Raw genomic sequence first — 57,671 nt, 5'->3', positions numbered from 1 at the left:
CGGCGGTCGAGGAGTTCGGTCTCGAAGGGCCCGTCGACCGCTGGCGCACCCTGCGCGACCAGGTGCGGGCCGAGATCGAGGACCACGGCTGGAACGCCGCCCGTGGCAGCTACCGGCAGCACTACGACACCGACGAGGTCGACGCGAGCCTGCTCGTGCTGCCGCAGATCGGGTACGTCTCCGCCCACGACGCCCGGATGGCAGGCACCGTCGCCGCCATCGAGCAGGACCTGTCGACCGGCTCCGACGGCCTCGTGCTGCGGTACCGGACGTCGTCCGGGTTCGACGGCCTCACCGGCGCGGAGCACCCGTTCCTGGCGTGCTCGTTCTGGCTGGTCGAGCAGTACGCGGCCTCGGGACGGATCGACGACGCCGAACGCCTCATGGACGTGCTCGTCGGGTACGCGAACGACGTCGGGATCCTGTCCGAGGAGGTCGACGTCACCACCGGCCACCACGTCGGCAACACGCCGCAGGTGCTGTCGCACCTGACGCTCGTGTCCGCGTCGGACGCCATCGCCCGGGCGCGGGGCGCCTCGACCGGGCACCGCACGCGGCTGCCCGTGCACGACGGTGGCACCCGCTCGTGGACCGGCGAAGGCGAGCGCGCCGGCGGGCCCGCCTGATGCGGTGGTCCTGACCACGAAACGGACGGGAGGCACGGTGCCAGCTGGCACCGTGCCTCCCGTCCGCCGTTCCGCCCGTTCAGGGCGCGACGGTCACGTCCGTCAGGACGACGACTCCCAGTCCGCCGGCCCGCGCGAACCGGCGCGGTACTCCTCGAGCGGGACCTCGTCGGCCTTCCAGGCCTTGACGACCGGCTCGACGATCTCCCAGCAGCGCTCGGCCACGTCGCCGCGGATCGAGAGCAGCGGGTCGTCGTGGAAGATGCCGTTCAGGACCTCGCCGTAGGGGGTCAGCTCGCCGTCGCTGAACGACGACGACAGAGTGACCTGGCCCATCTCGAACGGGTTGCCACCGCCGTTGGCCGACACGGTCAGCTCGATCTCGTCCGGGTTCAGGACGATGCGCAGCGTGTCCGCCTTCGGGCGACCGCTCAGGCCGGAGGGCAGTCGGGTCACCGGCTTGAAGGTGATCAGCACCTCTTTCCGGCTGTTGCCGAGTGCCTTGCCGGACCGCAACGTGAACGGGACGCCCTTCCAGCGGGCGGTGTCGACCTCGACCGAGATCTCGGCGAGCGTCTCGGTGCTCCGCGACTTGTCGACGCCGTCCTCGTCCTGGTAGGACGGCAGCTCCTTGCCGTCGATCGTGCCGGCCGTGTAGACGGCGCGACGCGACGCGATCTTCGGGTCGCCGCCCTTGAGCTCGGTCGAACGGAGCACCCGGGCCAGGGACGAGCGGAACTCGACCGAATCGATGTCCGCCGGGGCGTCCATCGTCACGATGCCGAGGATCTGCAGCAGGTGCGACTGGATCATGTCGACCATCGCGCCGGCCTCGTCGTAGTACTGGGCGCGGTTCTCGAGCCCGAGGGTCTCGTCGTAGAAGACGTCGACCTTCTCGATGTTGTCGGCGTTCCAGATCGGCTCGAACAGGCGGTTCGCGAAGCGCAGACCGATGATGTTGAGGACCGTGGTGCGTCCGAGGAAGTGGTCGGTGCGGTGCACACGCTCTTCGGGGACGAGCTTCAGCACGGTCTCGTTGAGGGCCCTGGCGCTCGCGACGTCGGTGCCGAACGGCTTCTCGAAGGCCAAAGTGGTGCCCGCGGGGAGCTCCACGTGCTCGAGCGCCTCGCAGATGTCGGAGGCGATCTGCGGCGGCAGGGCGAAGTACAGGATCGGCTCGGCCTCGGCCGCGTCCAGCAGGGCCTTGAGGTGCTCCGGGTCGGTGGGGTCGCCCTGGATGAACTGGGTCGACGCGAGCGTGGCGTCGACCTCGGGTCCCTTGACGTCCTGCGACGCGAAGGACTTCGTGACGATGTCCTTCCACTGCTCCTCGCTGCGGGCGCTGCGGCCCGTGCCGATGAGCTGGACGGGAACCGCTCGACCGCTCTGCAGGAACGTGCCGAGGCCCGGCAGCAGCAGGCGGGAGGCGAGGTCGCCCGTCGCGCCGAAGATGATGAGGGTGCGCTTGTCGGTCACCTGAGGTGACTCCTTTCGCTGTGGTGGGGAGGTCCGCTCCAGTCAAGCCGCGGGCGGGCCCGTTTGTTCCGGATCGGGGACCGGAGTTCGTGGGGCGCTGCGTGTGCAGCGCCGGGTCGTGTGTTGCGGTGTGCAGCGCCGGGTCGGGTGCTGCTGTGTGCACCGCCTGGACGCACTTCGGGCGGCACCGGATGTGGTGCCGCCCGAAGTGTCAGGTGCGTTGCAGCGTCAAATCAGTGCCCGAAGTTGCCGCGGTAGTACTCGTAGACCCAGCCGACCAGGGTGACCGCCACCAGGGCGAGGCCGATCGGAACGATCCACAGTCCGGCTGCGACGCCGAGGAAGCAGACGGCGACCGCTGCTGCCAGCAGGATCGGCCACCACGACCAGGGGCTGAAGTGCCCGAGCTCAGCGTCGCCGTCCTCGATGTTGGCGTCGGGGCGGTCCTCGGGCAGCACGCCGCCCTGGGACGCCATGACCTTGCCGAGGTAGAAGGCGATGAACGCCGACATGATGCCGGTCAGGCCGATCGCAACGGTACCGACCCACTCCGGGCGCCCGTAGTAGAGCAGCGCCCAGATCGTGTACGCGGCGTCCGCGAGGATGAAGAACCCGAAGAGGATCCAGAACAGGTTGGTGTTCGCGCGCATCGGCTTACTTCACCTCGCCCTTCGCGGCGTCGTAGGTCGGGGCATCCGGGGCGTCCTTCGCGGGGCCGACACCGATCGGCACACCTGCCTCGGGGTGGTTCAGGTCGAAGGCCGGGGACTCGGAACGGATCCGCGGGATCGACGTGAAGTTGTGGCGGGGCGGCGGGCAGCTGGTGGCCCACTCGAGCGAGCGGCCGTAGCCCCACGGGTCGTTCACGGCGACCTTCGGTGCGTTCCGGGCCGTCACGTAGACGTTGAAGATGAACGGCAGGAACGAGATCGCGAGGATCATCGAGCCGATCGTCGACAGCTGGTTCATCCAGGTGAAACCGTCGTTCGGCAGGTAGGTCGCGTAACGACGCGGCATGCCGATGACGCCCAGCCAGTGCTGGATGAGGAACGTGGTGTGGAACCCGATGAACAGGAGCCAGAAGTGGATCTTGCCGAGGCGCTCGTTGAGCATCTTGCCCGTCCACTTCGGCCACCAGAAGTAGAAGCCGGAGAACATCGCGAAGACGACGGTCCCGAAGACCACGTAGTGGAAGTGCGCGACGACGAAGTACGAGTCGGACACGTGGAAGTCGAGCGGCGGCGACGCCAGGATCACACCGGTGAGGCCACCGAACGTGAACGTGATGAGGAAGCCGACGGCCCACAGCAGCGGGGTCTCGAAGGTCACCGAACCGCGCCACATGGTGCCGACCCAGTTGAAGATCTTCACGCCGGTCGGGACCGCGATGAGCATCGTCATGAGCGAGAACCAGGGCAGCAGGACGCCACCCGTGACGTACATGTGGTGCGCCCAGACCGTGACCGACAGGGCCGCGATCGCGATGGTCGCGTAGACGAGGGTCTTGTACCCGAAGATCGGCTTGCGGCTGAAGACCGGGAAGACCTCGGACACGATGCCGAAGAACGGCAGCGCGATGATGTACACCTCGGGGTGCCCGAAGAACCAGAACAGGTGCTGCCAGAGCAGGGCACCGCCGTTGGCCGGGTTGAAGATCTGCGCGTCGAACACGCGGTCGAGGCCGAGCCCGAACAGCGCGGTGGCGAGCACCGGGAAGGCCATCAGGACGAGCAGGGCCGTCACGAGGGTGTTCCAGGTGAAGATCGACATGCGGAACATGGTCAGACCCGGCGCACGCATCGTGATGATGGTGGTGATGAAGTTCACCGCGCCGAGGATCGTCGAGAAGCCGGTCATGCCGAGTCCGAAGACCCAGAGTGTGCCGCCGAGCCCTGGTGTGAACGTCGTGTCACTCAGTGGCGCGTAGGCGAACCACCCGAATGAGGCCGCACCCTGCGGGGTGAGGAAGCCACCGACCGCGATGAGCGAGCCGAACAGGTAGAGCCAGAACGCGAAGCCGTTGAGTCGCGGGAAGGCGACGTCGGGAGCACCGATCTGGAGCGGCATGATCGCGTTCGCGAAGCCCGAGAACAGCGGCGTCGCGAACATCAGCAGCATGATCGTGCCGTGCATCGTGAAGAGCTGGTTGTACTGCTCCTTCGTCGCGACCACGTGCAGGCCGGGCTCGAACAGCTGGGCGCGGATGACCAGGGCCATCACACCTGCGAGCAGGAAGAAGACGAACGACGCGATCAGGTACATGTACCCGATGGTCTTGTGGTCGGTGGAGGTGATCCACCGGACGATGATGTTGCCCTTCCGGCCCACCTTCGACGCCTGGAAGTCCGGCGAAGCAGTCTGGGTCGGTTGGCCGACGAAAGACGTTGTCATCTGACGAGCCCCTACTTGTTCTCGCTGGACGCCTCGACCGGCGCCTTGTTGTTCGGTTCGTTCGTGTTGGTGTTGTACTCGTCGCCGAGGAGCCCGACCTTGCCCTGGTCCTTCAGGGTGTCGAGGTAGTCCTGGTACTGCGCCGGCGTGACGACCTTCACCTGGAAGAGCATGAGCGAGTGGTACTCACCGCAGAGCTCTGCGCACTTGCCCTGGTACGTCCCGAGCTTCTCCGGGATGAAGTACTCCCAGTTCGTCTTGCCGGGGAGCATGTCCTTCTTGTACAGGAAGTCGATGATCCAGAAGGAGTGGTCGACGTCGCGCGAGGAGAGCTCGATCGCGACCTTCTTGCCCTGCGGCAGGTAGAGGGTCGGCAGCTGCGACTCGTCGATGGCGCCCTTGGCGTTCTCTTCTTCCTGGGCCTGGATGCCCTGGTAGTAGACGCTGTCCTCGGGGTTGTCCTTGTTGATGTAGTTGAAGTCCCACGCCCAGCGCTTGCCGTACACGTGCACGGTGGCGTCGGGGTCGTCGAACGGCTTCTCGATCGCGGCCTGGTCCTTCGCGGTGAAGGCGAAAAAGCCGAGCACCAGGATGAGCGGCACGATCGTGTAGAAGATCTCGAGCGGCATGTTGTAGCGCATCTGCACGGGCAGGCCGGTCTGGCCCTTCCGGCGGCGGTACACGATGGCGGCCCAGATGATCAGGCCCCAGACGATGAGACCGACGGCGAGGAGCACCACCCAGCTGGTGGTCCACAGGCCGACGATGCGGCTCGTGTGGTTGGTGACGTTCTTCGTCTCCTCCGTGCCGGGGAGCCATCCGTTCATCTGCTGCTGCGTGCAGCCAGCCAGTGCGATGACCAGACCGACGGCCACCGGGACGGCCGCCCAACGTATACGGCGATTCGAACGCACTGTTACCTCTCGCAAAGACGTGAGCTCGGAGCCGAACCCGCCGAGCCGCACGAAGGCGACACTTGGCTGGCTCCCAGCTTGATTGGAACACTCCTAGCTTACTCGCAGCTCGCCACCGCTCGTGCACACCCGACACGCTCATCGCCGCGATCCGCACTCCTGACCGGCCGTTTTCCCCGGTCACGCTGCGACCAGTTGCACCGACGAATGCGAGCGGGGAGCAACCGTGTCGGTCGCTCCCCGCTCGCGTGTCGGATCGGCTGGTGATCAGTGGAAGCTGTCACCGCACGCGCAGCTGCCCTGCGCGTTGGGGTTGTCGATCGTGAAGCCCTGCTTCTGGATGGTGTCCTCGAAGTCGATCGTCGCGCCGTCCAGGTACGGGACGCTCATCTTGTCGACGACGACCTCGACCCCGTCGAACTCGGCGGTGACGTCACCGTCGAGCAGGCGCTCGTCGAAGTACAGCTGGTAGATCAGGCCCGAGCAGCCCCCGGGCTGGACGGCGAGGCGCAGGCGGAGGTCGTCGCGGCCCTCCTGCTCGAGGAGACTCGCCACCTTGCCGGCCGCGGCGTCGCTCAGGAGGACGCCGTGCGAGGCTGCCTCGGTCGCCGGTGCGTCGGTGGTGATGGTGTCGCTCATCGCGCGTCTCCCTCCGGGCGGTGCGGTTCACCGCGCCTGGCGTCGATTGTAAGCACCGTCAGCTGCGCGTCGCGAGCCTGGCGAGCAGGATCGCCTCGGACGCGATGGCCCGGTGCAGGACGCCGAGGTGCTGCGACTCGTTCGGGCTGTGGGCGCGGGTGTCCGGGTCCTCGACCCCGGTGACCAGGATCTGGGCCTCCGGGAACTCCGCGGCGAGGTCCGAGACGAACGGGATCGAGCCGCCGATGCCCTGCTCGACCGCCTCGGCCCCCCAGCCCTCCCGCATGGCCGTGCGTGCCTCCTGGACGGCCCAACCGGCCGTGTCGACGAGGAAACCGTCGCCGCTGTCCGGTTCGGTGATCTCCATGCGCGCACCGAAGGGCACGTGTGCCCGCAGGTGCCGCTCGACGGCGGCGTACGCCTCGCGCGCGTCCTGGCCGGGCGCGACCCGGACCGAGACGCGGGCCGAGACGGACGGCAGCAGCGTGTTCGAGGCGTTCGCGACGCTCGGCACGTCCATGCCGGTCACGGTGATCGACGGCTGGAACCACATGCGGGACAGGACCTCGCCGGTGCCGATCGGCCGGACGCCCGCAACGAGGGCCGCGTCGACGGCGAGCTCGTCGTCGGTGCGCGACGGGACGTCGGCCTCGTACGAGGTGAGTCCCTCCACCGCGACGGAACCGGCGTCGTCGTGCAGCGACGCGAGCAGCTTCACCATCGGGATCATCGCGTCCGGGGCCGCTCCCCCGAACATGCCGCTGTGGCTCGCGTGCTCGAGGGTCGTCAGGGTGAGCTTGAACGTGACGTTGCCACGGAGCGAGACCGTGATCGACGGCACGTCCACCGACCAGTTGTCGCTGTCGGCCACCACGATGACGTCGGCGGCCAGGTGCTCCTTCTGCTCGCGCAGGAAGGTGCGGAAGGACCGGGAGCCGAACTCCTCCTCGCCCTCGACGAACAGCACGACGCCGAGGTCGAGGTCGTCACCGAACTGCGCGTGGATCGCCCGCAGCGACGCGATGTGGGTCATCACGCCGGCCTTGTCGTCCGAGGCGCCGCGCCCGTACAGACGATCGCCACGGAGGGTCGGCTCGAACGGCGGGGTCTCCCAGAGTGCGTCGTCGCCCTGCGGCTGCACGTCGTGGTGGGCGTAGAGCATCACGGTCGGTTTGCCGTTCCGGGCTGGGCGGACGGCGAGCACCGCGGGCTGGCCGAGCTCAGCGCCGGAGGTCTCGGCGTCGGCCGTGTCACCGTCGACGGCCGACCGCACGATCCGCACGTCGTCGGCGCCGAACACACCGGTGGACCGAGCCAGGTCCGCCACGGCCTCGGCGCTCGCCCGCACGTTCGCCGGGTCGAACGCCGACCACGACACCGACGGCAGACGCACCAGGGCCGACAGATCGGCGATCGTCGTGGGCAGTGCACCCTGCACCTGTTCGCGCAGGGCGTCGAGGAGCGCGGGGTCGGTCGCGGAGCTGGGCTGTGCGGTGTCGGTCATGCCCGGTAATCTAGAGGACGATCCCGCACGCACAACGCCGTTAGGAACGCACCGTGGCGAAGGCAGCCCCCAAGACCAACACGACCGTGAACCCGACCGAGGAAGAACTCCTCGAGCAGGGCAAGGGCCGCCCGACGCCGTCCCGCCGTGAGCGCGAGGCCGCGAACCGCCGTCCCCTCGTCGGCAACACGCCGGTCGACAAGAAGGCCGCCCGCGCGCGTCTCAACTCCGAGCGCGAGCGTGCCCGGGTCGGCATGGCCAACGGCGAGGAGCGCTACCTGCCGGCGAAGGACCGCGGTGAGCAGCGTCGCTTCGTCCGCAACTGGATCGACGCGCGCTGGAACGTCGGCGAGATCATGATGCCGGTGCTCGTGCTGTTCCTGATCGTCGGGTTCGCCGCCTCGCAGACCGCGATCGCGTCGTACTCGCTCCTGCTCGTCTGGGCGTTCGTGGCCCTGTTCGTGCTCGACTGCGTGGTGCTCTGGCTCTCGATGCGCCGCAAGCTCACCACCAAGTTCGGCGAGATGCAGCGTGGCACGTTCCTCTACATCCTGACGCGGGCGTGGCAGCTGCGGTTCCTGCGCCTGCCGAAGCCCCAGGTCAAGCGCGGGCAGTACCCCGCCCTCTGACCCCAGCGCCGCTGTCCGAAGCGCCGTCCGGCCTCGCCGGGCGGCGCTTCGTCGTTCCGGAGCGCGCGGCTCCGTGGCCCACGCTCGGGTTGGGGTTCGGGGCTCGGGGCTCGGGGCTCCGCGACTCGCCGCGTGCGTGCCGCCGAGGTTCCACGACCCGCCGCGTGCGTGCCGCCGAGGTTCCACAGCGGCCCCGCAGGCGCGGCGAGGTTCCGAAGTCTCGGACACTCGCCGGCCGCATCCGGGCGTGGCGACGCACCGGCGGACGGGAGGCACGGGGCGGGGTCGCACCGTGCCTCCCGTCCCAGGGGTGGTCGGCGAGGTTCCACGACTCGCCGCGTGCGTGTCGCCGGGGTTCCACGAACGTCCGCTGCAGGCCGCGAGATGCCGAGATTTTGGAACCTGGAAGGACGCCGGGGTCGGGACGACGGAGTCGGGGTCGGGACGGCGGAGTCGGGCGGGCGGGCACGCCCGCGCCCCCGCGCTCAGCGCGCGGCGCGGCGCAGCCGCTTGCGGCGCAAGCGGTTGATGCGGGTGGCCCAGCTCGGCCCCTCGTAGAGGAACGCCGTGTAGCCCTGCACCAGGGTGGCCCCGGCGTCGATGCGGTCCTGCACGTCCTGCTCGGTCGTCACACCGCCGACGGCGATGACGCAGAACTCGGCCGGCACCGCGGCACGGACGCGACGCAGCACCTCGAGCGAACGCGCTGCGACGGGCGCGCCGGAGAGTCCCCCGGCACCCATGGCCTCGACGTCGGCCGGGTCCGCGGTGAGCCCCTCACGGGAGATCGTCGTGTTGTTGGCGATGATGCCGGACAGCCCGAGCGACACCGCGAGGCCGGCGATGGCGTCGACCTGCTCGTCGGTCAGGTCCGGCGCGATCTTCACCAGCACGGGCGTGTCACCGGCGGCGTCGCGGACGGCGGACAGCAGCGGGCGGAGCTGGTCGAGTTCCTGCAGGCCGCGCAGGCCGGGCGTGTTCGGGGAGCTGACGTTGACGGCCAGGTAGTCGGCGAACGGGGCGAGCCGACGCGTCGACTCCAGGTAGTCGTCGATGGCGTCCTCGACGGCGACGACGCGGCTCTTGCCGATGTTCACGCCGATGACGGGCCGCCCCGGGTTGCGGCGGGCGCGCTCGAGACGTCGGGCCGCAGCACCGGCGCCGTGGTTGTTGAAGCCCATCCGGTTGATGAGCGCGCGGTCCTCGATGAGCCGGAACAGGCGCGGACGCTCGTTGCCCGGCTGGGGCTTCGCGGTGATCGTGCCGACCTCGACGTGCCCGAAGCCGAGCAGGCCGAGGCCGCCGATGCCGCGGGCGTCCTTGTCGAACCCGGCGGCGAGGCCGAAGCGGGACGGGAAGTGGATGCCCATCGTCGTGATGCCGTCGGCCGCCGAGGGCCGGGAGTAGCGCTCGACCAAACCTCCCACGAACGGCACGTGCGGCAGGGCCTTGATGACGGCGAACGCCAGGTGGTGGGCCCGCTCGGGGTCCATCTTGGCGAAGACCGACCGGAAGACGACGGCGTACCCGGAGCGGACCAGGCCTTCCGCGATGCCGCTCACGCGCCGGCACCGGCCGACGAGCCGGCGGCACCCGCAGGCGAACCGGCGGCACCCGCGGACGACCCCGCGGCACCCGCCGACGCGCCCGCAGCGTGGTGGTCACGGCGGAGCTGGCCGATGGCGTCCTCGAAGTCCTCGAGCGAGTCGAACGCCTGGTAGACGCTGGCGAACCGCAGGTAGGCGACCTCGTCGAGCTCCCGGAGCGGCGCGAGGATCGCGAGCCCGATGTCGTTGGCGTCGATCTGGCTCGAGCCGGACGACCGCACGGTCTCCTCGACGCGCTGCGCGAGCACGGCCAGGTCGCCGTCGGTGACCGGGCGCCCCTGGCAGGCCTTGCGGACGCCGGAGACGATCTTGTCGCGGCTGAAGGGTTCGGTGACGCCGTTGCGCTTGACGACGTTGAGCGACGCGGTCTCGGTGGTCGAGAAGCGTCGTCCGCAGTTCGGGCACTGTCGACGGCGGCGGATGGAGGTTCCGTCGTCGCTCGTCCGTGAGTCGACGACGCGGGAGTCCGGGTGGCGGCAGAAGGGGCAGAACATGTCGTCGCCCAGGCTATCGGTTCGTGCGCTCCGTCACGGCGGCACCGTGCGCGGGGAGCTGCTCCTCGGTCGACAGGGCGACGATGTGCGCGGCGACCCCGTCGAGCGCCGACGCCGAGTAGCGGATGACCTGCTGCGGCCGCAGGAACGTGGACGCGGACAGGCCGGACCCGAAGCGCGCCTGACCACCGGTCGGCAGCACGTGGTTCGACCCGGCCAGGTAGTCCCCCAGGCTGACGGGCGTGCTCGGTCCGACGAACACCGCTCCGGCGGCGTCGATGTCGGCGAGCACCGCGTCGTCGTCGGCGGTCTGGATCTCCAGGTGCTCCGGTCCGTACGCGTTGCTCACGGTCGCGGCGTCGGTGAGCGAGTCCACCAGCACGATCGCGGACTGCGGTCCGTCCAGGGCGGTCTGGAGGCGCGCAGCCGTCCCGAGCACCGCCGTGCGCTCCGGGATGGCGGCTTCCACCGCATCGGCGAACGTCGCCGACGTCGTCACCAGCACACTGCCGGCCTGCTCGTCGTGCTCGGCCTGGCTGATGAGGTCGGCGGCGACGAACCCGGGGTCGGCGGTCTCGTCGGCGATCACGAGGATCTCGGTGGCGCCGGCCTCGGCGTCGATGCCGACGACCCCGCGCACCAGGCGCTTCGCCGCGGCCACGTAGTTGTTGCCCGGACCCGTGACCAGGTCGACGGGCTCGAGGTCGATCGCGGGGACGCCGTACGCCAGCGCGCCGACCGCGCCGGCACCGCCCATCGCGTAGACCTCGTCGATGCCGAGCAGCCCGGCCGCGGCCAGGATGGTCGGGTGGACCGCACCGCCGTGGTCGCGCTGCGGCGGGGACACGAGCGCGATCGACCGCACACCGGCGACCTGGGCGGGGACGACGTTCATGACGACGCTCGACGGGTAGACGGCCTTGCCGCCGGGCACGTAGAGCCCGACGCGGCGCATCGGCTGCCAGCGCTGGTGCACCTCGGCGCCGTCGGCGAGCGTGGTGACGGAGCCGGCGGGTACCTGCGCAGCGCTCGCGGCACGGACGCGACGGATGGCTTCGTCGAGCGCGTCCCGCAGTTCGGGGGTCAGCCCGGCGACGGCTGCCGCGATCTCGGCGACCGGCACCCGGACGTTCGCAGGGGCGCCGCCGTCGAAGCGTTCGGCCTGGTCGTGCAGCGCGTCCGCTCCGCGGTGTCGGACGTCCTCGACGAGCTCGCGGGCGGCGTCGACCGCGTGCGAGACGTCGCCCACGGCGCGCGGCATGAGTCGGAGGAGTTCGGCACGGGCGGGCAGGCCACCACGGAGGTCGATTCGCTGCATCATCAGGGGACAAGCCTACCGAGGTGCACCCCCACGCCCAGTAACGTGAGGGTCGATGAACTTCGAGAAGGCACGGCGCCTCGTCAGCGACCTCGTCCGGGTGAACGAGCGGTACGCGCGGGACGGCCACTACCGCAACGACGTCCGCGAGCGGCTGGGGCGGACGGTGTCCCGCGTGGACGTCGGCGTGGCCCGGCGCGAGCGCGAGCGAGCACCACTGGCCGCCCGTCCGTTCGAGGGGCTGGTCGAGACGAGCCTCGCCCTGGCGGGCATCCGGACCGTCGACCGCGAGCCCGAGGTGGTGCTCGTGGTGGACGAGCTCCGCGAGGGCGCGGCGTTCGCTGGGGTCCAGACGGCGTTGGCCGTCGCGCTCGCCCTCGGTGCGCGACTGGGCCGGTCGGTCCGGGTGGTCATGGTCCGCTGGACCACGCCGGGCAACAGTGCCGCCGCGGCCGAGGCCCTCGTGGCGGACCGGTTCCCGGAGTCGCGGGTCGACGGCCGCCCGGGCGTCCGCGTCGTCCGTCGCGAGGACGTCCTGGAGACCGAGTTCGGCCGCGACGACGTCTGGATCGCCACGCATTGGAAGACCGCGCACCCGCTCGACGTCGCGGTCACCGCCGGGGTCGTCCCCCACGACCGGGTGGCGTACCTGGTGCAGGACTACGAGCCCGGCTTCAGCCCGTGGTCGACCGAGTACGCCGTGGCCGCCTCGACCTACCGCGCCGGCTTCCGCATGCTCGTCAACTCGGAACCCCTGCGGAAGTACCTGGCCGACGTCGAGGACCTGGACGTGCCGCCGGAGCGCACCTTCGCACCGCACCTGGACGTCGAGCTGCTCGAGCGCGTCGCGGCGGCCCGGCAGCACGAGGACGTGGTCCGGGTGCTGTTCTACGGACGCCCGAGCAAGCACCGCAACCTGTTCCGGCTCGGCGTCGCCGCCCTGCGCGTCGCGGTGCAGGAGCTCGCGGCCGACGGCATCCGGGTGGAGTTCCACTCGGCCGGCGAGCAGCACGGCGACGTCGAGCTCGACGGCGGGCGCGGCGACGTCAAGCTCGTGAGCCACGGCACGATGCCGTGGGACGACTACTTCCGCTTCATCGCCTCGACCAACGTCGTGCTCTCGCTGCAGCACAGCCCACACCCGAGCCACCCGCCGTTCGACGGCGCGATCTCCGGTGCCCGCGTGGTCACGAACGAGTTCCGCGGCACCCGGGAGCACCTGCACCCCAACCTGGCAGCGGTCCCTGCCGACGCCCGGTCGCTCGGCCTGGCCGTGGCCGACGCCGTCCGCCGCGCCGCGGCCGAGGGCCCCACCGGCTTCGCCCCGCTCGCGGAGCACGCGCTCGGCGGTCCGCTCGACGCAGCAGTCGACGCACTCGCCACCGCGATCGAGCACGACGGCCAGCACCACCACGAGGAGTCCACCCGATGACCCGCACCACCCTCGTCGTCGTCCCCGTCTACGGGGACCTCGAGTCCCTGCTGCGCTGCGTGGACGGGCTCGTCGAGCACCTCGACACGTCCGTGCACCGGGTGCTCCTCGTCAACGACTGCGGCCCCGACGCCGACGCGATCGAGCGCGCCCTGCTCGAGCGGATCGACGGCCGCCCCGGGTTCCGGTACGAGCGCAACGACCGCAACCTCGGGTTCGTGGGCACCTGCAACCGCGCCGTCCTCGAACTCGACCGCGGCACCGACGGCACCGACGACGCCGGCGAGGCAGTCCTGCTGCTCAACAGCGACGCCGTCCCCACCGCGGGCTTCCTGGACGCCATGCTCGACGTGCTCGACGAGGACCGCACCGGCGTCGTCACCGCGCGCAGCGACAACGCCACGATCGCGAGCATCCCCTACCGCCTGACGAACCGCGGCGCCGCACGCACCGAGGAGCGCACGCGGGCCGTCTGGGGCGCGGTCGCCCCGCTCCTGCAGGTCTCGCAGGTGCTGCCGGTCGCGATGGGCTTCTGCTTCCTCACCCGCCGTGAGCTGATCGCGGAGCACGGGCTGTTCGACGACGCCTTCGCCCCCGGGTACGGCGAGGAGAACGACTACTGCCTGCGCCTCGCCGAGCACGGCTGGACGTCGCGGATCGCCAACCGCGCGCTGGTCCTGCACGCCGGCGGCAAGAGCTTCTCGGGCAACCGCAACGCCCTCCGTGCTGCGCACCAGCGCGAACTCGAGCGCCGCTACCCGTTCCTGCCGGACGCCGTCGCCGCCTACCAGCGGCACGGCTCGACGGCGACGGAGCGCTTCGCCGACGCCCTGGTGCCCGCGGGTCCCCCGCCCCGCCTCGCCGTCGACCTGCGGCACGTCGCGGACGCCGGTGGCCTGGTCGGCGAGATCGACGCGGCCTTCGCGGACGGCTTCGACCTGGAGGCCCGGCTCGCCCCCGGCACGTCGGCCCCCGGCGGGTGGACGGTCACCTCCGACGCCCCGAACCCGGACGACCTCGTCACCGTCACCGTCCTCGTGGACCCCACGCCCGCCGAGGTCGTCGCCGCCAACCGGCGGTCGCTCGAGCTCGTCGTCGTCCGGACCGAGCAGGCCGCGACACCGTGGTCGTCACGAGCGGAACGGGCCGGAGCCGACCAGGTCGCCGCCCTGCTGGACCCGCACGTCGTCGCCACGGACCGCGGCGGACTCGTCGCGGCGCGCGAGCAGCTCGACCGTCGCCTGACCGGGCCGCTCGCGTCGCGCTCCGAGGCCCTCGAGGGCCGCTGGGCAGCGCTGCTCCCCCTCGACCTCACCGCCGCCGAGGTCGCGGCGGGGAACGCCTCCGACGAGGTCACCCGGCTCCGCCGCGAGCTCGACGACCTGCGCGCGAGCCGCTCGTTCCGCACCGGCCAGGCGATCGCCAAGGTCGCCGCACGACTGCCGGGTCGCCGCTGATGGCCGAGGCGAAGGGCCTCGGGCGCGTCGCGCGACGCCTGGCGCGTCCGTTCCGTGGCCCCGAGAAGCCGTTGACCGTCACGGACCGGCTCGACCGTTGGGCCCGGCGGATCGCCGAGTTCGGTGTCCTCGACCGCGCGTACCTCGAAGCACAGACCGGACGGACGTTCGACAGCGACGCCGAGGCCATCGCCTTCTACGTGCACAACGACGGGCAGCGGGGGCTCTCGCTGCACCCGCTCATCGAGCACGAGTGGATGCGCGAGCACCAGCCCGTCCCCACGATGTCCTGGTACGACGCCCTCCACCAGGAGGGCCCGGAGCTCTTCCAGACCGGACCGCTCTTCGACGCCGGCGTGTACGCCGCCTCGGTGTCGGAAGCCGACCGCCCGGCGTCCACGCTCGATGCGCTCCGTGACTTCCTGCGGAACGCGACCGACGCGACCACGCTCCCCGTGCCTCCCGGCCGCCGTGGCCACGCACCCACCTGGGGCGCCGCACGCGACGCAGCCGTCTCCGCTGCCCGCGCCTTCGCCGACGCGCAGCACCGGACCCGGCGCCGCTACCGGGCCACGTGGGGCGGACCCGACGTCGCCGAGGCACTCGCCCGGTACCCGCGTGGTGTCGCACGGCGTGACGCGGAGCAACCGCTCGTGTCGGTCGTGATGCCGGTGTACCGGCGTGCCGACGTGGTCGGCGCGGCGATCGCCTCGGTGCGCGCGCAGCAGCACGCGAACTGGGAGCTCCTCGTCGTCGACGACGGATCCGGCGACGAGACCGCCGACGTCGTGCGGCGCATCGCCGCCGACGAGCTGCGCGTCCGTCTGGTCGAGCGGGAGAACGGCGGGGCCGGAGCCGCGCGGAACACCGGACTCGCGGCCGCCCGCGGCGACTTCGTCGCGTTCCTCGACGCCGACAACACCTGGCGGCCCGAGCACCTGTCCGCCGCACTCGCCGGGCTGCTCGAGACGGACGGACCCGGCGTGCACACCGGCGTCCGGATGACCGGCGCGAACAACGCCGACGACTCCACCGCGCCCGCCGAGACGTACCGCGGCGAGGACGGCACGCTCGACGACCTCCTCGCCGGCAACTTCATCGACCTGAACGCGCTCGTCGTCCGTCGTGACGTCGCCGCCGCCGCCGGGCCGTTCGACGAGACCCTGCGCCGCTGGATCGACTGGGAGTGGCTGCTGCGCATCGGGAAGCGCTCCGGCGTGCCCGCGTACGTGCCCGTCATCGGTGTCGACTACGACAACGTCCGCGACCCCCGACGGCTCTCCTCCGCGCAGCCCGCATCGTGGCAGGAGGTCGCCCTCGCCCGCCACCGCATCGACTGGGACGCCCTCGCCGACGCGGTACCGGCGCGCGACGCCGAGCTGGTCTCCGTCGTCGTGCCGGTGTTCCGCGACTGGACGATGACCCGGCGCGCCGTGGACGCCGTGCTGCACGCCGCCGACCACGAGGGCGACCGGGTCGAGGTCGTGCTGATCGACAACGGGTCCCCCCGCTCGGTGTCCGCCGTGCTCGGAGCCTGGTTCGGCGACGAGCCGCGGGTCCTGCTGCAGCGCGAGGACCGGAACCGGAACTTCGGGCTGGGCAGCGACCTCGGCCTGGCCCGGTCCACCGGCGGCACCGTCGTCATGCTCAACAACGACACCGAGGTCACGACCGGGTGGCTGCGGCCGCTCGTCGCCGCGCTGGACGACCCGACGGTGCTCGGCGCGCAACCGCTGCTCGTGTACCCGGACGGGGTCGTGCAGGCAGCGGGCACGGTGTTCGGCGGGGACAAGGTGCTGCCATGGCACTTCCTCGGCGACCACCCGCGGTACGACGCTTCGCGGGCGTTGGCGGGTGCCGGGACCGACACCGCCCGGCCGGGTGCTGCCGGTGGTCGCCGCTTCTCGGCGATCACCGCTGCTGCCGCTGCGTTCCGGGCCGTCGACCTGATCCGCTGGCAAGGGTTCGACCCGGTGTTCGCGAACGGGCTCGAGGACGTCGACCTGTGCCTCCGGGCCCTCGCCGCGTCACCGGACGGCTCGGCCTTCGCCGTCGTGCCGTCCTCGGTCGTCGTGCACCACGAGAGCCGCACCCCCGGTCGCGACGACGCCCGCGTGGACAATCGGCGCGTGTTCGACGAGCGCTGGCGCGGGCGGTACCCGGCGGCGGACGCAGCAGGACACTACGCGGCCGCCGGACTGCGGTGGCTCGGGGTCGAGCCGGGGCTGCCGAAGGGGCACGCCGTGATGGTGCGGTCGTCGCGGCCGATCGTCGTGCGGGAGCGGGCGGGTGCTGCCGGGGTTTCCGGTGCTGCCGGCGCTTCCGGTGCTGCCGGCGCTTCCGGTGCTTCCGGTGCTTCCGGTCTCCGGGTCGCGGTGAAGCACGACGGGACCCGGGTGGCGGACGTCAGCGCGCTCGTGTCTGCGCTCGAGGCCGCCGGTCACTTCGTGCAGGTCGACCTGTCGACGTCCTGGTACCGGGGGTCGAGCGGACTGGACGACGTCACGGTGCTGGTCGCTGGCGGTTCGGGAGCGGGAGTCCCGTCGTTCGTGCCGCAACCGGGCGCGCGGAACGTCGTGTGGCTCGCGGCGGGGCAGGTCGTGGCGGACGGGGACTTCGCCGAGGTGGTTTCGGCGGATGCCGGAGCCGAGCGGGTCGTCCGGGCGCTCTGACCCGAGCCTTCGTCGTCTCCCAGGCGGTTTCATCGGGCTCGTTCACCCGCTTCCGAGGCGATCGCTCCCCGTTGTTCACCTTCGGCGCGCAGCATGGTCCCATGTCGCTCATCTCAGACGTCGTGCGGTCGACCTTCACGACAAAGTGCTCGGTGTGCGGTGCAGTCATCCTGAAGCGCGATGCGCTCGACCACGAGGGCCAGGCGTTCTGCTCGGTCCTGCACGAGGCCGAGTACATCGTCGCGACGCTCGACTGACGCCGTAGACCGCGGACCCTCTCTCACCCACGGCGCTCACGCCGGATCACCCGGCGTGCGCAGGTACCTCGGCTGCCTTCTGGTTCAGTCCGGACGTCGCTACGGCCTGCCGGATGAACAGACGCATGCGGACCGCAGCCTCGGCGGAGACGTGCGGCAGCGGGTGCGTGCCGTCGTCGCTCGATCCCCGCCCCACGAGTTGTTCGACGCACGGGCGAAGGCGAAGGGGTCCGCGACGATCCATCCCCGCCGCGCACCGAGGTCGAAGAGGTGCCGGTTGGCCACGACACCGAGCGCTCGCTGGTTCACCGCCCCGTCACTGTGGTTGCTCGGGGGAACCAGACACAGGAGTGCGGTCTGGCACTCGGCGAACCGGACGATCTTCTCGATGTTCGCCGTCATCTCCTCGAAGGGGACACCCTCGCGGACGTCGTTCATCCCGAGCATCACCACGAGGACGTCGGCCAACGATCGACGGACCTGCCCGAACGCCCGTTCCGATGTCGCGCCGTCTTCCGCGAAGCCGCCCACCAGTCGGAGACGGCGGTCTCCGAGCTGATCCCGCCACGAGTCCGGTCTGGCCGTCACGGAGTCTCCCGACACGGCGAAGGTCATCGATGAATCCGGGGTGATCTTGGCACGAGCTCTGAACATCCGACGATGCTACCGACCACGGCACCCCGGCGCCGTGCTCCGGCACGTGCGCTCACTCCGAGGCGAGCGTGAGCACTTGGTCGTCGTGGACGCGCAGGATGAGTTCGCGCATCGCGTCACCGAGTCGACGGTACTGGGCGGGCCCGGCCGGATGCGTGCCGTCCGCGCTGACCCCGTCGACCCAGGTGGACCCGTCGCGCGCGAATCCCCACGGGTCACCCCAGTGCCACCCCTCGGCCACCGCCAGCTCGCGCAGCGCTCGGTTGTACGCTGCAGCGGCATCGGGCTGCCAGTCGTACGGCGGGAGCGCCGCGATGAGGACGGAGTGCGGGCGGACGGTACGCACGATGTCGCGGTAGGCACTTGCTTCGTCGGCGAGGGTTCGGTGCAGGCGAACCGCGTTCGTCCCGGCGAGGATCACCAGGACATCGACGTCCGGAACGGGTCGTACATGTCGCGCCATCTGCTCCGGGGTCGCTCCGGAGCGGGCCCAGCCGACGACGAACTCGACGTCGTCGCCCACAGCGGACGTGATCCACGTCCCGTCGTCGAGACCGTTGCCGAGGTACCGGGTTGCTCCGGCGCTGAGCGAATCACCGACGACCGCGAGCCGGACCGGAGAGGACACCGCCGTTCCGACCGCCTGCGGCTGAGAGCCGTCGAGGGTCCGTGCCGACACCGCGAGGGCCGCGATCACGATCACCACGACGAAGAGGGCTCGAACCACACGCACACCACCATCCTCCACGATCCTCCGCTGACGACGTGTCCGAGGCCGGCCCTCGGCCCTCGTAGGATCGCTCTGTGGCAGCAACAGAGCGTGCGCGCCCTCGGGACGCCGAGCGTCCTCCGCGACTCGCGGTCTTCCCCGTCTACCGCGACAACCCCTACCTGAACCTCATGCTCCTGGCACCACGCGCTTCGGGGTGGGACGTGGTCGAGTCGGCGAGGCTCGAGCGCTTCGAGCGGGACCTCGAACACCTCGGCGCCGGCGACGTGGTGCACGTCCACTGGACGGCGCCGATCGTGCAACGAGCCGACGGGGCTGACGAGGCGAGCGAGCGACTCGGTCGATTCCGAGCAGCCGTCGACACGGCACGAGGGCGCGGAGCGAAGGTCATCTGGACCGTCCACAACACACTCCCACACGACGTGCGCCATGAAGACCTCGAGATCACACTCAACAGGTACCTCTCCGCGACGGCCGACGTGGTCCACGTCATGAACTCGGACACGAGCAACGTGGTGGCTCCCCACTACGACCTCTCGGGGCGAGTCGTCTCGCACATCCCGCACCCGAGCTACCGGGGTGTCTACGACGGCAGCGGAACGCGAGCGGAAGCACGAGCCCGGTTCGGTCTCGGTGCAGAAGACCTCGCGGTCCTCTTCTTCGGTCAGATCCGGCCGTACAAGGGCGTCGACCTGCTGATCGAGGCGCTGGAACGGGCTGAGCAGCCGGACCGCTTCGTCCTGCTGCTCGCCGGCAAGACGAGTCAGGAGGACGAGGCGACCATCGACCGACTGTTGCCCCGCGGCCTGCGGACGGTTCGACACCACGGTTACGTCGACGATGCGGACGTGAAGCAGTGGTTCGACGCAGCGGACGTCTCGGTGCTGCCCTACCGGCGGATCCTGAACTCCGGCAGTCTCCACCTCGCCGGCACCTTCGACGTGCCCACCGTGCTCCCCGACGAACAACACCTGCGGCGCGACTTCGGCGACGAGCCCTGGGTTCGCTGGTTCGAGCCGGGCAACGCCGCTGCGCTCGCGCACGTGCTGTCGGAGCCGTTGCCCGCACGAGGAACAGCGCGGGACTTCAGCGCCAGGCTCGCCCCGTTCACCGTTTCGCGACGCTACGACGCCCTCCTCCGAGCGGTCGTGCTCTCGCCGCATCCGGTCCGGCCCGATCCTGAGGCATAATCGATCCTCGTCGCGCACCATTGCCCGACTGGACGGAGAACAAGGTGTCACGGATCAAGGTCGGGATCATCGGCTCGTGCGTCACGCGAGAGGCCTTCATCACCCGGAACAACCCGCAGTACAAGGACATCTACGATCTCGGCCCGCTCGCCTGGCAGACAGGTCTCGTGAGCTTCCTGTCGAATCCGGTCGCCGCTGACGTCGCCGCGTCCATCGAGCCCGGGACGAAGGTCAACGAACACGGCGCGCGGACCATGGCACGCGACATCGCGAAGACCGACCGCGCGGACCTCGAGGCGTTCGCTCCCGATTACCTGCTCTTCGACCTCTACTCCGACGTGCGCTACGGGCTCGCGCGCATCGGGGACGCGACCATCACGAACAACCCGAACAGCTTCCGCAAGACCGACTACTTCGCCGCAGGCAACGGCTTCACCACCCTCCACATGGCGAACGCGAGCGCGGAGTACGTGCCGCTCGTCGAAGCCGCCGTCGACGAACTGGTCGAGTGGCAGCGACGAGCGCTGCCACAGACGACCCTCGTGCTGAACTGCTTCCGGTACAGCTCCTACTACCGGACGAGTACCGGCGACCTCAACTTCGTGAAGTACCGCGGGGACCAGAAGCGAGACGACCTCTACCGCCGTCTCCTCCGGGAGAACGACCGCTACGACTCCCTGTACCGCTCGATCACCGCCCGACACGACCTCAGGACGATCGACAACCGGGACCGCTCGTACCATTCAGACGGAGACCACCCCTACGGCATCTCACCGTGGCACTTCGGTCGGCCCTTCTTCCAGGACTTCATGGCCGACCTCGACCGGATGGTCCTCGACGACACGGTGATCGGCACGCGAGCAGCAGCCCTGGCAGGCGCGGGGACCTGACCCGTACCCAGGGATCCTGCGTCAGCGTCCGAGGGCGGCTCGCGCTGCTCGGAGCAGTCGTCGCGCGACCGACGGGCTCGGCGCACGACGGTCGATGAGGAAGCGCCACCCGTCAGCTCGATCGGCCAGGGGCTGGAGCTGCACGTCGGCCGGGACGGGCGGCAGCGGCATCCGCGCGGTCACGACCGGCAACTCGAGGTGGCGACCGCGGAACGCGATCCGGAACGTCGTCCGGTGCCTGCCCACGCGCACGTCGTCGTCCTCGACGCCGAGCCACCAGCGATCTCCCTCGTGGTCGAGCCCGAGCCGGGTCTCGACTCCCCCGGCACCGGTGACCGTCAGCTCCAGGGACGCCCCCTCGGGAACCTCCGTTCCCAACGGTCCCGAGAGGGTCAGTCTTCCGACCCCGGGGCGGGCTTGGTCCACCACGAGGGGTGCCAGGTGGCGCGCTCCCGACACGAGTCCGACGCCGACCGGGTCGAGCGCACGCACGGCCCCTGCCACGGCCCGGAGGACCTCGGAACGGCCCGCGACATCGGCGATCACCGCCGAGAGGTCCGTCACAGCGGCCTCGAGGACCGACACGTCGGTGTGTTCGGCGCGGTTTGCCAGGAGGACCAACGGCCCGTCGTTCACCAGGTTCTCGCGATCGAGCGCGAACTCCGCTTGCCGGCCGAGTGCGTCGACTGAGCGGACCACCGCCGCCCAGGCACGGACGAGCGGCAGCGGAACACCGTGGTGACCCTGGCCCTCGTGCATCGCCGACGCAAACCGCACAGCGACGTCCGCCGCACCGTTCGCGACCAGGAACCAGAGGGTTCGACGTTCCGCGCGGAGCCCTTCCCGATCGACCCCTGGGATGACGCCCAACAACCGCTGCACCGCGCTGGTGACGAGGTCCAGCTCCTGCTCCGTCGGCTGCCCGCGGAAGAACCGGTCGAGGTGGACGTACCCGTCGGCGCCGAGGACGACTTCGGCATGGGCACGACGGACGTCGGGCGCGGCATCCTCGAGCAACGATGCCACCTCCGTCTCCTGTCCGAAGTAGCTGATCACGCCGTCGACGCTCGACGCTCGTGCGGTCATGGAGGACGTGCCCGGGCGTTCCCGGTAGAGGTAGACGACCTCCGGGACGACGGCGATCCGGTCGGCCCCGACGTACGCACGGACCATGGGGACGATGTCGTTCGAGCGGGCCACGTCCGGGAACCGGATCCCCTCCGTACGCAGGAAGTCGGTCCGGAACACACGGTTCCAACACGCTCGGTTTGCCAAGAGCTCCGGCATGGTCTCGAGATCGGTGGTGGAAGCAGTGTGGACGTCGTACCACGACGCCATCGGTTCCCACGTTGCCCCCGAGCTGAACTTGAGGTGCCGGCCCAGCGCGATCGCCGCGTTGCTCGATTCAGCTGCCTCGACGAGGCATCGGTACGCGCCGTCGGGCACGAGATCGTCCCCATCGGCGAACACCAGGTACTCGCCCTGCGCGAGGTCGAGCCCCTGGTTGCGAGCGGCGCCGCCGCCCGCTGATCCGGACCGGTGGAGTCGCACCCGCTCGTCACGCAATGCGACTCGCTCCACCAGCGCGAAGGTGTCGTCGCTCGACCGGTCGTCGATGACGATGACCTCGAGATCGACGTCCTGACGCAGGACGCAGTCGAGTTGCTCCTCGATCCACGGAGCAACGTCGTGCACCGGCATGACGACGGAGAGCTGGACCGTCAACGAAGTCGCCCACTCCGCGCTCGGATGGCGTTCCTGACCCGGGTGATCCCCGACGGGGCCGCTGCGACCTCGACCCGGTGCCGGCGACCACCGCTCAACTCGAACTCGACGGACCACAGGTCACCGGGGCGGGCGGACGACGCGACGACCGTGTCGGAGGACAGCAATCCCTGGTGGACGACCGTGGTCACCCCGTCGCGATCGCGGAGGATGCGCCCCGGTGCGGAGCCCTCGAGGCCCTCGAAGCTGATCCTGAGTGCACCGAGGCGGCGATCGGCGACGGGGTGGACACGCCGGTTCCGACGCAGGAACGCGACATCCTCCACTGCTCCGTCGCGCAGAGCCGAGAGGACCCGCTGTTCGTTGTCGTCCAACCCGTCACCCACGAACGCCTCCCAGAACTCCACGACGGTCTCAGGGCGGATCGGGAGCACCTCACGCCGCTGCGCCGCGTCCACGACCGGCCGGAACATGCGCTCACGCCAGAGGTCGGTAGCCAAGTCGCGACCGGGTGCGATCGCGCGGCCGACTTCAGGGGCAAGGCGGCGCCATCGCTCGACGGCGTCGTCTGCGGGTTGGTCGAACGCCCTGATGAAAGCAGCGACGAGGTGGGTCTCGCGCTGCCGGAGCAGCGCGTACGCGGTCCCGGGGAACGCGCTGAGCTGCTCGAAGTCGTTCGGCTCTGCCCACGATCCGATCCAGGCCACGAAGTCAGCGAGCACCTGTGCATCCGATGGGCTGAGCGCATCGATCGCCCGGACCCGTGTCCAGGCTTCTCGGCGGATCAACCGCCTGCCCAGTGCAGCACGGGCTTCGCGTGCACCGTGCGCTTCGTACGTCTCGACGGCTGCTCTGGTCTGCACGACCCAGTCGCTCAGGTCGTCACCACGACCGATGCCCGCCGTCACCGAACCGTCGTGTCGACGATGGCGGTACACGACCTCCGGAAGGACATCAACCGTTGCCCGGACCACGAGCCGCGCCCACCACGAGACGTCTTCGCACGTGGTGTGCGTGGCGAACTCGACGCCGGTCTCGCACAGCCACGTCCGGTTGAAGACCTTGTTCCACGGTGTGTGGTCGAACGCGAGCGGTGGGGTGTCCGACAGACGCAGACCGCGTCCTCCGGTGGTCCAGAGCGGATCGTCGACCGTCCAGTAGGTCACCTCCCGGCCGTCTGCGGTGAACTGCTCGGCCCGTCCGCTCACGACGTCGGGGGCGGACTGAGCGAAGACGCCGAGCAATCGACGGTAGGCGTCCGCGGGCACGACGTCATCGGCGTCCGCGAACGCAACGTACTCGCCAGTCGCGGTGCGGAGCCCGACGTTGCGCGCGTTCCCCGCGCCGAGCCGCTCGTTGTTCTCCACCACGACCACCCGAGGATCTCGTGCGGCGACGTCGTGAACTGCAGCTCGAGCGTCGGGGTCGAGCCCGTCCAGTACCAGGATGATCTCGAGCCGGGTGTGGCTCTGGGACCGCAGTGCCTCGAGCGCGAGGTCGAACCGGTGGTCGACGGTTCCCACCGGCACGACGACCGACAGCACGGGCAGGGGTCCGGTCACAGGGCTGTTCTCCAGGAGTTCATCACGTTCGAGTTGCCGAGCCCGCGACGAGCAGCCCTCGACTTCCGCCCTAAACTATCGCAGCACGTGCCGCACGAAGACAGGAAGCCGATCCACCCAATGGACTCAGGGACCCGGACAACACCACTCATCTCCGTCGTCGTCGCCGCGTACGACGTCGAACGGTACCTGCCCACACTCCTCCGTTCGTTCGAGCGGCAGACGGTCGACAGGGATCTCCTGCAGTTCGTGTTCGTGGACGACGGTTCGACGGACTCGACCGGCTCCCGACTGGACGAGTGGAGTCGGTCCTCCGGCGCCGACGTGACCGTGGTCCACCAGAGCAACACCTGGATCGCCGGCGCGAGGAACGTCGGACTGGCGCAGGCCACCGGACAGTGGGTCACGTTCGTCGACGCAGACGACGAGCTGGACGAGCGCTACTTCGAGGAGGTCGCGAAGTTCATCGATCTGCACGCCTCCGACGAGGTCGCCCTCCTCGCTGCGCACCTGCTCCTGCTGGACGACGAGGGCACGGTCACGGACGGCCACCCGTCGCGCAAGCGATTCGAGAAGGGCTCGCGCATCGTCGACATGCGATTGGACCCGATCGTGCAGACCGGAGTGAACGCGGCGTTCATGCGACGCGACCTCATCGAGGCCTCCGGGCTCGAGTTCGACGAACGGGTCCGCCCGACGTTCGAAGACGCGCACTTCGTCGCCCGCTACCTGTTGCGGAACCACCTGCACAAGATCGGTCTGATGGCCTCCGCGAAGTACCGGTACCGCCAGCGCGGTGACGGGACCTCGACGATGCAGACGAGCCACGATGACCGACGGAAGTACACCGACGTGCTCCGACACGGCCACCTCGGCCTCCTCGAGGAGGCTTCGGAGATCGGGGCCGTCGATCGCTGGGTCGCCAACACGGTCCTCTACGACCTCGTCGGGTACTTCCGGCGCGAACGTGCGATCCGCTCCCCCTCCGCGCTCGCTCCGGTCGACGCCTTCGACGAGTTCCACGAACTGGCGGCAGCGGTCCTCGACCGGGTCGGGTCCGAGGCGGTGCGCTCCTTCGATCTGCTCCCGGTCGAGTTCGCGGTCCGGCGGGCGATGCTCGTGGGTTACCAGGCCGATGCCGACCGCCCGAGCACCGTCAACCTCGCTCGAGTGGACGAGGCCCATCAGCTCGTCCAGCTGCAGTACTGGTTCACCAGGGACATCCCAACCGAACGGATCACGGTCGACGGCCACGAGGTCACCCCGGAGTTCGAGACGGTGCAGGACTTCGTCTTCTACGGGCGCCCGTTGGTCCGACGACGTGTCCTGTGGATCCCGCGCGGCTTCGTCACCGAGATGCACGTCGATGATCAACAGGTCGTCTTCGCTCGAGGTGAGGTGCCGAACCACTACGCGACACTGACCCGACGTCAGCTCGAGCCGCAGATCCTCGCGCAGCGCCGGAGGGTGGTCGATCCGAACGAGGTGGAACTGACGAACAAGCAGCACGTCTGGCGGGCGGTGCGTGAGCGTGCGATCAGCACGAGGAACTCCTTGCGCAAGACCGCCATCCGGAACGCCGTCGCGCCGGCACTCGCCCGCTCGCGGCGCGCCCGTGTCAGGTTCGAGGGCGCATGGGTCTTCATCGACCGGGACACGGATGCGAACGACAACGCGGAGCACGCGTACCGGTACGTGCTCCGGCACCGCCCGGACATCAACGCGTTCTTCGTGCTGAACCGTGACTCGAAGGACTGGGACCGGCTGCAGCGCGAGGGGTTCCGGATGGTCGCGTTCCGGTCGCTCGAGTGGGTGCAGCTCATGCTGCACGCCGAACACGTCGCTTCGTCGCACATCGCGGACTTCGTCACGAAGCCCCTGCCGGTGTCGAAGTTCGGCCATCCTCGATTCCATTTCACGTTCCTCCAGCACGGCGTGATCAACTACGACCTCTCGCGGTGGCTCAACTCGAAGCGACCGGACTTGTTCGTGGTCTCGACCCCGCAGGAGCGGGAGGCGATCGCGGGCCACGGCCAGTGGATCTTCTCTGAGCACGAGGTCGTCCTCACCGGATTGCCGCGCTTCGATGCCCTGCTCGAGAAGAGCCAGTCGAAGCAGGAGGCGGAACGAGACCTCATCCTCGTGATGCCCACCTGGCGCCACTACCTCGTGGGCGCGCAAGTCGCCGGTTCCGGTGCGTGGGAGCGTGACGATCGGTTCATGGAGAGCCGGTTCGCGAAGGAGTACACGGCGCTGATGTCATCGCCGGAGCTCCGCGCGCTCGCGAAGCGGACCGGAAAGCGTCTCGCACTCATGCCGCACCCTCTCCTGCGTCCGTACCTGACGGACTTCCACCTGCCTGACGACGTCGAGATCCTCGACTTCGCCGTGGACGGCGTGCAGGACGTCCTCGCGCGGAGCGCTGCGTTCGTGACCGACTTCTCGTCGCTGGCGTTCGACGCAGCGTTCATCGACGTCCCCGTCGTGTACTTCCACTTCGACCTCCGAGAGTTCTTCGGCGGCTCGCACAGCGGTCGTCGCGGCTACTTCGATTACGACGAGGCCGGGTTCGGCGAGGTCACCGGGTCCGTTGCGGAAGTCGAACGTGCGATCGAGCGGATCGCCGAGGCAGCTTTCCGACCGTCGGCCACGTTCCGGGAGCGGGCACGACGGACGTTCGTCACGCGCGACGGTCGCAACTCGGAGCGCGTGATCCAGATGATGGAGTGGCTGACGGGGGGACCGCGAGCGGACGAGCCCGAGGCGGAACCGATCGCCGACGCTCAGTCGTCGGAGTCCGTCAGCTCCCAGAAGGGCGAACGCTCGACGGTGGAGGCGTCCGGCTTGTAGAAGGGCTCCTTCAGCGACAGGTGAGGCCGCTCCCAGGCGACGTCCCGCCGGACGACCTTGGCCGGCGTCCCGACGGCGATGCAGTTGTTCGGGACCCGGCTGGTCACGATCGACCCCGTGCCCACGACCGAGCCACGTCCGATCGTGGTGCCGCCGAGGACCGTCACCCCGAGCGCGAGCCAGACGTGGTCACCGATCTCGATCGACTTCGAGACGTTGACCCGCTTGCCCGTGCGCACGTCGAAGATCGGGTGCGCGTCGTCCGCCCGGATCTGCACGTGCGAGGCGATCATGACGTCGTCGCCGATGCGCACGGTCGTCCCCTCGGTCGCCGAGATGACGCAGTTCGCGGTTGTCGAGGAGTTGGCCCCGACGAGTACGGACGAGTCCTGGCCGATCCGGATGTTCGCGACGAACGCCGGCGCGCCGTGGTTCTCCGCGATCTCGAACACGCCGTTGTCGCAGTCCATGCTCACCACGATCCGCCCGAGGCGAGCACGTTCGTGGACCCGGATCACGTTGTTCGAGCCGCGGAACGTGATCTTGACGTTGCCCCGCTTGGGGCCGCTGTACTCGATCCGGTTGCCCCGCTCGTCCGAGTACGCCGACAGCTCCTCAACATCCGTTTGCACGGATCAACCTTAGGGGCAGCGTGGGGTCAGACGGTGGCCTCGTAGGCCGACACGACCTTCTTGGTCGGACCGATCATCTTGAGCTCGCCCTCGTTGAGCCAGGCGACCTGATCGCACATGTCCTTGACGGTTCCCATCGAGTGGGAGACGAGGATGACCGTGCGGCCCTCGTCCTTCATCTCCTTGAACTTCGTCTGGCACCGCTTGCGGAACGTCGCGTCACCCACTGCCAGCACCTCGTCCACGACGAGGATGTCCGGGGTGACGGCGACGGCCACGGAGAACCCGAGTCGGACGTACATTCCGGACGAGTAGTTCTTCACCGGCTGGTCGATGAAGTTGCCGACACCGGAGAACGACACGATGTCGTCGAACTTCCGCGCCACCTCCTTGCGGCTCATCCCGAGGATGGAGCCGTTCAGGAAGACGTTCTCCCGACCGGAGAGCTCGGGGTGGAACCCGGAGCCGACCTCGAGCAACGACGCCTGCTTGCCGCGGGCGGTGATCGAGCCCTCTTCCGGCCAGAGGATCTTCGCCAGGCACTTCAGCAGCGTGGACTTGCCGGACCCGTTCTTGCCGATGAGTCCGAATGTCGATCCGTGCGGCACTTCGAACGAGACGTCCTTGAGCGCCCAGAAGTCCTCGTGCACGGACTTCTTCCCACGCATGACCATGCTCTTCAGCGAGTCGTTCCGCTCGTGGTACATGCGGAACCGCTTTGAGATGTGTTCGACGGAGACGGCAGCATCGGTCACAGGAGTTCAGCCAGCTTCTTCTCGTTGCGGGAGAACACGAAGTAGCCGAGTGCGAGCGACACGCATCCTGCGAGGGCGCACGCGACCAGGTCGGTCCAGTTCGGGAGACGGTTGTCGTACATGAGGTTCCGGAAGACCTCGGAGAACCGCTCGATCGGGTTGAGCTTGTAGACGTGGATGATCCACGGGTGTCCGGCCTTGTTCGCAGCGTCCTCGACGAGCGACAGCGGGTAGATGATCGGCGACAGGTACATCCACATCTGCAGGCCGATGCCGACGAGGTGCTGCATGTCGCGGAAGTGCACGTTGATGATCGACAGGATCAACCCGAGGCCGGCGGCGAACATGGCGAGGAACACCATCGTCAGCGCGATCACCGGCAGGTAGATCCAGAAGTTCGACCCAGCGATGGCGAGTGCGATCAGCAGCACGCCCATCTCGACCAGCCAGGTGAACCCGAACGATCCGACCGCTGCGAGGGGCAGCGTCATCCGCGGGAAGTACACCTTCTTGATCAGCGACCCGTTGGCCACGATCGAGGTCATCCCCGAGTTGATGACGTTGCGCGCGAAGATCCACGGCAGCAGGCCGCACATGAGCCAGAGCGGGTAGATGTTCAGTCCGCTGGGGTCACCGACCTCGAGACGCGCCCGGAAGATGAACGAGTACACGATCGTGTAGATCAGCATCGTCGCGAGTGGGTTGATCAGGGACCACAGCTGTCCGAAGACCGTGCGGCGGTACTTGCCCTTGACCTCGCGCGCAGTGAGGTTCGCCAGCAACTCGCGCGACGACATGAGCTCGTTCAGGTACGTCATGCTTCGGGTGCAGGCTCCTCCGGGGCGCAGCGGAGCGCTCCTCACAGGGAATCGGGGACGAGGCATTCTCGCACACCGGTTGCACAACGCATGTTCGACGCGGTGACCTCGGCGCGTGGCGAGTGGCCGGAGGGCGAATCCTTGGAGAATCGTGAGTAGGGTTGGTGGGTGATCGTCAGCTTCGCCAACCACTCGACGGCGCCCGTCAACCTCGGCGGCGCGGAGCGGTCCCTCCTCCGGTTCGTCGAGGACTGGCTGGCGATCGACCCGACGATGACCCCGACCTTCGTCACGAAGGCCCCGAAGGGCAAGTTCATCGAGGCGCTCGACGACCGCGGCTGGTCCTACGACGCCCTGCGGTTCCGCGGGTGGGCGCTGCCGAGCCCGCAGCCGGCTCCGGCCGCGGAACGCGCGGCGTTCGCCACCGTCGACTACGCCGCGGTGAACGCGATCATCCGCCTGTACGAGCGGCAGCGCCCGGACCTCGTGGTCACGAACACCCTCGTCGCACCGTGGGCGTCCTTCGCCGCCGCGGTCCTCGGGATCCCGCAGGCGTGGTTCGTCCGCGAGTACGGCGACCTCGACCACGGGCTGCAGTTCCAGACCGGGCGCGCGGGTGTCCTCGGGGACATCGGCCTGCTGTCCGGTGCCGTCGTGACCAACTCCGAGGCGATGCGCGAGCACCTGGCGCAGTACATCCCCGCCGACAAGCTCTCCGTCGCGTACCCGACGGTCGACACCGAGCGACTCCTGGCCTCGAAGGACGAGACGCCGGCGGTGGCGCCGTTCCCGCAGGCCGAGCCCGGCCTCCGGATCACGGTCCTCGGCCGTGTCGAGGAGTCGAAGGGCCAGCACCGTGTCGTGGACGCCCTGGGTGCGCTGCACGAGCGCGGGGTCGCCGCGAGCGTCTGCTTCGTCGGCAGTTGGAAGCACCCCGGCGAGGACCAGCGCCTGACCGAGCGCGCCCGCGCGCTCGGTGTCGCCGACCGTGTCGTGTTCGCGGGCGAGCAGCACACGCCCGCCCCGTTCATCGAGGCTGCGGACGTCTGCATCACCCCGTCGACGATCGAGGCCTTCGGTCGCACGACGGCCGAGTACATGACCCTGGGCAAGGCGGTCGTCGCGACCCGCCAGGGCGGGAGCGCCGAGCTCGTCGACGACGGCGTCACCGGCGTGCTCGTGGACGCCGACGACGTCACGGCGCTCACGGACGCGCTCGCGACGTACGCGGCGGAGCCGGAGACGGCCAGGAGGCACGGCGCGGCTGCTCCGGACCGGCTCGCGTCGGTCACCGGCGCGGGTCACGACAACGCGGCGGCGATCGCACGTCTGGTCGCGCTGGTCGGCACCGAGGGCTACCGACTCCCCCAGGCTGCGCGGTACTGGTTCGAGCTCCCCGGTGCGTACGCCTCGCTCGGCGCCACGAGTGCGCGCGCCGCGCTCGGCCTGCTCGCGAACCGTGTTCGCGCCCGCTCCGGGACAGTCGGCCGACTCCTCGCCCGACCGGGGGTGGTCGCACGGAAGCTGGTGCGCCGATGAGCCGCGACCGGCGTCCGGTGACGATCGTCGTCCCGATCTACGACGACCTCCCCGGCCTCGAGCGCTGCATCCAGACACTGCTGGAGACCGTCGACTTCTCGGTCGACCGGGTCCTGCTGGCCAACGACGTCGGACCCCACGTCGACGCCATCGAGGCCCGCGTCCTCGAGCTCGTCGGTGAGCACCCCGGCTTCGAGTACACCCGCAACCCGCGCAACCTCGGGTTCGTCGGCAACTGCAACCGCGCCGTGCTCGAACTCGACCGGACCGGCAACGACGTCCTGCTGCTCAACAGCGACACGGTCCCGATGCCCGGCTTCCTCGACGAGATGACCGCCGTGCTGGCGTCCGACGACGCGATCGGGGTGGTGTGCGCGCGGAGCGACAACGCGACCATCGCGTCGTTCCCCTACGCCCGGCGCAACCCCCGGGCGACGCTGCCCCCGCGCCGCACGCGCGAGCTCCACGGCCGGACGAAGTACCTGCTCCCCCGGCACACGGTCTCGCCCGTGGCGATGGGCTTCTGCTTCCTCATCAGGCGCGAGGTGATCGACCGGTTCGGCCTGTTCGACGAGGTGTTCTCCCCCGGCTACGGCGAGGAGAACGACTTCTGCCTGCGCATCAACGAGCACGGCTACACGTCGGTGCTGGCGAACCGCGCGCTCGTCCTGCACACCGGCTCGACGAGCTTCAGCGGCGACCGCGGCCCCTCGCTCCGCCTGGAGCACGAGCGCATCCTGCTCGAGCGGTACCCGTTCTACGCCGGCGCCGTCGCCCTGTTCCTCGCCCGCTACCGCGACGCCGTCGACGTGTTCGCCGACGCGTTCCTGCCCGACGACGACGTCGTACGCGTGGCCCTGCACCTGCCGACGGAGATCACCCCGGAGGTCGTGGCACGTGTCCGTGACACCCTCGCGTGCGCGGCGGACGACGTGGTCGTCACGGTCATCGTCTCGAAGGCCCAGATCCGGCCGGCACGGCAGGCGTTCCCCGGAGCCCTCATCGCCGTCGGCGGACGTCCTCGCCAGATCTTCGACGTGGCCGTCGCGCTCGGGGCGTTGACGACCTTCGCGCAGCTGTCCGCGCTCAACGCCAACGCGCCGCGCTGGATCCTCGTCGACCCGGTCTCCCACGACATCCGCTGGTCGCACGCGGTCGCGAACCACCGTGCGTCGGCGATCGACCGCATCCTCCGTCGCTTCGAGAACCAGAGCACGTCCTGGCGCGGTGGCGACGGGCTCGTCGAGTTGATCCGGATGGCGGCCGACACCGAGATCGACCCCGCGTCGCTCCGAGCGCGCTGGCACGCCGTCTCGGACATCGCCGAGGCGACGGGCCTGCTCGTCCACCGGGCGACCGTGTCACTCCGCCGGCTCACGGCCCTGAGCTTCGGGGCCCGGAACCCACGCATCGTCGCGCGGATCCGCGCGATCTCCGGGCGCGGCGCCTGAGACGACGCCCCTGCTGACGGGAGGCCCGTGGCGGCCCCGCCACGGGCCTCCCGTCAGACGACGACCGCGTCGATGACCGGACGGTGGCGTCCGACGCTCGTCGCGTCCCACGCACCCAACAGGTGCAGCGTCGCGATGCGGAACACGAGCGCCCGGACCAGCAGCTGACGCCATTCCGGCTCGTCGGCGCCGAGTGCGTCGAGCCGATCGACCGGGACCCCGTGCCAGCACACCGCGTCGACGGCCGCGATCGCGGTGCCGAACGCCGCCGGACGCCAGTACGGCGGCCAGTCGATGATCGTCGGTGCGTGCCCGTCGGCGAACAGCACGTTGCCGAGCAAGTCGCCGTGGACCAGCTGCGGCGGCGAGTGGACCGGACGGAACGACGCCGCGAGCCGGTCGAGGGTGGGGGCCGTCGGCAGCGGTTCCTCGCCCCACGCCATCCGGTCGGCACGGGCCCACGGGTCCGTGGCGGCTCCGGTGGTGGACGCCGTGCCGATGAACGCTGGTCGGTCGACGCCGGCGACCGCGCGGTGGAAGGCACGGGCTGCCTGGATCACGTCCTCGACGCGGGACTCGTCGGCTCGACCGGCGACGAACTCCCAGGCCTCCCAGTCCCCCGACCGCCAGCTCCCGTCATCGGTGGCCACCGGGCTGGGTGTGCGGAATCCGGCCGAGTGCTCGAGCTCGGCCAGGAGGTCGGCACGCCAGTCGGTCACCGCCGGGCCGTCGTGCGGACGGAGCACGACGCCGCCCGCGCGCCAGGTCAGTCCGCGCCCGCCCGTGAGCCGTACCGGCGTGGACGCTCCCACACCGAACGCGTGCAGCGCCACGGCGTCGGGAGCGCCCAGCTCGGTGCCGTTCACGCGCTCCGCAGCACCTTCGTCTTCGGGCGGCCTCTCGCGACCTCGTCGACGAGCTTGTCGAGGTACCGGATCTGCCGCATGAGCGGGTCGTCGAGTTCCTCGATGCGCACACCGCAGATCACGCCGGTGATCAGCGGCGCGTTCGGGTGCACGTGCGCGGCGGCGAAGAAGTCCTCGAACGTGGTCTCGTCGGCAAGGTGTCGCGCGAGCGCCGCCTCGTCGAAGCCGGTCAGCCACCGGATGACGGTGTCGAGCTCGGCCTTCGTGTGGCCCTTCCGCTCCACCTTCGCGAGGTAGTGCGGGTAGACCTCCGCGAAGGGCGTCCCGAAGATCCGGTGCCCGGCCACGGTCACACCCCTGCTACACCAGGCACCGCGGCCCGAGCAGGCTCTTCAGCTCGCCGAACAGGTCGGGTGTCAGGTTCACCGGGAACGGCAGCTCGAACGTGCGCGCGACGTCGTCCTTGAGCAGCTTCAGCCGGACCTCGGTCTCCCCCTGGTGCCGTCCGAGCACGGCTGCGAGCTCCGTCACGGTGGACGTGGTCGCCTGCCGCTCCGGCAGCGACAACGTGAGCGGGCCGGAGCCCATCGCATCGCCGATCGCCGGCTGGAACATGCTCACCGCGTGCAGGGCCTTGCCGTCGTCGCGGACGTTCACACGACCGCGCAGGACCACGATCGAGTCGGCCACGAGCGACGGCCCGAACTCCTGGTAGGTCTTGCCGAGGAACATCACGCCGATCTGGCCGCCGAAGTCCTCGATGTCGACGATGCCGTACGGGTTGCCGCTCGTCTTCGCCACCCGGTGCTGCACACTCGTCAGCAGCCCCGCGACCGTGACGGTCTCCCCCTCGATCGAGTCGTCGGCCGCGATGAGGTCGGCGATGGTGATCGACTGGTGCTTCGCGAGCTCGATCTCGAGCCCCGCGAGCGGGTGATCGGAGACGTAGAGCCCGAGCATGTCGCGCTCGAACGCGAGCTTGTCGCGCTTGGACCACTCCGGACGGTCGGGCACCTGCGACACCGGACCGGTGGCCGGCGACTCCTCGGCGACCTCGGCGAAGAGGGAGTCGAAGTCGAAGCCGACGTTGCCGTGGGCCTCGTCGCGCTTGACCTTGACGGCGCCCTCGACCGCGCCCTCGTGGATCTCGACCAGGGCGCGGCGGGAGTCGCCGAACTCGTCGAACGCACCTGCCTTGATGAGCGACTCGACCGTGCGCTTGTTCGCCGACGAGATCGGGATCTTGCGCAGGAAGTCGTGGAACGACTCGAACGCACCCTTCTCGGTGCGGGCCTTCACGATGTCGTCGACGACGTTGAACCCCACGTTGCGGATCGCGCCCATGCCGAAACGGATGTCCTCACCGACGGCCGCGAAGAAGCCGATCGACTCGTTGACGTCCGGCGGCATGACCTTGATGCCCATGCGGCGGCACTCGTTCAGGTACAACGCGAGCTTGTCGCGGGCGTCGCCCACCGAGGTGAGGAGCGCCGCCATGTACTCGGCCGGGTAGTGCGCCTTCAGGTACGCGGTCCAGAACGACACGACGCCGTACGCGGCGGAGTGCGCCTTGTTGAACGCGTAGTCGGAGAACGGCAGCAGGATGTCCCAGAGCATCTTGATCGCAGCGGCCGAGTAGCCGTTGTCCTGCATGCCCTTCTCGAAGCCCGCGTACTGCTTGTCGAGCTCGGACTTCTTCTTCTTGCCCATCGCGCGGCGGAGGATGTCCGCCTGGCCGAGGGAGAACCCCGCGACCTTCTGCGCGATGGCCATGACCTGCTCCTGGTAGATGATCAGGCCGTAGGTGCCGCCGAGGATCTCCGACAGCGGCTCTTCGAGCTCCGGGTGGATCGGTGTGATCGCCTGCTCGCCGTTCTTGCGGAGGGCGTAGTTCGTGTGCGAGTTCGCACCCATGGGGCCCGGGCGGTACAGGGCGATGAGCGCGGAGATGTCCTCGAAGTTGTCGGGCTTCATCAGGCGCAGCAGCCCACGCATGGGTCCACCGTCGAGCTGGAAGACACCGAGCGTGTCACCGCGCTGCAGGAGCGCGTACGCCTCGGGGTCCTCGAGCCCCATGGTCTCGAGGTCGAGCTCGATCCCACGGTTGGTCTTGATGTTGTCGAGGGCGTCGCTGATGATCGTGAGGTTGCGGAGCCCCAGGAAGTCCATCTTGATCAGGCCGAGCGACTCCGCTGCCGGGTAGTCGAACTGCGTGACGACCTGGCCGTCCTGCTCCCGCTTCATGATCGGGATGATGTCGATGAGCGGGTCGCTCGACATGATGACGCCGGCCGCGTGCACGCCCCACTGGCGCTTCAGCCCCTCGAGCCCGAGCGCGGTGTCGAAGACGGTCTTCGCCTCGGGGTCGGTCTCGACCACGGTGCGGACGTCGACGGCTTCCTTGTAGCGCGGGTGGTCCTTGTCGAAGATCCCGGTGAGCGGGATGTCCTTGCCCATCACGGGCGGCGGCATGGCCTTCGTGAGCTTCTCGCCCATGCCGAACGGGAACCCGAGCACGCGCGAGGAGTCCTTCAGCGCCTGCTTCGCCTTGATCGTGCCGTACGTCACGATCTGCGCGACGCGTTCGGACCCGTACTTCTCGGTGACGTACTTGATCGCCTCACCGCGGCGCCGGTCGTCGAAGTCGACGTCGAAGTCGGGCATCGAGACGCGGTCCGGGTTCAGGAAGCGCTCGAAGATGAGCCCGTGGCGGATCGGGTCGAGGTCGGTGATGCGCATCGCGTAGGCGACCATCGACCCGGCACCGGAACCACGGCCCGGGCCGACGCGGATGCCGTTGTTCTTCGACCAGAGGATGAAGTCGGAGACCACCAGGAAGTACCCGGGGAACCCCATCTGGTTGATGATGCCGACCTCGTAGTCGGCACGCTCCTGGACCTCGGCCGGGATCCCGCCCGGGTACCGGTACTCCAGCCCCTTCGCGACCTCCTTCTCGAACCAGGAGTGCTCGGTCTCCCCCTCGGGCACCGGGAACTTCGGCATGTAGTTGGCCGAGGTGTCGAACTCGACGTTGCACCGCTCGGCGATCAGCAGGGTGTTGTCGCACGCCTCGGGGTTGTCGCGGAAGACGTGCCGCATCTGCTGCGGGGACTTCAGGTAGAACTCGTCGGCGTCGAACTTGAAGCGGTTCGGGTCGTTCAGTGTCGAGCCCGACTGCACGCAGAGCAGGGCGGCGTGCGACTTGGCGTCGTGCGAGTGCGTGTAGTGCAGGTCGTTCGTGCCGACCAGCGGGATGTCGAGGTCCTTCGCCAGCCGGATGAGGTCACTCATGATCCGGCGCTCGATCTCGAGCCCGTGGTCCATGACCTCGGCGAAGTAGTTCTCCTTGCCGAAGATGTCCCGGTAGTCGGCGGCGGCCTTGACGGCTTCGTCGTACTGGCCGAGGCGCAGGCGCGTCTGGACCTCGCCCGAGGGGCAGCCCGTCGTGGCGATGATGCCCTCGTGGTACTCCTGCAGCAGCTCGATGTCCATGCGCGGCTTGAAGTAGTAGCCCTCGAGCGAGGCCTTCGACGACAGCCGGAACAGGTTGTGCATGCCCGTGGTGTTCTCGGCGAACATCGTCATGTGCGTGTACGAGCCGGCGCCGGAGACGTCGTCGCCGCCGCCGTCGCCCCACCGCACACGGGTCTTGTCGGTGCGGTGCGTCCGGGGCGTGATGTACGCCTCGGTTCCGATGATCGGCTTCACGCCGCCGGCTTTGGCGGCCTTCCAGAACTCGAAGGCGCCGAACATGTTGCCGTGGTCGGTCACCGCCACGGCCGGCATGCCCTGCGCAGCGGTCTCCTGCACGAGGTCGCCGAGCCTGGCCGCGCCGTCGAGCATCGAGTACTCGCTGTGCACGTGCAGGTGGACGAAGGAGTCGGAATCCGCCACGGAACCTCCGGTCGAACGAGCTGCTTGCGGGACGCGAACAGCCTAACCGCGACCGAGGACAAACCCGCGCGCGTCGGAGCGGTCTCCTGCCGAGGTCGCACGACACGCCGCACGTAGTCCGGCGAGGGTGCAGGAACCGACGCGTGGCGGGCGCGAGGTGTGCAGATCGTGGCCCCTCGGCGGTGGAGTCCGCGCGTGGCGGACGGGAGGCACGGGGCGGGGCCGACCCGGGCCTCCCGGCCGGAGCCCACACGCGACACACCCGTGGCGCCCCTGTCGAGGTTCCACGACATGCCACCTGCGCATCGCCGAGGTTCCACGAACCGGTGCTGAGCGCGCCGACATGCCGAGATTTCGGAACCTCGACGGACCAAGCGGCGACACGACACGGCCGACGCAACCGCGCGGGGCCGGCGCGCGCTCGCGTCAGGACGACGCGGCGCGGATCCGGTCGAGCGCGAGGCGCAGGTCGTCCGGGTACTCCGCCCGGAACGACACCCACGCACCAGTGCGCGGGTGGTCGAACCCGAGGCGCACGGCGTCGAGCCATTGGCGCGTCAGCCCGAGCTCCTGCGCGAGTGCCGGGTCCGCGCCGTACATCGTGTCGCCGACCAGTGGGTGGCGCGTCGCCGCCATGTGCACGCGGATCTGGTGGGTGCGCCCGGTCTCCAGGTGCACCTCGAGCAGGGTCGCCGAGCGGAACGCCTCGAGCGTCTCGTAGTGGGTGACGCTCGGCTTGCCGTCGGCGGTGACCGCGAACTTCCAGTCGCTCGACGGGTGCCGACCGATGGGGGCGTCGACGGTGCCCGAGGTCGGGTCGGGGTGCCCCTGCGCGAGCGCGTGGTAGACCTTCTCGACCGTGCGCTCCTTGAAGGCACGCTTGAGGTGCGTGTAGGCGAGCTCGGTCTTCGCGACGACCATGAGCCCGGACGTGCCGACGTCGAGGCGGTGAACGATGCCCGCGCGCTCCGCGGCACCCGAGGTGGCGATCGTGAAGCCGGCGGCCGCCAGGCCCCCGGGCACGGTCGGTCCGTCCCAACCGGGCGAGGGGTGTGCGGCGACGCCGACCGGTTTGTCGACGACGACGATGTCCTCGTCGTCGTGCACGATCGTCATCCCGGGCACGGCCGCCGGCACGATGCGCGGCGGCTCCTTCGGGGACCACTCGACCTCGAGCCACGAGTCGGCGTGCAGGCGGTCGGACTTGTCGACGGGGACGCCGTCGACCCGGACCCCACCGGCTGCGATCACGTCGGCCGCGAACGACCGGCTGAACCCGAGGAGCTTCGCGATGGCGGCGTCGACACGCTCGCCGGCTAGCCCGTCGGGGACGGGGAGGGAACGCGACTCGGTCACGTGGCGTCGTGCCCCAGCGTGTCGCGACGGTCGCGGTGTTCCGGACGGGAGGCCCGCTCCGGCTCCGCCACGTCGGCGACGGGTGATCCCGCGTCGGCTGCGGGGACCGAGAACGCGGCCCCGCCGTCGAGCGGCTCCGTCGTGTCCGCCTGCGCCGCGCGCTTGGCCGAGACCGTGCGGGACCCGTCGAGGTTCACGCCGAGGATCACCAGCAGCACGAAGACCACCATGCTGATGCAGATGAACGAGTCGGCGACGTTGTAGATCGCCGGCATCATCCACGGGGTGGAGATGAAGTCCACCACGTGGCCTCGGCCGAAGCCGGGCTCACGGAAGAGTCGGTCGATCAGGTTGCCGAGCGCGCCGCCCAGCAGCATGCCGAGCACGACGGCCCACCACATCGAGCGGATCCGGCGCGAGTAGATGACGATCGCGACGACGACCGCGGCCGAGATGACCGAGAACACCCACGTCATGTTCACCGCGAAGGAGAACGCCGCTCCGGGGTTCCGGACGTACAGGAACTGGAGCGCCCCGCCCAGGATCGGGACGGGGGTGCCGTAGGGCAGGTTCACGACGACCAGCGCCTTGGCGACCTGGTCGAACGCCACCACCACGACAGCGGCGAAGGCCAGTGCCGCGATAGCGCGGACACTGACCTTCGCTCGTGTTGCTGGTCGCGACAACGTCAGTTGCCGAAGCCCTGCGCCGATGCCGGCGCCGGGGTGAGACCGGACTGCTCGTTCGAGGAGTCGAGCTCGGAGAGCTGCCCCTGGATGTAGCTCTTGAGCTGGGCGCGGTAGTCGCGCTCGAACGTCCGGAGCTCGTCGATCTTGCCCTCGAGCTGGCGCTGCTCCTGCTCGAGCACCTGAACACGCTGACGGTTGGTGTTCTCGGTGTCGGCGATGATCTGGCGCTGCTTGGCCTCGGCCTCGGAGACGAGGCGTGCCGCCTGGGCGGTGCCCTCGGCGATGAGCGCGTCGCGCTTCTCGATGCCCTCGCGGACGTGCTCCTCGTGGAGACGGCGCGCGAGCGTCAGGAGGTTCGTGGTGCCCTCGGTGTCCTCGTCCGCCGGGACCGTGGTCGCCGGGGCCGCCGCTGCGACCGGAGCGGGCTCGGGAGCCGCCTCGACCGGGGCCGGCGTGGGCTCCGGTTCGGCCGCCGGAGCGGGCTCGTCGCTCTTCGTGAGCGTCGGAGCCGACTCGGCCGCCTGCAGGCGCTGGCGGAGCTCGTCGTTCTCCGCGGTCAGGCGGCGCAGCTCGACCACGACCTCGTCGAGGAAGTCGTCGACCTCGTCCTGGTCGTAGCCCTCGCGGAACTTCGTCGGCTGGAACCGCTTGTTGACTACGTCTTCCGGCGTCAAAGCCATTGCCGTCACCTCAATAGAACTGCTGAACGTGTGGAACCACTTGCGTCGCGACCGAATCTACCAGTCGCGCCCTGTGGTGCGGATGCCGCGCCGGAGGCGAGCATCGATCCCGACCACCGTACACCGACGACGGGGCGGAACGATGACCGCGGTGTCGGCGCGGCGCGTGTCGCGGACCTGGATCGGCCCGGGAAGGACCTGGATCGGGTCAGACCGCGACGGCGATGCCGTTGACGACGACCCGGGCGATGATCACGACGAGCATGACGATCGTCCAGCCGAAGTCGAGTGCGACCGGCCCCATGCGGAGCGGCGGCAGGACCCGCCGGACCGCGCGGATCGGTGGGTCGGTGATCGTGTAGACGAACTCGGACACCACGAGCAGTCCCCCGCGCGGTCGCCAGGACCGGTTGACGTTCTGCACGAGGTCGAGCGCGAACCGCCCCCACATCACGAAGAAGTACAGCAGGAGGGCGAGGGAGATGATCCCTAGGATCACGGACACGATGGGGCTCGCTCGTCTCGGGCGAGCGGCGTCTTGCGACGACGCTCACGGGCGGGTGGCCGCGGGCGGCTCAGGACTGGGCGAAGAAGTTCGCCTCGATGTCGGACTCTACCTCAGCCGGCTCACCGCTCACTGCGACGTGTGCGGGCGACAGGAGGAAGACCTTGTTCGTGACGCGCTCGATCTTGCCGTACAGGCCGAGCGACAGGCCGGACGCGAAGTCGATCATGCGACGGGCGTCGTTCTCGGTCATCTGCGAGAGGTTGATGATGACGGGGATGCCGTCGCGGAAGCTCTCGGCGATGGACTGGGCGTCCTTGTACTCGCGCGGGTGGACGGTGAGGATCTCGTTCATTTCCTGGACCGGGGTCGCCTTCTGTGCGGTCGTGTGCGAGCGGCGGAGCGGAGTGACCTGGGCGCCGCGCTGGTGCGTGTGCGTCTTGGGCGCCGGAGCGGCGGCCGGGGCCGCGGCCGGAGCCGCGGCGGCGGGAGCGTCCGCCGGGGCGGCCGACTCCTGTGGCGCGGCTGCCTTCGCCTCCGGGGCCTGCTGCCGCGCGGGGGCAGCCTGCTGCGGCTGCTCGTCCTCGTAGTCGAGTTCCTCGTCGGCGAGGCCGAGGTAGACCATCGTCTTCTTCAGCGGGTTGGCCATGGTTCCTCCGGAGGTTGGTGCACGTGGATGCCCTGCAACGAGGCTAGGGTGCCGCCGGCCGATTTCCCGTGATTGCGGTACCGATCCGCAGGTGTGTCGCGCCCTCGAGCACGGCGTCGGCGTAGTCGCCGCTCATGCCGGCCGAGATGTCGGTGGCGCCGGGTGCGAGTGACACGACCCGCTCGGAGATCGTCCGGAGTCGTGCGAAGGCCGCACGGGGGTCCTCGTCGAGGGGTGCGACCGCCATCACGCCCCGCAGCCGGATCGTGCCGGTCTCGAGCACGCGTGTGGCCATCGCCTCGACGTCGTCCGGTTGCACGCCGCCGCGGCCGGGGTCGTCGGTCAGGTTGACCTGCACGAAGCCGTCGATGACCGGCGGCTGCGGTTCGGCCTCGGTCGGCGCGAAGGCGTCCACCACCGAGGTCCGGTCGAGCGACTGCACGACGTGCGCGTAGCGACGGACCTGCCGGGCCTTCTTCGACTGCAGCTGCCCAACGAAGTGCCAGGTCAGGGCGAGGTCGTCGAGCTCGGCGGCCTTGGACTGGGCCTCCTGGTGGCGGTTCTCCCCCACGTCGGTGACCCCGAGCGACGCCAGGGCCCGGACGAGGGATGCCGGGTGGTACTTCGTGACGACGATGAGCGTCAGGTCGTCGACCGAGCGCCCCGCGGCGCGCGCCGCGTCGGCGATGCTGCTCCGGACGGACGCGACACGCGCCTCCAGTCCGTCGTCTGGTGACGAGGACGGGAGGCGCGGATCACCTGCCATGGAACGGTTACTTCAGGAAGTCGGGGACGTCGAGCTCGTCGTCGTCGTCGAACGCCGGGTCGGCGGCGCGCTGCACCGGCGGCTGGTGCTCCTGCGAGGCCCAGGACGGGCTCGACGTGCTGGAGTCCTCGATCGCTCCGGTCGACGCGGCGACGGGGGCCGTCGCGCTCGACTCGGGGTCGACGTAGCTCGAGCGACGCTCCTTCTGCTGCTGCGCCGGCTCGCCGCCGTCGAAGCCCGCGGCGATGACGGTCACGCGGACCTCGTCGCCGAGGGTGTCGTCGATGACCGCACCGAAGATGATGTTCGCCTCGGGGTGCACGGCTTCCTGCACCAGACGGGCGGCGTCGTTGATCTCGAAGATGCCGAGGTTCGAGCCGCCCTGGATCGAGAGCAGCACGCCGTGCGCACCGTCGATCGAGGCCTCGAGCAGCGGCGACGCCACGGCGAGCTCCGCGGCCTTGATGGCACGGTCGGCACCCCGCGAGGAACCGATGCCCATGAGCGCGGACCCCGCACCCTGCATGACGGACTTCACGTCGGCGAAGTCGAGGTTGATGAGGCCCGGGGTGGTGATGAGGTCGGTGATGCCCTGCACGCCGGCGAGGAGCACCTGGTCGGCGGTGGCGAAGGCCTCGACCATCGAGATGCCGCGGTCGCTGATCTCGAGCAGGCGGTCGTTCGGCACGACGATGAGCGTGTCGACCTCGTCCTTGAGCCCGGCGACCCCGTTCTCGGCCTGCGACTGACGACGCTTGCCCTCGAAGCTGAACGGCTTCGTGACGACGCCGATGGTGAGCGCGCCGATGGACTTGGCGATGCGGGCGACGACGGGCGCACCACCCGTGCCGGTCCCACCGCCTTCACCGGCGGTGACGAATACCATGTCGGCACCTGCGAGGGCCTCTTCGATCTCTTCGGCGTGGTCCTCGGCGGCACGACGGCCGACCTCGGGGTCCGCGCCGGCGCCGAGACCGCGGGTGATCTCGCGGCCGACGTCGAGCTTGACGTCGGCGTCGCTGAGCAGCAGCGCCTGGGCGTCGGTGTTGATCGCGATGAACTCGACGCCACGGAGGCCGAGTTCGATCATCCGGTTGACGGCGTTGACGCCGCCGCCGCCGACACCGACGACCTTGATGACGGCGAGGTAGTTGTGGTTCGTGGTCACGTCAGTCAGGCCTCCGGTTGAACCCTCAACCTCTACTTGAAGTTCAGGGGCAATGCTGGTAGATGTGGTGCTGTCTCCGACGCTACGGGTGGGTTCCGCGCACTGTCGCCCCGCCACGCCGCGTGTCGCCGATCAGGTCGGCAATTCAGTCCTTCGCGCGGATCACGCCGTTGTCCGGTGCCGACACGTCGTACTCGACGACGACGCCCGGGTTCCGTGCCGCGTGGTCCTTCACCAGGGCGGCGAGCAGCGCGGCCTTCGTGTCGGAGTCGTCGGGACTCCCCCACACGACGGTCGAGCCGTCCTTGAGGGTCAGGGTCACGTCGTCGGCGGTGGACCCGGCGACCCGCGTGACCTGCGACCGCACCGTCGAGGGCAGCGCCAGCACGACCTCGGTCATGGTGCGGAAGCTCGAGGACCCGAGGCGCGCGCGGGCGATGTCGGCGAGCGGCATCGTGGCCGGACGCTTCGGCGACGACTGCACGACGATGCCGGCCGGGTCGACGAGGTCGAACGAGCTGCCGGACTTCACGGCCACGACGGGCGTGCGCTCGGTGACCGTCACGACGAGGGTGTGCGGCGGCGCCTCTTCCGTCACGTAGCTCTCGATGAGCGGGAAGCCGGCGATGTCCTGCTTGATCGCGTCGAAGTCGAGTCGCGCGAGCGGCGTGCCGACCTGGTCGGACAGCGCCTGTCGCAACGCGGTCTCGTCGACGCGGTTCGTGCCCTTCACCTCGATCGTCTGCAGCGCCATCAGCGGCGAGAAGACCGCCACCAGGATCGAGACGCCGAGCACGAGCACGATGCCGGCCGCGGTGATCCAGGCAGCGCGGCGGTGGCGGCTGCGGCGGGTGAAGCGACGGACCTCTGCCCGTTCGAGCAGGCGGCGGCGGCGCTTCGCGACGCGCGCCTCGCGTGCGGTCTCGGCCGCACGGACGCCGGCACCGATCGGTGCGTCGTCGTGGTGGACCGGCCGGGAGGCACTGCCCGCGTCGAGCACGTCCGTCACGGTCGCGTCCTGGTCGCGTGCACTGCCCGCCGCGCCCCCGGACGGTCGTCGCGCCCCGTCTCCTCGGGGCGCGTTGCCCGCGTCGGGGCGCGAGTCGCGGTGGTCCTCGTCCGGTGTGTACTCGCGCAAGCGGTCGGCGACGGCCCCGAAGCCGGCGCCGACACGGCGGCCGGCCGCGCCCGCGAGGGTGCCGACGCGGTCACGCGTCGAGTCGGCGGCATCGGTGGTCGGGGTGGTGCTGGGCGGCGCCTCGTCGACCGCAGCCGACTCGTCGGGCGTGGGACGGGCCTCCCGGTCATCGGGTGTGCGCCCACGGAACGGGAGCCGCGGCATCGAGGGACCACGACGCTGCCGGGGCGCGTCGGCGCCCTCGGCCGGGACGTCCCTGCGGACGTCCCCCTCGTCGAACCCCTCTGGTCGTTTCACCGCGTCAGCGCGCCGTCGTCGTGGAGGGCGCCGAGCACCTGCGGGATGATCCGGTACACGTCACCGCAGCTGAGCGTCATGATGATGTCGCCGTCACGGGCGACCGCGGCGGCACGGGCGGCGGCCTCGTCCCAGTCGGGCAGGAACTCCACGCGGGACTGGTCGGCGAACCGCTCCTGCACCAGGGCACCGGTCACGCCGGGCTCCGGGTCCTCGCGCGCACCGTAGACGTCGAGGACGACGGTGTGGTCGGCGAGTTCCTCGTAGACCCGGGCGAAGTCACCGGCCATCAGGCGGGTGCGGGAGTACAGGTGCGGCTGGTGGATGGCGATGATGCGGCCGTCGCCGACGACGTTGCGGGCGGCCTTCAGTGCCGCCGCGACCTCGGTGGGGTGGTGCGCGTAGTCGTCGTAGACGGACACCCCGCGCTCGACGCCGTGCAGTTCGAAGCGGCGCTGGGTGCCGCCGAAGGCCTCGAGCCCGCGGATCGCGTCCGCGGCGCTGACGCCCAGGCCGGTCAGGACCGCGAAGGCGCCGACGGCGTTGATCGCGTTGTGTCGGCCCGGCACGCGCAGTGTCAGGTGGTGTGCTTCGCCGCCGGCACGGAACTCGACCTCGACGCCCGCGGACTCGATGATCCGCTCGATGCGCACGTCGGCGTCGACGGCCTCGCCGAAGGTGACGACCTCGGGGGCGTCGGCGCGCTGCCGGATGCCGGCCGTGACGGTCTCGGCACCGGCGTCGTCGCTCGAGATGACGATGCGCTCGCTCGCCTTCGCGGCGAACTCGACGAACGCCTCGGTGAACGCCTCCTCGCTGCCGTAGTGGTCGAGGTGGTCGGCGTCGACGTTCGTGATGAGGGCCACGGCGACGTCGTAGAGCAGGAACGAGCCGTCGGACTCGTCGGCCTCGACCACGAACAGGTCGCTCGTGCCCGGCGCCGAACTCGTCCCGAGCGACTGGATGACGCCGCCGTTGACGAAGCTCGGGTCGAGGCCGAGCTCGACCATCGCGGTGACGATCATGCCGGTCGAGGTGGTCTTGCCGTGGGCACCGGCGACCGCCACGAGACGGTGCTCGGCGATCAGGGCGGCCAGGGCCTGCGACCGGTGCAGCACCGGCAGACCGCGGCGCTGCGCCTCGAGCAGTTCGGGGTTGTCCGGCCACAGCGCGCTCGTGACGACGATGGTGTCCGCGTCGCCGACGTTCGCGGCGTCGTGGCCGATGCGCACCGCGGCACCGAGGTCGCGCATGATGCCCGTCGTCTCGGTCTCGCGGGAGTCGCTGCCGGTGACGCGGTGGCCGGCGGCGAGGAACATCCGGGCGATGCCGCTCATGCCGGCGCCGCCGATGCCGACGAAGTGCACGGTGCCGAGGTCGTCCGGGATCGGCTGCGTCAGGTCGGGCTTGATGGTCATGGTTCCTCCGTGGTGCTGGCTGCGCCGGTGCCCTGCTGCGCGTGCCTCGCGGCGTCGAGGACGAGGTCGGTCATCCGGTCGGCGCCGTCGCGGTGCCCGACGCTGCCCGCCCGGACCGTCATGTCCGCGATGCGGGACCGGTCCTGCAGGACCGTCAGGAGCTGGAACGTCACCCAGTCCTGGTCGAATTCCCCGTCCGCCACGAGCACTGCTCCCCCGGCGTCGACGACGTCCTTCGCGTTGTGGCGCTGCTCGCCGTTGCCGACAGGGTACGGCACGAGCACGCTCGGCAGCCCGACCGCGGTGAGCTCGCAGACCATGCCGGCGCCGGAGCGCGACACGACGAAGTCGCTCGCCGCGTACGCCAGGTCCATCCGGTCGCAGTACGCCAGCACGTGGTAGCCGTCGAGGTCGCTCGGACCGATGTCGGACGCCGCACCGACGACGTGCAGGATCTGCCAACCGGCACCCACGATCGTCGCCGCGGACGCGTTGATCGTGCGGTTGATGCTGCGGGCGCCCGACGAACCACCCGTGACGAGCAGCACGGGGCGGGACGGGTCGAGCCCGAACTCCGCGAGGGCCGCGGCCCGGCTCGCACGACGGTCGAGCGACTCGATCTCGCGCCGGAGCGGCATGCCCACGACCCGGCCGTGCCGCAGTCGGGTGTTCGAGAAGGTCAGGCCGACGTGGTCGGTGAGGAACGCGGCCAGGCGGTTGGCCAGCCCGGGCTTCGCGTTCTGCTCGTGCACGACGATCGGGGTGCCGGTGCGCCGGGCCGCGATGTACGCCGGTGCCGCCGCGTAGCCGCCGACGCCGAGGACGACCTCGACCTCGCGCTCCCGGATGATCTGCTCGGTGCGCTTGACGGCCGCTGCGAACCGCTGCGGGAAGCGCAGGGCCGCGCCGCCCAGCTTCCGGGGGAACGGGAGACGCGGGATCGTGAGGAGCTCGTACCCGCGCATCGGCACCAGACGGGACTCCAGACCCTCGGCGGTGCCCAGGACGAGCACCTCGGCGTCCGGCTCGCGCTCGGTCAGCCGGTCGGCGACCGCGAGCAGCGGGTTGACGTGTCCGGCGGTGCCCCCGCCGGCGAAGAGGTACTTGCTCACCGGAGTCGTCCGTTCGTGGTGGTGCTGTCGAGGGGCGGGTTCGTGGTGCGCGGGTCGTTCTTGCCGGGCAGGTCACGGGCGAACGACAGCACGACGCCGATCGCCACCAGGGTCATGATGAGCGCGGACCCGCCGGCCGAGATCAGCGGCAGTGGGACGCCGAGGACCGGGAGCAGGCCGAGGACCACGGCGATGTTCACCAGCGCCTGGCCGATGATCCACGCGAGGATGCCGCCCGTGACGGTCTTCACGAACGGGTCGCGGGACTGCCGGATGATCTTGATCATGCCGACGGCGAGCACGACGAACAGTGCGAGCACGACGACGGCGCCGATCAGCCCGAGCTCCTCGCCGATGATCGCGAAGATGTAGTCGTTGTCCGCCTCGGGCAGCCACGACCACTTCGCCTTGGAGTTGCCGAGCCCGACGCCGAACACGCCACCGGACGCCAGCGCCCACATGCCGTGCACGGGCTGCCAGCACAGGTCGGCGTACTGGTTGGAGTCGGTGCAGCCGGACAGCCACGCGCTGATGCGCACCTGACGGGACGACGAGGCCATCGTCACGAACGGCAGCATGACCGCCATCGCCGCCAGGCCGACCAGCAGGTGCCGGGCCCGGGCGCCGCCGACGTAGAGCGCACCGAGGACCAGGATGAGCATGATCATCGCGGTGCCCTGGTCGCCACCGAGGATCACGAGGCCGAGCGACAGGAGCGAGGCGATCCCGATCGGGATGAACACCTCTTTCCAGTCGTCGAGCTTGTCGCGCTTGACGTACATGATCGCGCCGATGCCGAGCACCAGACCGAGCTTGACGACCTCGGACGGCTGCGCGGTGAACGAGCCGATGCCGATCCAGTTCCGGTTGCCCTGGACGTCGATGCCGAGCGGTGTGTAGACGAGGAGCTGCAGGGCGAGTGCGGCGCCGAGCAGGCGCATCGCCCACTTCCGCCACAGCCGCGTCGGGACACGACTCGCGACGAGCATGAGCGGGACGCCGAGGACGGCGTAGAGCCCCTGGCGGGACGCCGCACCGAAGAAGTCGTGCGTCGCGGCGTACTGCTCGACGCTCGACGACGACAGGACCATCACGACGCCGAAGACCACCAGGAACAGCGTGACGCCGAGGATCGTGTAGAAGGTGCTCGACTCGGCGACGAAGACGTTCTTGACGGCGACGAGTGCGCCGTTCGTGCGACGCGGGGTGCCCGTCGCCGTCGTGCTACGACTGTTCGGAAGATCCGTCGTCGCCATCGGCGTTGCCTCCCAGGTGCTCGTGGACCGCCGCCGCGAAACGACGCCCCCGGTCGGCGTAGGAGCCGAACTGGTCGAACGACGCAGCCGCCGGGGCGAGGAGGACCGTGTCGCCCGGTCTCGCGACCGATGCGGCATGCCGGACCGCCTCGGGCATGACCTGATCAGTGTCCGTCGTCTCCACCTGGAGCACCGGCACCCCGGACGCGTGTCGCGCGAATGCCTCCACGACGGGGGTCCGGTCGGTGCCGATCACCACGACGGCGCGCACCTCGGGGCCGAACCGCTCGACGAGGGCGTCCACGTCGACGCCCTTGAACAGGCCCCCGACGATCCAGACGACGGTGTCGAACGACGCCAGTGACGCGGTGGCGGCGTGCGGGTTCGTCGCCTTCGAGTCGTCGACCCACGCGATGCCCGCCGACTCGGCCACGAGCTCCGTGCGGTGGTGGTCGGCGCGGAAGGCGCGGACCGCGGAACGGATCGCACTCGGCTGGACCGTGCCGGCGCGGGCGAGCGCGGCGGCGGCGAGCACGTTCATCGTCATGTGCGGGCTGGCGAGCCCGGCGGCCTCGAGGTCGGCGACGGTCGAGAGTTCGAGCGCGCTGTTCCGGCGGTCCTCGGTGAAAGCCCGGTCGCAGAGGACGTCCTCGACGATGCCGACGTCACCGGGCGCGGGCACCCCGGGCGTGAAGCCGACGGCACGGCAGCCCTCGACAACGTCGGCCTCCTGGACCATGTCGCGCGTGACGTCGTCAGCGGTGTTGTAGACGCACGCCATCACGGTGCGCTCGTAGACCTTCGCCTTCGCGGCACGGTAGGCCGCGGCGGAGCCGTGCCACTCGAGGTGGTCGTCGGCGATGTTCAGGCAGGCGCTCGCGAGCGGCACGACCGCACCGTCACCCGAGGTCGCCATGTAGTGCAGCTGGTGGCTCGAGAGCTCGACCACGAGGACGTCGTAGCCGTCCGGGTCGCGCACGACGTCGAGTACCGGCACGCCGATGTTGCCGCAGGCCACGGCACGCAGGCCGCCGGCCTCGTACATCGCGGTCGTGAGCTGCGTGGTGGTGGTCTTGCCGTTGGTGCCCGTGATCGTGATCCACGGCGCGGCGACCGGGCCGCGCACGACCTTGTCGCGCACGCGCCAGGCGAGCTCGATGTCGCCCCACACGGTGCTGTTCCGGACGGACCACTGCACGGTCGCGTTGTGCGGCGGCAGGCCGGGCGACACGATGACGACGTCGGGCGCCTGCTCCTGCAGTGCCGCCGGGACGGCGTCGAGCGGGGTCTGCACGAAGCGGGCCCCGATGACGTCGAGCAGCTCGACGCTGTCCGACGGCGCGTCGGTCGAGTAGACCGTGACCGCGCTGCCGAGCTCGACCAGGGTGTCTGCGACCGAGAAGCCGGTCGCGCCGAGGCCGAGGACGGCGACGTTCAGGCCCTTCCACCCCTCGGCGTACCAGCTGTCGAGCGAGGCGAGACGGTCAGCCGACACGTGCGATCCATTCGAGGTAGAAGAGGCCGACCCCCGCGGCGACGAAGAGCCCCGCGATGATCCAGAACCGGACGACGACCGTCACCTCGGCCCACCCCTTCAGTTCGAAGTGGTGGTGCAGCGGACTCATCCGGAAGATCCGCTTGCCGTGGGTGATCTTGAAGTACGCCCGCTGCAGGATGACCGAGCCGGTGACGATGAAGAACAGGCCGCCGATCAGGACGAGCAGCAGCTCGGTGCGGCTGAGGATCGCGAGACCCGCCAGCGCGCCACCGAGGCCGAGCGACCCCGTGTCGCCGAGGAAGATCTGCGCCGGCGACGTGTTGTACCAGAGGAAGCCGATGAGCCCGCCGCAGACCGCGGCCGCGACGACCGCCAGGTCGAGCGGGTTGCTCACGGTGTAGCAGGCGTGCTCGGTGCTCGCGTCGAGCCGGGCACCGCCGCAGATCTGGTTCGACTGCCAGAAGCCGATGATCACGTACGAGCCGATCGCCAGGATGCTCGAACCGGTCGCGAGACCGTCGAGACCGTCGGCCACGTTCACGCCGTTCGACGTGGACACCGTCAGCAGGACGATCCAGGCGAGGAACAGCACGGTGCCGATGACGGTGCCGAGCGCCATGAAGTCGAGCCACGGGATGTCCCGGACCGCCGAGATCATGGTCGACGCCGGGGGCTTGCCGTTCGACGTCGGCACCACCAGGGCGACCGTCGCGAAGATGACCCCGACGATGACCTGGCCGAGGACCTTCGCCCAGCCACCGAGCCCGAGGCTCCGCTGGCGCCGGACCTTCAGGAAGTCGTCGATGAACCCGACGAAGCCCAGGCCGACCATCAGGAAGAGCACGAGCAGGCCGGACAGCGTGATCGAGTCGCCCCCGACCAGGTGCCCGACGAAGTACCCGATCACCGCGCCGATGATGAGCACGATGCCGCCCATCGTCGCGGTGCCGCGCTTGGTGTGGTGCGACTGCGGGCCGTCGTCACGGATGAACTGCCCCCACCCGAGACGGTGGAACAGCTTGATGAAGAACGGGGTGAGCAGCAACGTGAACACCAGCGACACAGCGCCGGCGATGAGGAGCGCGATCATTCGGTGACACCTCCGAGGCGGTCGCCGAGGAATCGCAGTTCCGCCGACTTCGAGGACTTGACCAGGACCACGTCGCCGGGGCGGAGCATGTCCTGGAGTGACCGGACGGCGTCGTCGACGTCCTCGATGAACACCGACTCGCCGTCCCACGATCCCTCGAGGGTGGCGGCCTGGTGGATGGGCATCGCGCCGCGGCCGACGACCACGAGCTGTCCGATGCCGAGACGGACGACGAGCCGACCGATGCGGTCGTGCTCCTCGGTCGAGAACTCGCCGAGCTCGGCCATCTCGCCGAGCACGGCGACGGTCCGCTCCCCCGGACGCACGATCTGCGCCAGGGTCCGCAGCGCCGCTGCGGTCGAGTCCGGTGACGCGTTGTAGGCGTCGTTGATCACGGTGACGCCCTCGGGGCCGCCCTGCAGCAGCTCCATGCGCCAGCGCTCGGCGCGCGTCATCGACGCGAGCGCCGCGGCGGCGTCGGCGAGCGGGACACCCCAGCGGTGGGCGACCGTCAGGGCGGCCGCCGCGTTCATCGCGTGGTGCTCACCCAGGATCGCGAGGCGCACGTCGACGTGATCCGGGCCTCCCCGTCGGCCTCCGTCTGCAGACGGGTCGCCTGCGGGGACGGGAGGCGCGGTGAGGGTGAAGCGGGTGCCGCTGCGGTCCGTCTCGATGCCGGTGATGCGGTAGTCGGCATCCGCCGACGTGCCGAAGCCGACCACCTGCGCGGCCGTCAGGTCGCGCATCGACGCGACCCGGTCGTCGTCGACGTTGAGCAGCGCGGTCGCGGACGCGGGCAGGTCGGTGACCATCTCGGACTTCGCCCGCTGCGTGGCTTCGATGCCGCCGAACTCGCCGGCGTGCGCGAGGCCCACCTTGAGCACGACACCGACGTCCGGCTCGGCGATGCGCACGAGCGCGGCGATGTGGCCGACGCCGCTCGCACCCATCTCGACGACCAGGAACCGCGTGTCGTACGTGACCCGGAGCATCGAGATCGGTGCCCCGACGTGGTTGTTGAAGGAACCCTGGGGCGCGACGGTCTCGCCGTGCTGCTCGAGGATCGTCCGGAGCATGTTCTTCGTGCTCGTCTTGCCGTTCGAGCCGGTGATGCCGACGACCCGCAAGGGTGCCGGCCGTCCCTCGGCGTCGACGCGGTCGGCGGAGGCCATCCGGACACGGGTGACGACCTCGTGCGCGAGCGCGGCGAGGGCGGCGTACCCGTCCGCGACGACGATCTGCGGCGCGGAGGTGTCCACCCGTTCGGGCGTGATGACGAGCGCTGCGCCGGCCTCGGTCGCGGCGGGCACGAAGCGGCGCCCGTCCGTGACCTCGCCGGGCAGGGCGAAGAAGACGCTGCCGGGGCGGACCAGGCGCGAGTCGGTCTCGACCGAGCCCTCGACCACCAGGTCGCCGGGCTCGGCGACGTCGGTCGCCTGGGCACCACCGATCAGCTCGCCGCCGACCGCGGTGGCGATCTCGGCGAGGGTGAGCGCGATCATCGGAGGTCCTCGGCCGGACCGGAGTTCGGTTCCCAACCCGCTTCGCGCAGGGCCTGACGGGCCTCGTCGCGTGCCGAGTAGGGGGTGCGGACGCCGGCGATGTCGCGGTAGTCCTGGTGGCCGGGGCCGGCCCAGAGGATCGAGTCGCCCTCGCCGAGCAGACCGACGGCCAGGCGGATGGCGGCCTCTGGCGGGCTCACCTCGTGCAGCTCGTGGTCCGGGAACGCCTCGCGCGCGGCGTCGACCAGGGTCTTCCGGATCGATGCGGCGTCCTCGAAGCGCGGGTGGTGGTCGGTGACGACGAGGATGTCGCTGCCGGCCGCTGCGACGCGGGCCATGTCGCCGCGCTTCGTGGTGTCACGGTCGCCGTCGGCGCCGAACAGCATGAGGACCTTGCCCGGCGTGAACTGGCGCACGGCGGCGAGGGTGTTCTCGAAGGCGTCGGCGCTGTGCCCGAAGTCGACGTAGACGCTCGGGCCGTGCTCGCCCGAGACGCGCTCGGTCCGGCCGGGCAGGTAGCACTCGATGGCGCTCGTCCGTTCGCCGCGCTGCTCGCGCTCGTCCTCGTCGGGGTAGCGGCGGTGGTTCGTCTCGAGCGCGTGCGCGATCGCACCGAGCTCGAAGCCGCCCTCGACCAGCATGACGATCGCCAGTGCGGCGTTCGCGGCCATGTGCCAGCCGATCAGGGGCACACGGGTGGTGAGCTCGCGACCCTCGGGACCGGTGAGACGGAACTCGGTGTAGGCAGCGTGTGCCTCGACGATGTCGACGTGCCACTCGGCCTCGACGTCCGGGTGCACCGTGATCGTCGTGACCGGGATGCGGGAGTCCTGCACCACGCGGTGGCCCCAGTCGGTGTCCAGCGAGACGACGCCGCGACGGGCGTGCTCGGGCTGGAACAGCGGGAGCTTCGCCTGGTAGTACTCCTCCATGTCGGCGTAGTCGTCGAGGTGGTCGTGCGACAGGTTCGTGAAGGCTGCGACGTCGAAGACGATGCCGTCGACCCGGTGGCGGCTGAGTGCCTGTGCGCTCACCTCGACGGCGACCGCGCGCACCTCGCTCTCGCGCATCCGGGCGAGGAGCGCGTGCATCTCGCTGGCCTCGGGCGTGGTGAGGCGGCTCGTCACGCTGAGCGCGCCGATGTGGCGCTCGGCGGTCGAGCTCAGGCCGGTGACCAGGCCGAGCTGCTTGAGGATCCCCTCGAGGATGTAGGACGTGCTCGTCTTGCCGTTCGTGCCGGTGACGGCGAACAGCTGCGGCAGGTCGGTGGCCTCGTCCGGGTGGGTGCGGTAGACCCAGGCCGACACGTCGCCCAGGGCAGCACGGGGGTCGTCCACGACGAGCACCGGCAGACCGGCGGCCTGCGCGCTCGCCACACCGGCGTCGTCGGTCAGGACGGCGACGGCACCGCGCTCGGCGGCCTCGGCGGAGAACTCCGCACCGTGACGGTTCGCACCGTGCACGCCGACGAAGACGTCACCCGGCTGCACCTCGGCGGCGCTCAGCGTGACACCGGTCGTCTCGACGGCGTCGACCGAGCCGACCACGCGGAGGCCGAACGCGTTCGCGAGTTCGGCGACCGCCCTCGGGGTGGGGTGTTCGGGCCGGAGGACCGGGGGGATCCGTGCGGACAAGTATTCCTTCTTCCTCACCACGTGGACGGGTAGAGCTTCGCCTCGGACGCGGAGGGGGCTACTCGGTACTTCTCGAGCACCTGGGACATGAGAGTGCGGAACGCCGGAGCCGCTCCGCTCGACCACTTGTTGGTCTGCGGCTTCGTGAACGTCACCGTGACAACATACTGGGGGTCTTCGGCGGGTGCCATTCCGGCCACCGAGGTGATGCGCTGACCGCCGTAGCCCTTCGAGCCCTCGGCCACCTCGGCCGTACCGGTCTTCGCAGCGATGTTGTAGCCCGAGATCGGCTTCATGCCCACGAGCGTGCCGCCCGTGACCACGCTCTGGAGCATGTCGGTGACCTGCGTCGCGGCGTCGGCGGACACGACGCGCTGCTTCTGCACGTCGGGCGCGTCGATGGTCGTGCCGTCCGAGGTGGTGCACCCCTTGACGAAGTGCAGCGGGATCCGGACACCGTCGTTCGCGATGGTCTGGAACACGCTGGCGACCTGGACCGCGGTCGTCGAGATGCCCTGGCCGAACATCGAGTTGATGTTCGTCTGCTGGTCCCAGTTCGGGCTCGAGCCGTAGTCCATCGACGGCTGGCCCGGGTAGTCGATCGCGCTCTCCGGCTCGAACAGGCCGAACTTCTTCATGTAGTCGTAGCGCTGCTGGGCCGTCAGCCGCTCGCCGAGCTCGGTGATGCCGACGTTCGACGAGTTCTGCAGGATGCCGGTCAGGGTCAGGTTCTCGGTCTGGTGGAACTCCGAGTCCTGGATGCGGCCGCCCCAGGGGAACGTGCGGGAGTAGGGCACGACTGCCTGGTCGGTCGGACTCGACTTGCCCTGGTCGATCAGGGCAGCGGCGATGGCGGCCTTGATCGTCGATCCGGGCTCGTAGCTCGCCGTGAGTGCCCGGGAACCGAACGCCCCCTTGTCGGTGGTGGCGTCCACGTCGTTCGGGTCCACCGTCGGGTAGTCGGCGACCGCGAGCAGCTCACCCGTCTTCACGCTCGTGACCGTGGCCGTCGCGGACTCCGCCTGCAGGGTCTTCGCGGCGGACGCGATGGTCTGCAACGCCATGTACTGCAGGTCGCTGTCGATCGTGGTGACGAGCGTGCCGCCGTCCTTGGCCTGTTTCTTCGTCACGGTGCTGCCCGGGAGCTGGACGCCGTCCTCACCGCGCTCGTACGTCTCCGAGCCGTTCGTGCCGGCCAGGCACTTGTTGTACGCGTACTCCAGGCCGGCCTGCGCGCCGTCGGTGCCCATGAAGCCGGTCACGTTGCCCGTGGTCGCGCCCGTCGGGTAGACCCGCGACGCCTGCTGCTCCTTGTAGATCCACGGGATGCCGAGGTCGGTCACGGCCTCGTAGTGCTTCACGTCGAGGCCCTTGACCAGGTAGGCGAAGTCCGACTTCGGGTTCGCGGCGATGTTCTTCCGCATGGTCGCGACGTCGCCGCCGGAGGCCTTCGCCAGGGCGGTGAGCGCCGTCGACACGCTGATGTCCTTGACCCGTGTCCCACCGAGCTTGCCCGTGAACTTCTTGACGAGGCGCGGGGCGGTGGTGATGTTGTACCGGGTGACGCTGTCGGCGAGTTCGGTCCCGTTGCGGTCCACGATCGAGCCGCGAGTGCCGTAGATGGTCACCGGGATGCTGCGCTTCTGGGTGGACTGCTCGTTGAGGGCCGAGGCCTGCACGACCTGGATGTCGACGAGACGGACCACGAAGACGCCCACCAGGGCGATCACGGCGATCATCACGATGCTGTATCGCAGTCGGCGGTTGCGGATCGTCTTCGTCACGCGGTGCGGTCCTTCCCGGATGGTGCAGAGGGTGGTGCAGACCCGCAGGTCACCGGGTGGAGGGCGCCTGGAGCTGGTTCGCGTCGGACTCTACGGAGGACTTCGAGGAACCCCCGTCCGACGCGCTGGCGCCGCTCGTCTTCTCAGACGCGGCGCTGCCGGCCGTGCTGCTCGTCGCGCTGTCGGCGGCGTCATCGGCCTTGGCGTCGGCGCTGCCGGCGGTGCCGGTGGTGCTCGCGCTGCCGGTGGTCGAGCCCGTCTCCTTGCTCGTCGACGTGTCGCCCTGCTTCGCGGCGAGGGGGACGTCGTTCAGCAGCGAGTTCGGCACCTGGTTCTCCGTGCTCGCCGTGGCCGGGTCGGCGACCGCGGGCGTCGGCGTGCCGTACACCCGGCCCGTCTTGGGGTCGAGGTACACCGGCGTGGAGTTCGCGATCATCCCGAGCGACTGCGCGTTGCGGGCCAGGTTCTGCGGCGAGTCGAGCACGCGGAGTTCCTCGGAGAGCGACTGCTGCGTGCGGGAGAGGTTCGTCTGCTCGGTGCCGAGGGCGCTCAGCGTGTAGGCCCCCTGGCTGAGCACCATGCTGATGCCGAGCTGGGCGAGCAGCAGGATGCCGAGCGCGACGACCGCCGTGACGGCGTAGCCGATGCGGGGCCGTGCACGACGCTGCGCCGCGGTCGGGGTGACCTCGACGAGCTCCGGCCGGCTCTGTCGGTCCGGGCGCGGGGCGCGGGACGGGACGACGGCGGGGTCGACGAGTGCGAGGTTCGTGCTCATGTCACTTCCGGATCCGCTCGGCCGCGCGCAGGCGCACGGGTGTTGCTCGGGGGTTGGCAGCGCGCTCGGCCTCGTCGGCCAGCTCGGCGCCCTTGACGATCAGGGAGAAGGTGGGGGCGTGCTCGGGGAGCTCGACGGGCAGCCCGGCGGGGGCGCTCGACTTCGTGCGCTCCACGAGTGCCCGCTTGACGATGCGGTCCTCGAGCGACTGGTACGACTCGACGACGATCCGGCCACCGACCGCGATGGCGTCGAGTGCCGCCGGGATCGCGCGCTCGAGGACGCTGAGCTCGGCGTTGACCTCGATGCGCAGCGCCTGGAACACGCGCTTCGCCGGGTGGCCCTGGCGCTGGATCGCGACCGGGGTCGCGTCGTGGAGCACCTGGACGAGGTCGCCGGACATCGTGAACGGTGCGCTCGCTCGGCGCTCGACGATGGCGCGGGCGTACCGGCCGGCGAGCTTCTCCTCGCCGTAGCGCTGGAAGATGCGGCGCAGCTCGCCCTCGTCGTAGGTGGCCAGGACGTCGGCGGCCGTCTGCCCCTCGGTCCGGTCCATCCGCATGTCGAGCGGGGCGTCCTGACTGTAGGCGAAGCCGCGCTCGGCCCGGTCGAGCTGCAGCGAGCTGACACCGAGGTCGAACAGCACGCCGTCGACCTGACGGAAGCCCTCGCCCTCGATGGCGTCGACGATGCCGTCGTACACGGTGTGCACCAGACGGACGCGGTCGCCGAAGCGGGCGAGCCGCTCCCCCGCGATGCCGAGGGCATCGGTGTCGCGGTCGAGACCGATCAGCGTCAGCTCCGGGAACCGTTCGAGCAGCCCCTCGGAGTGACCGCCCATGCCGAGCGTGGCGTCGACGACGACCTTGCCCGGTCCGTCGAGCGTCGGCGTGAACAGGTCGACGATGCGCTCGAGCATCACCGGCGTGTGCGGGAAGCGTGGTGTCCCGTTGTCGTTGTCGGCCATGTGCAGCCCCTCGTCTCCTGGGCCGCGGGTCCGGATCCCCATCCATGCGACCTGACATCGGGGAAGTGATGTCAGGGCTTCACGGCTGGGAGTCCCGATCCACGGATCAGAAGATCCCCGGGATCACCTCCTCGTCGTTGTCGGCGAACGCCTCTTCGGCTTCGGCGTAGTAGGCCTCCCACGCGGTGGTCGACCAGATCTCGGCACGGTCACCGCTGCCGATGACCGTCAGGTCCCGCTCGAGCCCCGCGTACTCACGGAGGTTCTGCGGGATCGTCACGCGGTTCTGCTTGTCGGGCTGCTCGGCGCTGGCCCCCGAGAGGAACAGGCGCATGTAGTCCCTGGTGCGCTTCGACGTCATCGGTGCGGTCCGGATGCGCTCGTGGAGTTCCTCGAACGTCCGGGCGCTGAAGAC

At 70.0% G+C, this 57,671-nt stretch carries 49 protein-coding genes (2 of these 49 running past the window's edge); 11 read left to right on the top strand and 38 right to left on the bottom strand.

Annotated elements, in window-relative coordinates; translation table 11 throughout:
• A protein-coding gene (locus KZI27_RS09195) for a glycoside hydrolase family 15 protein (RefSeq protein ID WP_222660769.1) crosses the window boundary here: on the top strand, window positions 1–626 show its final stretch. It extends 1,312 nt beyond the left edge of the window; only the last 626 of its 1,938 coding nucleotides appear in the window; the start codon falls outside the window, past its left edge; its stop codon occupies window positions 624–626.
• A gap of 102 nt (window positions 627–728) precedes the next feature.
• On the opposite strand, the gene KZI27_RS09190 is transcribed toward KZI27_RS09195, so the two are convergent.
• The 6 genes from KZI27_RS09190 to KZI27_RS09165 form a co-directional block, all read right to left on the bottom strand.
• Complete coding sequence (locus tag KZI27_RS09190) at window positions 729–2,102, bottom strand: glucose-6-phosphate dehydrogenase (RefSeq protein WP_123312921.1); 1,374 nt, start codon at window positions 2,100–2,102, stop codon at window positions 729–731.
• A gap of 233 nt (window positions 2,103–2,335) precedes the next feature.
• Window positions 2,336–2,752 carry a cytochrome c oxidase subunit 4 gene (locus tag KZI27_RS09185; protein WP_123312922.1) on the bottom strand — a complete coding sequence of 139 codons (417 nt, stop codon included), beginning with the start codon at window positions 2,750–2,752 and terminating at the stop codon, window positions 2,336–2,338.
• Between the two features lie 4 nt (window positions 2,753–2,756).
• The gene (gene ctaD / locus KZI27_RS09180; protein ID WP_173168381.1) at window positions 2,757–4,493 is read right to left on the bottom strand and encodes a cytochrome c oxidase subunit I; all 1,737 of its coding nucleotides are present in this window, start codon (window positions 4,491–4,493) and stop codon (window positions 2,757–2,759) included.
• A gap of 11 nt (window positions 4,494–4,504) precedes the next feature.
• On the bottom strand, window positions 4,505–5,407 hold the full coding sequence (coxB, locus tag KZI27_RS09175; protein ID WP_222661289.1) for a cytochrome c oxidase subunit II: 903 nt from the start codon (window positions 5,405–5,407) through the stop codon (window positions 4,505–4,507).
• A gap of 267 nt (window positions 5,408–5,674) precedes the next feature.
• Window positions 5,675–6,046: a HesB/IscA family protein gene (locus tag KZI27_RS09170; protein ID WP_123312923.1), complete on the bottom strand. Its 372-nt coding sequence runs from the start codon at window positions 6,044–6,046 to the stop codon at window positions 5,675–5,677.
• 58 nt (window positions 6,047–6,104) lie between these two features.
• Window positions 6,105–7,550, bottom strand: a complete 1,446-nt coding sequence (locus KZI27_RS09165) for a dipeptidase (protein ID WP_222660767.1) — start codon at window positions 7,548–7,550, stop codon at window positions 6,105–6,107.
• Window positions 7,551–7,603: 53 nt separating this feature from the next.
• Here KZI27_RS09165 and KZI27_RS09160 point away from each other — a divergent pair, with 53 nt between their 5' ends.
• The gene (locus KZI27_RS09160) at window positions 7,604–8,179 is read left to right on the top strand and encodes a DUF3043 domain-containing protein (RefSeq protein ID WP_123312925.1); all 576 of its coding nucleotides are present in this window, start codon (window positions 7,604–7,606) and stop codon (window positions 8,177–8,179) included.
• A gap of 485 nt (window positions 8,180–8,664) precedes the next feature.
• On the opposite strand, the gene KZI27_RS09155 is transcribed toward KZI27_RS09160, so the two are convergent.
• The 3 genes from KZI27_RS09155 to hisD are packed head-to-tail and all read right to left on the bottom strand — an operon-like array spanning window position 8,665 to window position 11,601.
• Window positions 8,665–9,732: a quinone-dependent dihydroorotate dehydrogenase gene (locus tag KZI27_RS09155; RefSeq protein ID WP_410004032.1), complete on the bottom strand. Its 1,068-nt coding sequence runs from the start codon at window positions 9,730–9,732 to the stop codon at window positions 8,665–8,667.
• Between the two features lie 5 nt (window positions 9,733–9,737).
• Window positions 9,738–10,280, bottom strand: coding sequence for a transcriptional regulator NrdR (gene nrdR / locus KZI27_RS09150; RefSeq protein ID WP_222660763.1), 543 nt, complete (start codon window positions 10,278–10,280; stop codon window positions 9,738–9,740).
• 13 nt (window positions 10,281–10,293) lie between these two features.
• Entirely contained in the window at window positions 10,294–11,601 is a 1,308-nt protein-coding gene (hisD, locus tag KZI27_RS09145; RefSeq protein ID WP_222660761.1) for a histidinol dehydrogenase, read from the bottom strand.
• Between the two features lie 52 nt (window positions 11,602–11,653).
• Between hisD and KZI27_RS09140 the strand changes: the two genes are divergently transcribed.
• From KZI27_RS09140 to KZI27_RS09125, 4 genes are all read left to right on the top strand, one after another.
• Complete coding sequence (locus KZI27_RS09140; RefSeq protein WP_222660759.1) at window positions 11,654–13,030, top strand: hypothetical protein; 1,377 nt, start codon at window positions 11,654–11,656, stop codon at window positions 13,028–13,030.
• Window positions 13,027–14,487, top strand: a complete 1,461-nt coding sequence (locus KZI27_RS09135; RefSeq protein WP_222660757.1) for a glycosyltransferase family 2 protein — start codon at window positions 13,027–13,029, stop codon at window positions 14,485–14,487. The genes KZI27_RS09140 and KZI27_RS09135 overlap by 4 nt, the downstream gene beginning before the upstream one ends.
• Window positions 14,487–17,159 (top strand): glycosyltransferase family 2 protein, encoded by a 2,673-nt coding sequence (locus KZI27_RS09130; protein ID WP_222660755.1) that lies wholly within the window; start codon window positions 14,487–14,489, stop codon window positions 17,157–17,159. Before KZI27_RS09135 ends, KZI27_RS09130 begins: the two co-directional genes overlap by 1 nt.
• 101 nt (window positions 17,160–17,260) lie before the next feature.
• Window positions 17,261–17,416: a hypothetical protein gene (locus KZI27_RS09125; protein ID WP_165900991.1), complete on the top strand. Its 156-nt coding sequence runs from the start codon at window positions 17,261–17,263 to the stop codon at window positions 17,414–17,416.
• A 99-nt stretch (window positions 17,417–17,515) separates the two neighbouring features.
• On the opposite strand, the gene KZI27_RS09120 is transcribed toward KZI27_RS09125, so the two are convergent.
• The gene (locus KZI27_RS09120) at window positions 17,516–18,070 is read right to left on the bottom strand and encodes an SGNH/GDSL hydrolase family protein (protein ID WP_222660753.1); all 555 of its coding nucleotides are present in this window, start codon (window positions 18,068–18,070) and stop codon (window positions 17,516–17,518) included.
• 52 nt (window positions 18,071–18,122) lie between these two features.
• The gene (locus tag KZI27_RS09115; protein ID WP_222660751.1) at window positions 18,123–18,803 is read right to left on the bottom strand and encodes an SGNH/GDSL hydrolase family protein; all 681 of its coding nucleotides are present in this window, start codon (window positions 18,801–18,803) and stop codon (window positions 18,123–18,125) included.
• Between the two features lie 71 nt (window positions 18,804–18,874).
• On the opposite strand from KZI27_RS09115, the gene KZI27_RS09110 reads away from it, so the two are divergent.
• Together KZI27_RS09110 and KZI27_RS09105 are read left to right on the top strand one after the other, a co-directional pair.
• Window positions 18,875–19,990: a glycosyltransferase gene (locus tag KZI27_RS09110; RefSeq protein WP_222660749.1), complete on the top strand. Its 1,116-nt coding sequence runs from the start codon at window positions 18,875–18,877 to the stop codon at window positions 19,988–19,990.
• A 44-nt stretch (window positions 19,991–20,034) separates the two neighbouring features.
• Window positions 20,035–20,880, top strand: coding sequence for a DUF6270 domain-containing protein (locus tag KZI27_RS09105; RefSeq protein WP_222660747.1), 846 nt, complete (start codon window positions 20,035–20,037; stop codon window positions 20,878–20,880).
• A gap of 21 nt (window positions 20,881–20,901) precedes the next feature.
• Here KZI27_RS09105 and KZI27_RS09100 read toward each other — a convergent pair whose 3' ends face one another.
• The gene (locus tag KZI27_RS09100; RefSeq protein WP_222660745.1) at window positions 20,902–22,605 is read right to left on the bottom strand and encodes a glycosyltransferase family 2 protein; all 1,704 of its coding nucleotides are present in this window, start codon (window positions 22,603–22,605) and stop codon (window positions 20,902–20,904) included.
• Window positions 22,602–24,167: a glycosyltransferase family 2 protein gene (locus KZI27_RS09095; protein ID WP_222660743.1), complete on the bottom strand. Its 1,566-nt coding sequence runs from the start codon at window positions 24,165–24,167 to the stop codon at window positions 22,602–22,604. The genes KZI27_RS09100 and KZI27_RS09095 overlap by 4 nt, the downstream gene beginning before the upstream one ends.
• On the opposite strand from KZI27_RS09095, the gene KZI27_RS09090 reads away from it, so the two are divergent.
• Window positions 24,111–27,017, top strand: a complete 2,907-nt coding sequence (locus KZI27_RS09090) for a CDP-glycerol glycerophosphotransferase family protein (protein ID WP_222660741.1) — start codon at window positions 24,111–24,113, stop codon at window positions 27,015–27,017. The two genes, KZI27_RS09095 and KZI27_RS09090, sit on opposite strands and share 57 nt — an antisense overlap.
• On the opposite strand, the gene KZI27_RS09085 is transcribed toward KZI27_RS09090, so the two are convergent.
• The 3 genes from KZI27_RS09085 to KZI27_RS09075 are packed head-to-tail and all read right to left on the bottom strand — an operon-like array spanning window position 26,951 to window position 29,222.
• A complete protein-coding gene (locus KZI27_RS09085; RefSeq protein WP_261784194.1) occupies window positions 26,951–27,649 on the bottom strand; it encodes an acyltransferase in 699 nt (232 codons plus the stop codon). The genes KZI27_RS09090 and KZI27_RS09085 overlap by 67 nt on opposite strands.
• Before the next feature lie 26 nt (window positions 27,650–27,675).
• On the bottom strand, window positions 27,676–28,356 hold the full coding sequence (locus KZI27_RS09080; protein ID WP_110892815.1) for an ABC transporter ATP-binding protein: 681 nt from the start codon (window positions 28,354–28,356) through the stop codon (window positions 27,676–27,678).
• Between the two features lie 44 nt (window positions 28,357–28,400).
• Complete coding sequence (locus tag KZI27_RS09075) at window positions 28,401–29,222, bottom strand: ABC transporter permease (RefSeq protein ID WP_123312940.1); 822 nt, start codon at window positions 29,220–29,222, stop codon at window positions 28,401–28,403.
• Window positions 29,223–29,390: 168 nt separating this feature from the next.
• On the opposite strand from KZI27_RS09075, the gene KZI27_RS09070 reads away from it, so the two are divergent.
• Both KZI27_RS09070 and KZI27_RS09065 read left to right on the top strand, forming a co-directional pair.
• A complete protein-coding gene (locus tag KZI27_RS09070) occupies window positions 29,391–30,761 on the top strand; it encodes a glycosyltransferase family 4 protein (RefSeq protein ID WP_222660736.1) in 1,371 nt (456 codons plus the stop codon).
• Window positions 30,758–32,212 (top strand): glycosyltransferase family 2 protein, encoded by a 1,455-nt coding sequence (locus tag KZI27_RS09065; RefSeq protein ID WP_222660734.1) that lies wholly within the window; start codon window positions 30,758–30,760, stop codon window positions 32,210–32,212. The genes KZI27_RS09070 and KZI27_RS09065 overlap by 4 nt, the downstream gene beginning before the upstream one ends.
• A 53-nt stretch (window positions 32,213–32,265) precedes the next feature.
• Here the strand turns inward: KZI27_RS09065 and KZI27_RS09060 are convergent, their stop codons facing one another.
• From KZI27_RS09060 to mraZ, 22 genes are all read right to left on the bottom strand, one after another.
• Window positions 32,266–33,078, bottom strand: coding sequence for a hypothetical protein (locus KZI27_RS09060; protein WP_222660732.1), 813 nt, complete (start codon window positions 33,076–33,078; stop codon window positions 32,266–32,268).
• Entirely contained in the window at window positions 33,075–33,425 is a 351-nt protein-coding gene (locus KZI27_RS09055; protein WP_222660730.1) for a DUF2200 domain-containing protein, read from the bottom strand. The genes KZI27_RS09060 and KZI27_RS09055 overlap by 4 nt, the downstream gene beginning before the upstream one ends.
• Before the next feature lie 13 nt (window positions 33,426–33,438).
• Window positions 33,439–36,921: a DNA polymerase III subunit alpha gene (gene dnaE, locus KZI27_RS09050; protein ID WP_396291110.1), complete on the bottom strand. Its 3,483-nt coding sequence runs from the start codon at window positions 36,919–36,921 to the stop codon at window positions 33,439–33,441.
• A 477-nt stretch (window positions 36,922–37,398) separates the two neighbouring features.
• On the bottom strand, window positions 37,399–38,328 hold the full coding sequence (locus KZI27_RS09045) for an RluA family pseudouridine synthase (protein ID WP_222660726.1): 930 nt from the start codon (window positions 38,326–38,328) through the stop codon (window positions 37,399–37,401).
• Window positions 38,325–39,014 carry a signal peptidase II gene (lspA, locus tag KZI27_RS09040; RefSeq protein WP_261784193.1) on the bottom strand — a complete coding sequence of 230 codons (690 nt, stop codon included), beginning with the start codon at window positions 39,012–39,014 and terminating at the stop codon, window positions 38,325–38,327. The genes KZI27_RS09045 and lspA overlap by 4 nt, the downstream gene beginning before the upstream one ends.
• Before the next feature lie 2 nt (window positions 39,015–39,016).
• Window positions 39,017–39,697, bottom strand: a complete 681-nt coding sequence (locus KZI27_RS09035; protein WP_222660724.1) for a DivIVA domain-containing protein — start codon at window positions 39,695–39,697, stop codon at window positions 39,017–39,019.
• Between the two features lie 208 nt (window positions 39,698–39,905).
• Window positions 39,906–40,202: a YggT family protein gene (locus tag KZI27_RS09030; protein WP_222660722.1), complete on the bottom strand. Its 297-nt coding sequence runs from the start codon at window positions 40,200–40,202 to the stop codon at window positions 39,906–39,908.
• Window positions 40,203–40,272: 70 nt separating this feature from the next.
• Window positions 40,273–40,851 (bottom strand): cell division protein SepF, encoded by a 579-nt coding sequence (locus KZI27_RS09025; protein ID WP_222660720.1) that lies wholly within the window; start codon window positions 40,849–40,851, stop codon window positions 40,273–40,275.
• A 43-nt stretch (window positions 40,852–40,894) separates the two neighbouring features.
• Window positions 40,895–41,617 (bottom strand): YggS family pyridoxal phosphate-dependent enzyme, encoded by a 723-nt coding sequence (locus tag KZI27_RS09020; RefSeq protein ID WP_222660718.1) that lies wholly within the window; start codon window positions 41,615–41,617, stop codon window positions 40,895–40,897.
• 7 nt (window positions 41,618–41,624) lie between these two features.
• A complete protein-coding gene (gene ftsZ / locus KZI27_RS09015; RefSeq protein ID WP_111085783.1) occupies window positions 41,625–42,785 on the bottom strand; it encodes a cell division protein FtsZ in 1,161 nt (386 codons plus the stop codon).
• Window positions 42,786–42,930: 145 nt separating this feature from the next.
• A complete protein-coding gene (locus KZI27_RS09010) occupies window positions 42,931–44,220 on the bottom strand; it encodes an FtsQ-type POTRA domain-containing protein (RefSeq protein ID WP_222660716.1) in 1,290 nt (429 codons plus the stop codon).
• The gene (gene murC, locus KZI27_RS09005; protein WP_222660715.1) at window positions 44,217–45,638 is read right to left on the bottom strand and encodes a UDP-N-acetylmuramate--L-alanine ligase; all 1,422 of its coding nucleotides are present in this window, start codon (window positions 45,636–45,638) and stop codon (window positions 44,217–44,219) included. The genes KZI27_RS09010 and murC overlap by 4 nt, the downstream gene beginning before the upstream one ends.
• Window positions 45,635–46,750, bottom strand: a complete 1,116-nt coding sequence (locus KZI27_RS09000) for a UDP-N-acetylglucosamine--N-acetylmuramyl-(pentapeptide) pyrophosphoryl-undecaprenol N-acetylglucosamine transferase (RefSeq protein ID WP_222660713.1) — start codon at window positions 46,748–46,750, stop codon at window positions 45,635–45,637. The genes murC and KZI27_RS09000 overlap by 4 nt, the downstream gene beginning before the upstream one ends.
• A complete protein-coding gene (gene ftsW, locus KZI27_RS08995) occupies window positions 46,747–48,006 on the bottom strand; it encodes a putative lipid II flippase FtsW (protein ID WP_123312952.1) in 1,260 nt (419 codons plus the stop codon). Before ftsW ends, KZI27_RS09000 begins: the two co-directional genes overlap by 4 nt.
• Complete coding sequence (gene murD / locus KZI27_RS08990; protein WP_222660711.1) at window positions 47,975–49,501, bottom strand: UDP-N-acetylmuramoyl-L-alanine--D-glutamate ligase; 1,527 nt, start codon at window positions 49,499–49,501, stop codon at window positions 47,975–47,977. The genes ftsW and murD overlap by 32 nt, the downstream gene beginning before the upstream one ends.
• Window positions 49,491–50,594, bottom strand: a complete 1,104-nt coding sequence (mraY, locus tag KZI27_RS08985) for a phospho-N-acetylmuramoyl-pentapeptide-transferase (RefSeq protein ID WP_222660709.1) — start codon at window positions 50,592–50,594, stop codon at window positions 49,491–49,493. The genes murD and mraY overlap by 11 nt, the downstream gene beginning before the upstream one ends.
• Window positions 50,591–52,096, bottom strand: coding sequence for a UDP-N-acetylmuramoyl-tripeptide--D-alanyl-D-alanine ligase (gene murF / locus KZI27_RS08980; protein WP_222660707.1), 1,506 nt, complete (start codon window positions 52,094–52,096; stop codon window positions 50,591–50,593). The genes mraY and murF overlap by 4 nt, the downstream gene beginning before the upstream one ends.
• On the bottom strand, window positions 52,093–53,730 hold the full coding sequence (locus KZI27_RS08975; RefSeq protein ID WP_123312956.1) for a Mur ligase family protein: 1,638 nt from the start codon (window positions 53,728–53,730) through the stop codon (window positions 52,093–52,095). Before KZI27_RS08975 ends, murF begins: the two co-directional genes overlap by 4 nt.
• Window positions 53,731–53,744: 14 nt before the next feature.
• Window positions 53,745–55,514, bottom strand: coding sequence for a peptidoglycan D,D-transpeptidase FtsI family protein (locus tag KZI27_RS08970; protein ID WP_222660705.1), 1,770 nt, complete (start codon window positions 55,512–55,514; stop codon window positions 53,745–53,747).
• A gap of 49 nt (window positions 55,515–55,563) precedes the next feature.
• Complete coding sequence (locus KZI27_RS08965) at window positions 55,564–56,289, bottom strand: hypothetical protein (protein WP_222660703.1); 726 nt, start codon at window positions 56,287–56,289, stop codon at window positions 55,564–55,566.
• A gap of 1 nt (window position 56,290) precedes the next feature.
• Window positions 56,291–57,256, bottom strand: coding sequence for a 16S rRNA (cytosine(1402)-N(4))-methyltransferase RsmH (rsmH, locus tag KZI27_RS08960; protein ID WP_222660701.1), 966 nt, complete (start codon window positions 57,254–57,256; stop codon window positions 56,291–56,293).
• A gap of 106 nt (window positions 57,257–57,362) precedes the next feature.
• Window positions 57,363–57,671, bottom strand: the 3' portion of a protein-coding gene (gene mraZ / locus KZI27_RS08955; RefSeq protein WP_071254530.1) for a division/cell wall cluster transcriptional repressor MraZ. It continues 123 nt past the right edge of the window; only the last 309 of its 432 coding nucleotides appear in the window; its start codon lies off the right edge, out of view; its stop codon occupies window positions 57,363–57,365.

The sequence above is a fragment of the Curtobacterium sp. TC1 genome (assembly GCF_019844075.1).
In the GTDB taxonomy this organism is placed as follows: domain Bacteria; phylum Actinomycetota; class Actinomycetes; order Actinomycetales; family Microbacteriaceae; genus Curtobacterium.
Note: the sequence above shows the minus strand (reverse complement) of the source record. Positions and strands in the feature narration are given on the sequence as shown.

Coding starts and splice junctions, on each gene's coding strand:
- KZI27_RS09185 (WP_123312922.1), bottom strand. CDS start 2,752: ATGCGCGCGAACACCAACCTGTTCTGGATCCTCTTCGGGTTCTTCATC.
- ctaD (WP_173168381.1), bottom strand. CDS start 4,493: ATGACAACGTCTTTCGTCGGCCAACCGACCCAGACTGCTTCGCCGGAC.
- KZI27_RS09170 (WP_123312923.1), bottom strand. CDS start 6,046: ATGAGCGACACCATCACCACCGACGCACCGGCGACCGAGGCAGCCTCG.
- KZI27_RS09165 (WP_222660767.1), bottom strand. CDS start 7,550: ATGACCGACACCGCACAGCCCAGCTCCGCGACCGACCCCGCGCTCCTC.
- nrdR (WP_222660763.1), bottom strand. CDS start 10,280: ATGTTCTGCCCCTTCTGCCGCCACCCGGACTCCCGCGTCGTCGACTCA.
- hisD (WP_222660761.1), bottom strand. CDS start 11,601: ATGATGCAGCGAATCGACCTCCGTGGTGGCCTGCCCGCCCGTGCCGAA.
- KZI27_RS09140 (WP_222660759.1), top strand. CDS start 11,654: ATGAACTTCGAGAAGGCACGGCGCCTCGTCAGCGACCTCGTCCGGGTG.
- KZI27_RS09135 (WP_222660757.1), top strand. CDS start 13,027: ATGACCCGCACCACCCTCGTCGTCGTCCCCGTCTACGGGGACCTCGAG.
- KZI27_RS09130 (WP_222660755.1), top strand. CDS start 14,487: ATGGCCGAGGCGAAGGGCCTCGGGCGCGTCGCGCGACGCCTGGCGCGT.
- KZI27_RS09125 (WP_165900991.1), top strand. CDS start 17,261: ATGTCGCTCATCTCAGACGTCGTGCGGTCGACCTTCACGACAAAGTGC.
- KZI27_RS09120 (WP_222660753.1), bottom strand. CDS start 18,070: ATGTTCAGAGCTCGTGCCAAGATCACCCCGGATTCATCGATGACCTTC.
- KZI27_RS09080 (WP_110892815.1), bottom strand. CDS start 28,356: ATGTACCACGAGCGGAACGACTCGCTGAAGAGCATGGTCATGCGTGGG.
- KZI27_RS09075 (WP_123312940.1), bottom strand. CDS start 29,222: ATGACGTACCTGAACGAGCTCATGTCGTCGCGCGAGTTGCTGGCGAAC.
- KZI27_RS09065 (WP_222660734.1), top strand. CDS start 30,758: ATGAGCCGCGACCGGCGTCCGGTGACGATCGTCGTCCCGATCTACGAC.
- dnaE (WP_396291110.1), bottom strand. CDS start 36,921: ATGCTCGACGGCGCGGCCAGGCTCGGCGACCTCGTGCAGGAGACCGCT.
- KZI27_RS09035 (WP_222660724.1), bottom strand. CDS start 39,697: ATGGCTTTGACGCCGGAAGACGTAGTCAACAAGCGGTTCCAGCCGACG.
- KZI27_RS09025 (WP_222660720.1), bottom strand. CDS start 40,851: ATGGCCAACCCGCTGAAGAAGACGATGGTCTACCTCGGCCTCGCCGAC.
- KZI27_RS09020 (WP_222660718.1), bottom strand. CDS start 41,617: ATGGCAGGTGATCCGCGCCTCCCGTCCTCGTCACCAGACGACGGACTG.
- murC (WP_222660715.1), bottom strand. CDS start 45,638: ATGACCATCAAGCCCGACCTGACGCAGCCGATCCCGGACGACCTCGGC.
- ftsW (WP_123312952.1), bottom strand. CDS start 48,006: ATGGCGACGACGGATCTTCCGAACAGTCGTAGCACGACGGCGACGGGC.
- mraY (WP_222660709.1), bottom strand. CDS start 50,594: ATGATCGCGCTCCTCATCGCCGGCGCTGTGTCGCTGGTGTTCACGTTG.
- murF (WP_222660707.1), bottom strand. CDS start 52,096: ATGATCGCGCTCACCCTCGCCGAGATCGCCACCGCGGTCGGCGGCGAG.
- KZI27_RS08965 (WP_222660703.1), bottom strand. CDS start 56,289: ATGAGCACGAACCTCGCACTCGTCGACCCCGCCGTCGTCCCGTCCCGC.
- rsmH (WP_222660701.1), bottom strand. CDS start 57,256: ATGGCCGACAACGACAACGGGACACCACGCTTCCCGCACACGCCGGTG.